We start from the raw sequence: 41,666 nt of genomic DNA, 5'->3' as shown, positions 1-41,666 counted from the left end.
GGGCGACGGCGCGGCCGACCGCCCCGGCGGCCCCGGCGGGGGCCGCGCCCCTCGTACCGCTCGTGCGGGTGGTGCGCCTTCCGCACCTGGTCCGTCCGGTGCTCCTCGGTCTCGTGCACCGTGGGGTCGTGCCCGTTCCGCTCGCGGGCATTCCGCTGATGGCGGGGGCCCTGATGGCCGCGCTGATTCCGCCAGTCGGTCACGGTCCGGGCCAAGGGGACCCGTGATCGACCGAAAAGTCCGGCCATGTCGTTATTTCTAGCACCCTCGTGCTGTGGCGGGCGAGCGGCATCCGCCGCTGCCGGCCGGCCACTCCCGTCCGACATCGCGCCTACACCCCGCTCGCACCCTCCATGGGTCTCGGTGCCTCACCCGTCACTGATGCATCGTGCGATACGCACATGGCAGCCCCCGCTCGCCCACTTCGAACATGTACCGATCCTGGCCGTGAAGTATCCCTTCTCACAACAAGGTTGTGGATCCCCGTGGATCCACACAGGATCATGCCCCACCCATGGGTAGGTAAATGTCCTGGACGGCCCTTGTGCTCCAAAGGTCATCTTTACAGTCAAGCGGACTGATCACTCCCGGAACCTCCGGAACCCTCCGGCTCCCGGACCGCCGGGACCTCGTGCCACGGCCGCCCCGCGCGGGTTGCCGCCCCGCGCGGGTTGCCGCCCCGCGCGGGTTGCCGCGGCCGTGCCGCATGGGTTAGGGGTGACCGATGACGCCCGCGCCTCCCCCCACCCCCACACGACCCCTCGGCCGCGCCGCCCTCACGACCTTCGGGGTCTGGGCCGGGGTGCTCGCGCTGCTCACCGGATGCGGCGCGGGTGGCTCCGGCGACGGGCCACGGGACGAACGCGGGTCCCACGCCTCGGCCTCCGGCGGGGCCGCGCCCGGCGGAGGCGACTCCCGAGGGGCCGGGTCCGCGACCGCCCCCGTCCCGCGCGGCAAGGGCAGCAAGCTGCCCGACGACGTCAACGGCGACCGCTACCCGGACCTCCAGCTTCCGGTCCCGCCCCGCAAGCGGGGCCTGCCCAGCCGGATCGCGTTCGTCCACGGCTCGCACGACGGCCTCCACCCCGGCACCCGCACCGTCCTCCGGCGGGCCGACCTGGGCCTGCCCGCCGACGACGTCGCCGTCGCGGGCGCGACCGAGGTGACCACCGCCGACCTCGACGGCGACGGCTACGCCGACGTGACCACCACCGGCGGCGAGCGGCTGAGCGCCGCCGAGGCCAAGCGCACCCGCGCCACGGTGCGGACCGCCCCGTACATCGCCTGGGGCAGCGCGGGCGGCCCGCCGCACGCCCGCTCCGCCGCCCGCGTCCAGCTCACCGGCCCCACCGACTCCGTCGACCCCCAGCGCCCGACCGTCGGCGACTTCAACGGCGACGGCCACCACGACCTGGCGCTGGTCCGCGCGAACCGCCGCTCGTTCCTCGTCCTCTACGGGCCGTTCAGCCGCGCGGGCAAGCCCGCCAGGACCGTGCCGTACCGCAGCCCGTTCCGCGGCGGGCACGCCGAGATCGGCGACCTCGTCGCCGACCGGATCCGCGGCGACCGCCCCACCGACCTGGTCGTGCACGGGCTCAGCGCCGCCGCCCAGTCCGGCTCCACCCTCCTGACCGCGGGCCCGCAGGGGCTGCGCCACACCGGGCGCGCGCTGCGCAAGGGCAACTCGATCACCTTCGGCGACTTCAACGGGGACGCCCGCCGGGACGTCGCCGTCGGCGCCAGCGGCACCCGCGCCGACGAGGGCGGCGACGCGACGGAGAAGCCGGACATCGGCCGCACGGTGAGCGTCTACTACGGCACCGCCACGGGCCGCTACGCCCGCTCCTCCCCCTCCCTCCCGGTGCCGGGCATGTCGGGGATGATGATGGCCGCCGACACCGACGGCGACGGCGCCGACGAGCTGGCCGTCCCGCTCGGCTCCGGCGGCGCCCGGATGCTGGCCCCGCGCCCCGGGCGTCTCGCCACCGCCCGCCACACCCTCGCCCGCACCGTCCCGGCCCGGGTGGACGGCAAGGCCGTACGCGAGGACGAGCGCGCCGCCCGGCTCTACGGCGCGGCGGACTTCGACCACGACGGCAAGGACGAGATCGTGCTCGCCTGGGGACCGGGCATCGCCTTCTCCCTGTACGGCGAACGGCCCGAGCGGTGGTGGATCACGAACGGCACCCGCGACAAGATCACCTTCTCCAGCAGGCCCTTGGCGGCGGCCCGTTAGCGATCGGATAACAGCAACCGGAGGTCCGCACGGGGGATAACCCCCCGGGGTCCCCCTAAGGGATGTCACAGCTCGGCAGCAATGCCGGGCCTGTCCCTCCGCTCCGGCACCCCACCCTCCGCGACCGGGTACGTTCGAATGGTGGCTGGATTCAGGATCGGACGCGGACGGGACTCCCACTCCGCGCAACAAGGGCAGCAGCAGCGACCGCAGCAGCCGCCGCACGGGTCGCAGGACCCGTACGGCCGGACGCAGCCGCAGTGGCAGCAGCCCGCTACACAGGGAGAGCCGGAGTACTTCGGCAGCCAGGACCCGTACTACGGCCCCGGCGGCGGACCGGGCCCGGACCAGGGCTACGGCCCGGGCGGCGGCGGCCAGGGCGGTCAGGGCGGCTACAGACCGGGACCCGGCGGGCCGGGCGGCCCCGGGGCGTACGCCGACAACAACGCCGGCCATACGCAGGCGTTCAGCGTGGGCGAGGCGCCCGACGCGTACGACCCGTACGGCCAGGGCCCCGGTTCGTACGACGACGGCAGCACCTACCGCGCCGGCTCCTCCACCGCCCCGCCCGCCGGTCCCCGGCTGCACTGGAAGCAGCTGCTGAGCGGCATCGTGCTGCGCCCGTCGGCCACCTTCTGGCAGATGCGCGACTACACGGTGTGGGTCCCGGCCCTCATCGTGACCTTCGTCTACGGCCTGCTGGCGGTCTTCGGCTTCGACGACGCCCGTAAGGACGTCCTGAACGCCCCGATGGCCAACAGCATCCCGTGGATCCTCAGCGCGGGCGTCGCCTTCGTCATCAGCGCCCTGGTGCTCGGCGCGGTCACCCACACCCTCGCCCGCCAGCTCGGCGGCGACGGCACCTGGGGACCGACGATCGGCCTCTCCATGCTGATCATGTCGATCACCGACGCGCCGCGGCTGCTGTTCGCGCTCTTCCTGGGCGGCGACAGCCCCCTGGTGCAGGTGCTGGGCTGGGCGACCTGGCTGGCGGCGGGCGCGCTGTTCACGTCCATGGTGAGCAAGTCGCACGACCTGCCGTGGCAGAAGGCGCTGGGGGCGTCGGCGATCCAGCTGATCGCGCTGCTGTCGCTGCTGAAGCTGGGAACCCTGTAAGCAAGGGGCCCGACCCGGGCCCCTTGCCTTTTGCCCCTTACGCTTACGCGTCGAGCACCTGCCCGTCACGCCGCACGACGGGCGGCTCGACACTCCAGGGGAAGTTGATCCACTGCTCGGTGCGCTTCCACACGTACTCGCACTTCACGAGCGACTGCGACTTCTCGTAGATCACGGCGCTGCGCACCTCGGCGACGGTCCCGAGGCAGAAGTCGCGGACCAGCTTCAGCGTCTTGCCGGTGTCCGCGACATCGTCCGCGATCAGCACCTTCTTGTCGGAGAAGTCGATCGCGTTGGGCACCGGCGCGAGCATCACCGGCATGTCGAGGGTGGTGCCCACCCCCGTGTAGAACTCCACGTTCACCAGGTGGATGTTCTTGCAGTCCAGCGCGTACGCCAGCCCGCCGGCGACGAAGACCCCGCCGCGGGCTATGGACAGCACGATGTCCGGCTCGTACCCGTCGTCCGCGATGGCCTGCGCCAGCTCGCGGACGGCCGTGCCGAAGCGCTCGTACGAAAGATTCTCCCGCCCCTCACTCGTCACCGGCGGTCACACCTTCGTCCGGTGGAAGTTCTGGAACGAACGCGAAGGCGTAGGCCCACGCTGCCCCTGGTAGCGGGAGCCGTACTTGACCGAGCCGTACGGATGCTCGGCGGGCGAGGTCAGCCGGAACATGCACAGCTGCCCGATCTTCATCCCCGGCCACAGCTTTATCGGCAGCGTCGCCACGTTCGACAGCTCGAGCGTCACATGACCCGAGAACCCCGGGTCGATGAACCCGGCCGTCGAGTGCGTCAGCAGCCCCAGCCGACCCAGGCTCGACTTCCCCTCGAGCCGCGAGGCGATGTCCACGGGCAGCGAGACCACCTCGTACGTCGAGGCGAGCACGAACTCCCCGGGATGCAGGATGAACGCCTCATCCCCCTCCGGCTCCACCAGCCGCGTCAGATCCGGCTGCTCCACCGCCGGATCGATATGCGGATAGCGATGGTTCTCGAAGACCCGGAAGAACCGGTCCAACCTGACGTCGATGCTCGACGGCTGCACCATCGCCGGGTCATACGGATCGATCCGCACCCGTCCGGCGTCGATCTCCGTCCGGATGTCCTTGTCTGAGAGAAGCACGGAACGAGGATACGCAAACCGCCCCCACCCCACGGCGCGGGCCCGGTCCCACCGCGCGTGACGGCCCGCCTCCCATGACGCGGGCCCGGCCCCACCGGGGACCGGGCCCGCGCCCACGATCTTCGTTCGACTACCGCAACTACCCGCTGCCCCTGCGGCCCCTACCGCTCCTCGCGCCCCACCGGCACCGCATGCCGGAGCCTGGCGCAACGCGGACACCGCAGCAGCCGCCCGGGCCCGATGCGGTCCACCGTGAGGTGCCGCATCGGGAACGAAGCGGTGCTGAACACATGCCCTTCGGCACAACGGACGACGGTGCGCTCCATTGAGTCCCTTCCCCATAAACGTGGACGACGCGGACGACAAAAGCCACATTAGGGGATCAACCGCACACCGCTCCACGCGGCACTCCGCCCCCCACGGTACGCCCCAACTCCCGCACCCCCACAGCACCTTCCGCCACTCCACCCACCTGACATCACCCCCGAAAAGCACGAAAACCCCACAGCGAATGCGCCGGGGGTCAGCCATGAGGTACAGTGAGCGACGATGCGGCACCGAGAGATCGGGGCCTACTCGCGGGTGTAGTTTAATGGTAGAACATGAGCTTCCCAAGCTCAGAGCGCGAGTTCGATTCTCGTCACCCGCTCCACACTTAAGGCCCAGGTCAGCGACCTGGGCCTTGCTTGTTGTCTAGACCTCTCGGAGGTCGCCGTGCCCTCCGCGTGCCCTAACTGACGTACGAAACACCGCCGAAGGGCACGACGCAGCCCCGCGCGAGGCGACGCGTTCATGTCAATCTCGCAGAGTGAGATGCATTTTCTGTGACCTGCGCCACTCTCTGCCGCATCGGCGTGCTGTTGCGCCCGCAAAGCGCCAGTCGTTCCGCGCTCTGCGGTCAGGCGACCCGATGACGTAGCCCCTTACCCGCCGAAACGCCTCAACGATCTCCCTGACAGGTCTAGCGTGACGGTCCATGACCGCTGCTGCACCGGCCGGAGCCGCCCTCCTGCCATCCCTCCATCGTCTGCAACTGCGCTTCAACTCCAGCGCCTCGCTGGTCGCGATGGACGCTGACGACGACCCCGCGACGCTGGAGTGGGGCTGCCGCGCCGTGCTGCCCCTGTGGGAGGCCGACGACGAAGAGGAGGCGGCCGCCAACCAACGGCTTCTGGCTCAGGACGTGTCGTTGTCTCGCACGGCTCACGACGACAGCACGGAGTTGACCGTCTTCTCCATGTCCGGCCTCACGTTGGACCTGTGGCGCATCGGCCGCATTTACGACTCGCTGGACGCACGCGACTCCGACTACGAGCATTTCGCCGGGCTCTTCGACTCGTCAGGGGACTTGGGTCTCCACCCGGACCTGGACGAGTGCTTGGTCACAGGCACACAGGTCGTCATCATCGACCGAGCCCGTATCGCGCCGGCATGGCGCGGTCTCGGCGGAGTCGGACGCCTGCTGATCGCTCGCATGCTCCGCTGGACATCCGTACACGCCACCCTCGTAGCAACCCACCCGTTCCCCATCGACATCCCCGTTGACGAACGCGATGACGAGGCCCGGGTGCTTCGGGAGAAGGCTGCAGTTCAGCGCACGTGGGAATCGTTGGGCTTCGAACCGTTTCGCGAGGATCTATGGGTCATGACGCCACACCTACGAGACCACGAAGACGCTGTGCAACGGCTGGAGGCCACCACGCAGCCCTAGGCAGGCACCAAGTCGCTCAGCACCTTGCTGAGCGCAGCATCGGCAACAGGCGCCGCCGCCGTGACCTGGCGCAGATCGTCGGCTTTCAGGTACCGGTAACTCTGGGGCGGATGGAATGTGCCGGCAGCCCGCAGGGCGGCGAGCGGGACTGGCTCGTCGAAGGTCACCGGCTCCTTCAACGTGATGCCCGACGCCTGCGTGGCTCCGCTCATGTACTGGTCGTACTCGCGGCGGCTGATGCCGGTCTGCGCCCGGGCGGCGGACCATACCTGCCGTGGGGTCCCGACCTGGACTGCGGCGATGTGCGCCATGCCCACCAGCGCCATGGTCGGCGCCGTGGCGTAGAGCAGGACTGGGGTGCCCGGCAGCGCCGCGACACGCTGGCGCCGGACCTCCACGGTCTTGCTGCCTGCCAGGATCGCCGTGGCGAAGCGGGGGTGGACCGACAGCAGCATCGCGCGTTCCAGATCGTTCACGTCCTTCGGTGCCCCTCTTGGTAGACCGCCTGGAACAGCTCGTTGCTGATCTTCGACAGCGACATCAGCGAATACGTTAGCCCCAGGCGCTTGGCCAGCGAGTCCAGACGCTTCAAGCTCACCGACCTCGGGAAAATCTCGGTGTCCGAGAACCTCAACGCCATCGCGTGGCCGGACGTGGCGACGGCCTGGACTTGTTCCAGACCATATACGCCCAAGTGTTCTAACCCCGAGAAGAGGGCTTCAGGTGTGTCGATCACCACCTCATCGAGCCGCGAGCTGCCGATCACCATCTGACCTTCCTGGCCGTTGGCACCCTTACTTACGTACCAGAGCAGGCGCCCAGGAGCACTCTCGCCTCGGCGGCCGGAGGACCGGTAATAGACATGCTCCCTGCTGATGCCGAGCACCTCACTGCGCGGCAGAAGCATGGCGGGGACGTTGAAGAGTTCGGTCGACCAGCGAGGTTCGATCGGTACGAGGAAGGACGGCATCTCCGAGTCGATCACCTTGGCCGGCCACCAGGCACGCTCGACGCTACTGGCCACCTCCGCCGGCAGGCCCGGCCCCAGCTCCACTTGCTTGCGACCGAGTTCCCGGGAGGAGCTGCTGGCAGCCGCTTGCACTTCCTCGGCGCTTCCGCATACGTCCACCACCAACGCGGCCAGCCCCGCCTCGTACGGAAAGAACCCGTCGTCACCCGCAGCAGCTTTCGCAGCCGGCGAGAGATGGGCATCCGTGATGTGCACCGTCTCCGCGCCGCAGTCGCGCCCGAGCCCCTTCAACTGGAAAAGCAACTGACGGGCGAGCGTCTCTTCCAGCCGGTGAGCTGCTGTTCGCAGCACCGGAACCTTCAGCGCGCGCCCGTCCATGCCCCACACGTACAAAGCGACCGGGTGTCCTTCCCCATCACGAAGCAGTTCCCGTCGCCAGACGACCGAGCCGTGGCCGAACGATCGCAGCCGCTCAGCGAACGCCGAACCGCTGTCACTGCCGGACTGGTCGAAGAACGCGACGAGCGAATCCTCCGCGTCGGGAGCCACCTCACCAGAACGGAAGTCCGTACCCATCAGGTCGGCAGGCCGGTACACCTGGGCCTGGCGTAGCTCGTCGACGTGCAGCGTCACGACCGCTGGTGAGACCACATGAACGCGTGCGATCTCCCAGGCCACATCGGCCAACTGAAGCAACGACGTGTCGCGGGTGGCGATGACCTGGAGGCCGGCGCAGGACGTCTCGGCTACGTACCGCAGGCGTCGCCTCAACGAACCATCGTCCGGCACACCTGGCTGGCTCTGCTGCGCCGCCTGCAGAAGCTCACCGCATCGCGCGGCCACGGCCTCAACTTCAGGAGTGAGCTCCCGCAGTCCGCTCAAAGCGGCCCGCTGATGCTTACGTTCGGCAGCGTCGTCAACGTCCCGCAAGTCGTGAAACATCTGCGGCGTGTAAGCGAGTTCGATGAGGTCCGACAGCCACGAGGCGTCCAAGGTCTGAGATTCCTCGGCACCATCAGGGGGCGTATGCCCACGGAGGTCCGCGAACACGCCGTGGTCCACGGCCACCACCAGAAGGGCGTCGCTCTCGGCATCGGTGAACAGATCTGGGTGCCCCAGACCCAGCCACCAGCCGTCTAAGGTCTCACCGTCACGTCCTCGGCCGAGGGTCTCTCCGCGGGGGACGAAGCCGAGGCTCCGCCACATTCCGCTCAGCTTGTAGTCCCGACGGCACTTCGCCTTGATCCCGACTCGCTGTGGGTTCCGATCCTTGATCGCCTGCACCAATAGGCTTGCGACGCCCTTGCGTCGATGCTCCTCGGCCACACACAAGTGCGCCAGCCGCACATGGGTACTTCGCTTCGGCAGACCGAACAGGGCGTACCCGATCACCGCACCGTCCTCAACGGCAACGAGCAGACCGCCGTCCGCCGCCATCTTCCGATACGCCGGCGGCGTCATCAGCCCCAGCGTCTTGGTGTACCGGTCCCCCAGCGCTACAGCCGCATCAACCAACTCGTCCTGCGAGTCCGACACGGACAGCACCTTGATCGCCATACGTCCCCCTCCCGGAAAGGCCGCCGATGACCAGCCTCAACTCGGGCAAGTACACAGGGAAAGATGAATCGGGCCAAGACCGCCACGGCGCGGAAGGGCGCCCGTGAGCGCCCTTCCACTACTGATCACGCATCTACGCATCCACTGAGCCTGTCGCCTTTGTGGCTACGCCCGCGTTCTCGCGGTGGGGCGCCTGGCCACTCACACGATGTCTTCGCGTAGCTCTGTCGCCCCTCGCTGAGGCGGGCTGGGGCGCGTCCGCTCGCCCCACCCTCTCATCAGGCTTCCCGCGCCTGCGGTGGTCGGGAGTGAGCCTTATCGCGCACAGCACGCACCCTTGCGTCGATGCCCTCCGCGACCTCCTGCTGCCGCTCCTCGTCGGAGTGCTGGTAGATCAGCGCGGCCTTCTCCGACGACTGCCCGGCCCGGACCATCGTGTCCTTGAGCGTTGCCCCGGACTGGGTGGAGAGGGTGTGGCCGGTATGGCGGAGGTCGTAGAAGCGGAAGTCCTCCGGCAGCCCGACCTTGGCACGGGCCCTGCGCCACTTGCGGCCGAAGGAGGAGCGCCGGAACGGGGCGCCCTTCTCACCAACGAACAGCAGGCCGTTGAGCTCCTTCTCGGCGAACCAGTCAAGGTGGCGCTTCACCTCGATGTAGAGGAAGCCCGGTAGGTAGATGGTGCGCACACCGGCGTCCGACTTCGTGTCGCCCTCGACCCGGCGGCCGGTGGTCAGCTCAGGTGCCGCTTCCCGCACCTGCGCGGCGAGAGGGTCGAGCGTGATGTCAGGCCGCCGGAGAGCTGCCTGCTCCTCTGGGCGCATGGGGCCGTAGGCGCCGAAGTACACCATCAGCCGCCACCGCGGTCCCACGGCGTCGGCGAGCGCATCGACCTGTTCGACCGTTGCGGTCGGGCGTTCCTTGGCCTTCTCGGTACCGGCGCCCTTGATCCGGCAGGGGTTGCGGCGGATCAGCTCGTCGTCGGCCGCAGTCTCCATGATGGCTTTGAGCAGCCGGTAGGACTTGGCGACCGTAGTCGCACCCGTCGCCGTGAGCCGCTCGGCCCGCCAGCTCCGGACACCGGGCGGCGTGATCTCGTCCAGGTCCATGTCCCCGAAGGCGGGCAGGATGTGCAGCCGCAGGAGCCTGCGGTACAGCTCATCGGTGGTGGCGGAGAGGCCGCGCTCCTCCACCCACGTCAGCGCGTACGCCTCGAAGTTCACGGCTCCGACTTCCGGATCGACCCAGAGATTGCGCTCGATGTCGGCCTGGGTCAGCGTGAGCCAGGTCTGCGCGTCGGTCTTGGTGGCGAAGGTCTCCGGTGCCTTCCGCCGGGCCCCGTCCGGCGCCCAGTACCGGGCCTGCCAGCGGCCCGAGGGCAGTTGGCGCACCGTGCCGAATTCGCGCCGTCGCTGCGGCTTGCGTCCCGCCATCAGGCCACCCTCCGGTAGCGCGAGCGCATGTCGCGGCGGGATGCCACGGTGTGAGCCTCGATGTATTCGGCCAGAACGCTCTCGGGGATGCGGACGGGCTTGCCCATCTTGACGTAGCGGATACGTCGCTCGGCGATGAGCCGCCGAACGAAGCGCACGCCCGTGCCGAGCCGCTCGGCCGTCTCTTCCACGGTGAGCAGGCGATCAGATGTGTTCACCTCCGTTCCGGTGCGCGCGGCCTGCTGGGAGGCATGGGGTATTGCATGTCGGCGCAAGGGGAGTGAGTCCTCTCGTGGCAGGCGTGGGTGCGGCAACACCGGCCTGCCGGTTCGGTCGATCGTGAGGGATGGCGGTTGCGAGGGGAGCCGAGGCTAGGACTGAGGAGCGGAGCCGTCCTGCTCGGCCTCGTGTTCGTGGGCCGGGGGCCCGTAGGTCTCCATCAGGTGGCTGGCGCTGGCCTGGGCGATGGCGTTCGACACCATGACTTCCGCTTCCTCGCGGATGTCGGGGTGCTCGGCGAGGTAGGCGTCCAGGGCATCACGTGCGCGCGCGTGCTCGGCGTTGGCACGCTGGCTCTCGCGGAAGGTGTCGGCCACGGCATCGATCAGTTCCATGGCGCGTGCCTTGGCAGCGAGTTGTGGGGGCCCGACGAAGTTGCGCAGTTCGAGACCGAAGACCTCCGCGAACCCGATGGCCTCGTCGAGGTTGATGCGGCGCTTGCGGTTCTCGATGCGCCAGACCGCGGACGGGTTCATCTCGAAGCCGGCCTCGTTGAGGCGATCGGATAGGGCGTTGGTGCTCCAGCCGCGCGCTTCGCGTTCGAGCCTGATCCGTACAGCGACGTTCTCCTCCCCGCTGAGCAGGACCGCTTGCGCGGCGTCGTCGCCCACGATGACCCCCTCCTTCCACTGGTAGAAGTGCCCTGCCATTTGCAGAACACCTCAATCTTAACATGGCTTCTGCGAGACGCAAGACACTTCTGCAATCTGCAATTCGTGTGGCATAGTGGTAGCACCGCCCCGCACCAGACCGTAGGAGACCGCCAGACCCCTGCACCGCACACGCGAAAGCCCCCAGCGATGCCACGCCGGGGGCCAAAGCGCGAACCTCTCAACCGCCATCCCTAGCGATCAACCTGCGAGGCCGGGATTGCCGTCCCATGTGGCCCGCAAGCAGAGGAGCTCCACGCAAGTATGGCAAACGCCTATCCCGCCACGCCATCCCCCGAGGCGGCAGGCCACATGCCGCCACACGACGAAACGGCGCAGCCTCCGCATGACACGGACGCCGAGCAGGCCGTTCTCGGCGCCTGCATGCACGGCGACACCGTGATCGACGAGATACGGCAGATGCTGGACGACGGCGACTTCTACCGCCCCGCCCACGAGACGATCTGGCGAGCCATCCTCACCCAGCGCGGCGAGGACAAGCCGACCGACCCCATCGCCGTGAGCGACCTCCTCCGCCGCCAGGGCGACATCAACAAGGTCGGCGGAGTGGCGTACGTGCACCAGCTCTACGGCGCCCCGCCCTCGGTCGGCAGCGCCGCCTACTACGCGGAGATCATCCGGTCCAAGGCTAGCCTGCGTCGTCTTCGCGAGCAGGGCATACGCACGGTGCAGCGTTCCCTGGAACCAGGAGCCGACCCCGACGAGATCCGCTCCGGCGTCGAGACGGAGTTTCGCGCCGAACGCGAGCGGGCCCTGGCCTCCGGCTGCGGACGTCTCTCGCGCTACCTCATCGACGGATGGCGGTTCGTCAGCGAAACCGGGGCGGACAGGGAACCGCTGTGGGGCACGCGCGAGAAGAGCGCTTGGGCCTCCGGCGAAAGCCTGATGATCGTCGGATCACCAGGCGTCGGCAAGACGACCCTTGCCCACCAGGTGATCCTCGCGCGCCTGGGCCTGGAGGACACCGTCCTGGACATGCCGGTCGCTCCCAGCAAACGGGTGCTCTACCTGGCCATGGATCGCCCCATGCAGATCGCCAAAGCCATGGCCCGCCGCGTCAGCGTGGCCGACGCGGCGGTCCTGCGTGAACGGCTCGCTGTGTGGCAGGGCCCTCTGCCCGCGACCCTCGACAAGGAGCCCGACCTCCTCGCCGACCTCGCCGCCGCCCACCAGGCCGACACCATCGTGATCGACAGCCTGAAGGACGCGGTCAGCACCCTCGTCGACGACGCCCTCGCCGTCGCCTTCCACAACGCCCGCATGCGCGCCATCCGCAATGGCGTCGAGATCATGGAGCTGCACCACCAGCGCAAAGCCCAGGACGGTACTCCGCGCGACGCCCGCCCCGCTCTGGACCGCGTCTACGGCTCCACCTGGATCACCTCCGGCGCGGGCAGCGTCCTGTTCATCACCGGCGAGGCCGGTGACCCCGCCGTCACCCTCCACCACCTCAAGACGCCCACCGGTGAGATCGGTCCGCTGCACCTGATCCACGATCACGCACGCGGCACCACCACCCTGGACCCCGCGCTGGACCCGATCACCATCCTGCGCGCCGCCCCAGGCGGTCTCAGCGTCCGTGACCTGGCCGCTGCCCAGACCGGCGAGAACAACCCCGGCCGGGCCGCCGTCGAGAAGGCACGGCGGGCCCTGGACAGCATGGTCAGGGCCGGACTCGCCACCAAGGCCGAGGGCATCGCAGGCGGCACGGGAGGCGGGCAGCAGGCCCGCTACCACGCCTCCGCGCGCCACATCGCCGCCGTCTCCTGACCGCGCGACCAATCGAGGCGACCGTTCACGGAAGCGTTCACGCACCCTTCCGTGGGCACAGCCGCGAAAAACGCTCACACCGGTCACGCTCGTGGCAAAACCGCAGGTCAAACGATCACGGCACCGTACACGCCGTACACGCGCTGAGCGTTCACGCGCGAGCCCCCCCTTTAGAAGGGGGCTCGCGTGTACGCCCCCGCCGTGAACGACCGTGCCCCCTCCAGAAACACCCTTGAACCACCTCACGGAGCACACGTCTGGTGACCACCCACACCACCACCGCCCCCATCGGCCTCCAGCCCACCGCCGAACGCCTGAGCGGCTGGGACCGCGCCGCGATCACCACCCTCGGCGCAGCCGGCTGCGCTCTCTCCTACGACGCCCTGCAGCAGGTGGCCACCGCCATCCACATCCGCGGACTCCTGACCTACCTCTTCCCGTTCGTGATCGATGGGTTCATCGCCTACGGCGTCCGGGCCCTGCTCGTCCTGCGCGCCGCGCCCTTCTCCGCCCGCCTCTACATATGGACGCTCTTCGGCACCGCAACCACCGCCAGCGTCTGGGCCAACGCCCTGCACGCCATACGCCTCAACCAGCAAGCCCCACCCGGCGGACTCCACCTCGGCGATACCACCGTCGGCGTCCTGTCCACACTCGCCCCGCTCGCACTCGCCGGAGCCGTCCACCTCCACATCCTCATCGCCCGCCACATCTCCCAGAAGCAACCGAACAACCACCGGCAGCCGAACCGACCACCGCAATCGCCGCCCACACCGGACGACTCCCCCGCTCCCAGCGAGGACGACGAACAGGGCAAGCACCAGTACGAGGAGCCCGGGGAGCAGGGCGGGACCGGCCGCCCGCGCCGCGTCGGCCGACCGACCACCGCCGACCTGAACGAACTGGTCGACCTCGCACGGCCACTGTTCACAGCGGACGAAAAGCCCACCCGCGAAACCGTCCGCCGGACCATCCGCGCCGCCGGTCACCGCATCAGCCAGAACCGGCTGACCCAGGTCATGAACGCCCTACGCAGCCCCAGCACACCCGATCGACCGGTACCGCCTGCGCCGACTGACCGGAAGTCTTCGCAGGTCAATGGCGTCACCGCAGAAGAGCAGGAGACCGAGGCAGGTTCAGGGGTCAGTCCCTGAAGCCACCAGCGCATCCCGGAAACCTGAGACCCGACCGAACCACTGACCGCCCGACGGACAGGACGCGGATCGACTCCGGGCATCGTCCACGAACCACGGACACCAGCCCAACTTCTCGGCTCATCGGCCAGCCCCACATCCGAAATCCTCACGGAGCACCGCCGCATGCATGACCAGCACCACGAACCCACCGTCGATCAGGAGGAGATGTCCACGACCGCAACCACCAGCGCAGCAAGGTATGGCGTTGGACCGTCCAAGGGCCGGTCCAACGCGGATACCTCCGCCCCGGGGGTGGCGAAGGACCTCGGGCACCAGGGGGTGCCCGAGGAGAAACAGCCCGCTGACGTGTCCGGGCAGTCGCCCGTCGCCCGCGCTGACGACGCTCTGCATCGTGTCGCCCGCCGTCGTGCCCGCGAAGACGTCCAGCGCAAGGAGCGTGTCGATGTCCGCTACAGCGTCGACGAGAAGGACGCGATCATGGCCAGGGCCCGGGAGATGGAGATCGCCGGTGCCCATCTCGTCGGCGCCGTGGTCATGGCCTACCTCGAAGGCGACTTTCACCTCCCCGGCCAGCGCACCCAGTTCGACGACGTGATCGACGAGCTCGCCTCCCTGCGCGCTCAGATCGCCGCGATCGGCAACAACGTCAATCAGATCGCGTTCCGCCTCAACTCCGGAGGCGATCCACACCCTGTGGACATCACCGTCCTGACCCGGGCAGAGAGCACTCTGAACACCGTCCGCGTGACGATCCAGGACATCGCGGCGGTCATGAATCACGCCGTCTCCGCGAAGGCGGCCTGATGATCGCGAAGATCAGCAGCGGCAAGGACACCGCCGGCCTGATCAGGTACCTCTACGGCCCCGGCCGGGCCAACGAGCACAACGACCCGCACCTGGTTGCCTCCTGGGACGGCTTCGCCCCCGACCCCGGCCGCAGCAACGACTTCCACGCCACCAGGAAACTCCTCGTGGCGGACCTCGACCTACGCGTCCATCATGCCAAGCGCCTCGGCCGAGCGACGACGCAGCACGTGTGGCACTGCTCCATCCGCGCCTCCCCCGAGGACCGGCCCCTCAGTGACGACGAATGGGCGACGATCGCCTGCCGCATCGTGGCCGCCACCGGCATCGCCCCCGAAGGCGACCCGGACGGCTGTCGCTGGGTGGCCGTCCGCCACGCGGAGGACCACATCCACATCGCCGCCACCAAGGTCCGCGGCGACCTGCGCACCGCCCGCCACTGGAACGACTACCTCACCGCCGACAAAGAACTGGCCGCCATCGAAAAGGACTACGGCCTCCAGCAGGTCATACGAGGCGACCGCACCGCCGCCAAACGCCCCACCCGGGCCGAGCAGGAGAAAGCCCACCGCACCGGCCACCAACAGACCGCCCGCGAGCGCCTGCGCTCCACCGTCCGCACCGCGGTCTCCGTCGCCACCAGCCCCGAAGAATTCCTGGACATCCTCGCCCGCACCGACACCGTGCACCTGGACATCCAGTACTTCCCGTCCGGCGACATACGCGGCTACAAGGTCGCTCTCGAAGGCGACACCAACGCCGCAGGCGACCCGATCTGGCACTCCGGCTCCAAACTCGCCCCCGACCTGTCCTTCCCCAAGATCCGCGAACGCCTCACCGACCTCGACACCCCACCAACCACCCCACCGGAAAACCGCCACCGTCCCAACCTCTGGCACCAAGCCACCGCAGCCGCCGAACGCATCCCCCACCGCCTCTCACAAGCCGACGACGCCGCCGCCCAGGCCCACATCGCCGCCTTCGGCGAAGCCCTCGACGCCCTGCCACTCCTCGCCCCGAAGGACCTCCGACCCCAGCTCCGGCAGGCCGCCATCACCTTCGAACGCGCCACCCGCTCACGCATCAGCGCCCAACAGGACCAGGCCCGCGCCCTGCGCAGCGCCATCCGCGCCCTGCGCTCGACTCCCGTCACCGGGGACGGGTCCGGCCTCGCGATGTTCCTCGACGTCGCCCTCCTGGTCGTCACCGCCGCCGCCCACTGGCACCAGCTCCGCCAACACAACCAGCAGGTCACCGCCGCCCACCAGGCCCTGACTCATCTCCAGACTGCCTACCAACAAGCCGCACGCGCACCGCTGGCCGCCCTCGCACGGCGCCGCCACTCGGCGCCCACCGTCGAACGGCACGCCCGGCAGATCCGAGTCGCCGTGCCCGACTACGCGGAGCAGGTCCTCGACGACCCTGCCTGGGCCGCACTCGTCACGGTCCTCACCGACGCCGAGACAGCCGGACATGAACCGGAGCGTCTTCTGCAACACGTCGCACGCCAGCGCACCCTGGACGACGCCCATTCGGCCGCACAAGTCCTCACCTGGCGTATCCTCCGCCTCTCCCAAAGGCAGGCCCCCAGCGCCCAAGCGCGAGCCGCCCAGGCACGCACCCGCATGCGGACCGTTCACCCCACCGACCCGAAGCAGATCGTTCATCAGCGTCCTGACCCGGTGGAAGCGCGGATCCGACGTCGCTGAGTCTGGCCGAACGAATAGCCCCGGGCTCAGCCAGCCGACCACGCGGTGATGACAACCGGACTGTGCAGGCAGGTCGCAACGCGGGCAGGATCAGCGCCATGAAGATTCTGGTGATCGGCGGAACGTGGTTCCTGGGGAAGCAGATCGCGGAGGACGCGCTGGCGCGCGGGTGGGAGGTGACCACGTTCAACCGCGGTCGGTCCGGCACAGACGTGGCGGGTGTACGGCCCGTGCACGGGGACAGGACCGTCGAGGAAGATCTGTGGCGCCTGGCCGGACAAGGCCCCTGGGACGTCGTCATCGATACGTCCAGCTCGGACCTGGCCCCGCGTGATGTCCTGGTGTCGGCAATTGCGTTGAAGGATGCCGTCGGACGGTGGGTCCACCTATCGACCGTGTCTGTCTACCAGGGCTGGCCGCACCTGACGTTGACGGAAGACTCTCCGCTACTGGAGTGCCCGGCGGACGCGGACGAGACGTACGGGTATACCGGTGAGGACGGCAGCCCGACCATCTACGGCTTCCAGAAGGTCGGCGGCGAGAGGGCAGTGGCCCAGACCCTCGGCGAGGATCGGGTGGTGCTCCTTCGCCCGGGTGTCATTCTTGGCCCGGGGGAGTATGTGGGCCGACTGCCGTGGTGGCTGAACCGGGCCCGGCAGGGCGGGCCTCTCCTCGCGCCCGCCCCCGCCGATCGCCGCATCCAGCCCGTTGACGTGCGCGACGTGGCGACCTTCGCGCTCGATCAAGCGCAAGGTGAGAGTCATGGCGGGTTCAACATCGCGCACCCCGACGGGCTGGCGATGCAGGAGTTCCTCGCCGAGTGTCTGGCGGTCACCGGCGGAGCGGGCAAGCCAGTGTGGGCCTCGCCGGAGGCACTGACCGCCCAGGGAGTGCGGCAGTGGACGGAGCTGCCGCTCTGGCGCACGCATGCCGGGGTTTGGGCGGTCGACGCCGGTCGTGCCGTTGCTGCGGGGCTGCGGTGCCGCCCGCTCAGAGAGACGATCCGGGACACCTGGGAGTGGATGGCCGCTGACGGCCGCCCAGTGGACCATCCTCGGTGGGCCGAGCACGGCATCGACCGCGACAAGGAGGCCAAGGTCCTGGCCTCCTTGTCATCAGGCTTGTGATCAGGGCTCCAGCGCTATGGGCCCGTACGGACCGTCGAGCGACCGCGCCGATGACGCCAGGACGAAGCCCTCGATGCGCTCGGCCAGGTCACCGGCCACGGCCGCGCCTTGGTAGCGCGGCAAGGTCAGCGCGCTCCGCAGTTGGCTGACCCGGCGCAGCAGACCAGTGGCCCGCTGGTCCACCGGAACGTCCCACACCTTTGCGAGCGCTTCGGCGGCCCCTTCGAGATCGTTGTGCAGCAGCCGGGCCATGGCCAGATCAGCCGCGGCACCTCCCATAACTCGCGCGGAGCGAGCGCTCGCCGGCTTGCTGTTGAGAAGTTCCAGGGCGCGCAGCGCGCTGACCTCCGCCTGCTCGCCGTTGCCGACGAGAAGTGCCGTGCTGCTGTTCGACATCGCGAGCCGCTCGTCGCTGAATCCAAACTCGCCTCCGACGACTTCGTGCAGGTCGTCCGTCCGGCCCGACCTGGCGCTCTCGGACAGCTCAAGAGCGCGTTGCGCGGACGCTGTGTCGCCAAGGTGCCCGTACGCCCGGGCCTCGATCGCCCGGAGCCTGCGAACGGCAGTGTCACCCAGTCCGGCGCACATCAAGCCCCGCTGCACTAGACGAACCGATTCGCTGGGCGTCGCGCTGAAGTACGAGATGTACGCGAGGGCACCCGCGGCGAACGCCTGCAGGGGGCCGAAGCGGGCACTCTCCCCGTAGAGCGCGGCCGTACGCGCGAGCCGCTTCGCACCCGCCAGTGATCCCATGTCGAAGGCAGCGGTGGCCAGGAGAGCGGATGCCTGCCCGGCCAGAACCAAGAGGTCTTGCTGCTGGCCTGGAATCCGGGTGCGGTCGCGTTGAGTCTCCGCTTCCTCCCTCAGCCGGCGGGCCTCGGTCCACACCTCGGCGGAGGACTTGCGGTTGTAGGCCCCGGCCAGAGCGACGATGTCGTCGCGCAGCTGGTCGATCGTGGTGTCAGAGATGGACGACGCCGCGGCGGCGTTGGCATCTTCCTGGGCATCTCGTGCGGTCATAGCGATCTCGGCTTCCAGGTCGAACGTGGGCAAGGCGGGATCGTTGGCACTGGGCGGAGGCCCGAACAGCGTCTCGGCCGGTACTTGGAACATGGCTTCCAGCACGCGGCAGGTGTCAGCGCCCGGCAGACCGCGGAGCTTGCCGCCAGTCCAGCGACGGAACGCAGATTCACCCACCGTCGGATTCCCAGGACCCAAGCCCAGAACTTCATCGGCCGCAGCGGCGAACGCTCGGGCGAAGTCGACGTAACGCCACTTTCGCTGGTCTACCAGCGCTTTCAGCATCGTGGCCGGTTGTGGCACGGCTCCTCCCACCTTCGCCGCTTGATCCCTCACCGAGGGAATACCGCGCACGCATGGCATGCAACACCGTACGGAGGCATGCCACTTGGAATCCACCTTCGAGCCACTTTCATCGCTCGAACGAGCGTCACAGGCCACCTCGCCGGACATGGCGGAGCCATCCTGGTCCGCTCCACTCTGATCCAACCCAGCGGCAAGGCGCGGCGATGCGCAACGAACCCGACGGGAGGATCGGCCATGGCAGACATGCGTGCCCTCAGCCCCCGCCTTGGAAAAGGCGGGGTCAGGCAGGAGTTGCCCCACGCCGCCCTCTGCTACGGCCTCCCGCTCAGGGCCGCTCCAGCGAGTCGGCAGACAGCAGTCCTTCGGACCAGGCGGCGAATCAAGATGACAGCGACTACGACGGGCCCGTCCACCTCCTCATCGCTCGCCCTCACCCGCGAGCAGGACGTCATGACCACGAGCTTCACCATCAGCGGGCGCGGCGAGCACGACGTCGTCCCCGAAAAGGACGCACGACGCGTCGGCCAGATGCGCCGCCTGGCCAAGGCACGCCTTGCGTACTGCGGTCTTCCCGAGCTGGCCGATGACGTGGAACTACTCGTCTCCGAACTCGTCACCAACGCCATCAAGCACAGCCGCGGCACCGAAATCACCATGACGCTCCGGCTCGGCAGTGGCGTACTGCGACTCGGTGTCAGCGACAGGAACGGCCGTTTCCCACAGATCCAGCAACCGAATGACGACGCCGAGGGAGGCCGCGGCCTCCAACTCGTTCAGTGCATCACCCAGCAGCACGGAGGCACCTGGGGCTTCAGCCCCGACGGCGCCAGCACCTGGTGCAAGATCCCCACCACTCCGGCCGGGAGCTGCTGACGACCCCAGGGCTGACTACTTGCAGGCATCAGCGTTCCCCTGCGCGACCTGCGCGGCCAAAAAGCCTCAACCCCCCACCCCGCACGAACACCTCGGAGAGGAAGAGCACGATGTGTCGGCACGATCCCCCTTGTCCCGCTGCAAAGGCGTCCGACCGCGAGGCGGCCAGGACCGTTATGCGGGACGACGTGCAGGGGTGGGCTCTGTTGTGTAACGGCGTGCTGCTCTTCGAAGACACCGGTGAGCTGCTGCCGGACGGACAGACTGTGCGCCCTCACCGCCCGACGCCTCCTGCGGACAGCGCGGCTGCCGCATGAAGAACGACCAGCTCCCCCCTACTACCCGCTCCCATCCGGGGGAAGTCCGGTGATGGCAGCCGACCGGGACTGGACCGTCTCCGCCATCTCGACACCGATGGCGAGCACACCCGGTTTCTGGTGCGAGTGGCGCGGGGCCGACGGAGAACGCCTCGCCACATGCGCATCCGCCGTGCCGACCTCGGCGATCAACTGGGCCCGCACACAAATGCGGGTCATCGCCTCCGCCCTCGGAGAACCTCTGCTCGCGGACCTCTGGGACTGGCTGTCCGATGGGTGGCGCGACGCCGCCGCAGCACTCGAACGTGGCGAGGACTTCACACTCCCCCTCGTCGCCGGCCCCCACGCCTTCGTCTGGCACGCACGCCCCGTGCACTTCCTCCCCATGGCTGCTCTGGAGGGAGGTGAACCGGCGTGCTCCGCTACCGGGTAGAGATCGCCGGGGAAGGGCCGGTGGACGGCCAAGTCGTGCGTGTCGTTCTGGGTCATCACGACGCCCGAAACCCCCGACTCGCCCTGCGATGCCTCCGTAGACACGCGCTTCACATCGCGGAGGGGCTGGACCCCAGCCCCGAGGCGCCCTGGCTCGGCAGCGTCCGCATGCAACGGGTGAGCGACGACCTGCCTGATGTGCCGGCCTTCTTCCGTACCTGGTGCGACGACGAGGGGCAGCAAGAAACCGCCATGGCCCAGCTCGCGGCAGGTAGGCCCTTCCGGCTATCTGCTGCCGATCACACCGGTCACTACTCCCTGACCGTCTGGCCCGTACACCTCCCACCCCCGCACGAGAACACGCTCGGTGCCACGGCAACGAACCCCATATACCCCCGCTCCGGCCACCGACGCCGCAGGAAGCCTCGCCATGCGGCGAGGAAGGCACGTTGGTGGCCGGGGCGGGTCTCGGGTCCCGTCTCCGCTGTCTGAACTGGAGGCTCCCCCGACCTCGCAAGGGCAGGTCAACAGCACGAGGCGGGACCCGCACCAAACCACCACGAGGGAGAGACGCGTTGGCAGCACCCCTGGATGACGGCGACGAGGTGTCCGACCTGATCGCGCGCCATCGTCACCCCAGCCAGCGCCAGCGACGACCCGCCCGATGACCAGTGCGTCCGCGCACCCAACGAAATGAGGGACAGATGAGCGTTACCGCGCCACCGGCACGAAGTCGCAGCACCACAAGTCCACTTCGAAGCCGTCCGGCCATCCGCCGTTTCCTGGAAGGTCCGGCACTCACCCCCGCGGACCTTTCCATGGTGCTGCTCGTCACCGAGAAGCAGGCCGACCGGCCCATGCCGACCCTCACGGTTCCGGAAATCCCCGCAGCGATGCGCGAGGCCCGATTACACGGCATCCGATCGGTCAAGATCTTCGCCGAGTCCGCCCGACGGGACGCCACAGGCGAGATCTCGCTCGTACCCGACGCACTCATGGCCCGGGCCGTCCGCGCCGCGAAGGACACGGAACCGGACCTCGCGGTCATGACGGAGACGTGCCTGTGCTCGTACACCGACTCCGGGCTCTGCTACGTCACCGACGTACAGGGCCGCCCGGACATCCCCGCCACGATCGATGTCACCGCCCGGCAGGCCGTCGCACACGCGGTTGCGGGGGCCGACATCGTGGGCCCGGCCTCCATGGTGCTCGGCACCACGCAAGGCGCCCGCACCGCGCTGAACGACCAGGGCTACGGCAGCGTCTCCGTCATGCCCCACGTGATCTTCTGGAGCAGCCTCTACGACGGCTTTCGCCGCACCATGGGCGCCACACCCAAGGCAGGCGTCGACCGCGAGTTCCAGATCAACCCCGGCAAGCCCGAGCAGTTCATCGACGCCGCACTCCAGCTCGTCCAAGACGGTGCCGACATGCTCCTGCTGGAGCCCGCCATGTTCACCGCCGACGTGCTCACCCACCTCAAGCAGCACACCCGAGCGCCGCTCTTCCCGTTCTCGGTCTCCGGCGAGTACACCGCGCTCACGTCCCTCGACGCCAAGACCGGCCGACGAGACGTCCGCAGGCTCATCGAACTCTTCACGATGTTGAAGCGCGCCGGAGCCGACGCCAGCGTCACGTACGCGGCCCTGGACATCGCCCGGCAGCTCAGCGGCTAAACCGCAGCCTCGGCCCGTATCTCGCCAAGAATAGAACGCGCGCCCTGGCCGATCAGCTCTCCGGCCAGGGCCTCTCCAAGCTTCTCCGGCTCACCGAGCGGCCCGGAAAGCGAGCCGGAAACCTGACGGGTCCCGTCAAGCGACGTCACCTGCGCATAAAGCGAAAGCGATCCATCCGCACGGACCTCCGCATACGCCCCCACGGGCACGCTGCATCCGCCATGCAACTCAGCAAGCAATGCACGCTCGGCCCGCACCTGAGCGTCAACCGCGGGATCCCCCGACGTGGACAGGATCTCCTGAATCGCCGAGCTTTCCTCACGCACCTGAATACCAAGCGCCCCTTGACCCGGCGACGGCGGAAAGAGATCGACGGGCAGAATCTCACCGATAGCGTCGTCCAGCCCGAGACGTCGAAGCCCCGCGACCGCCAAAACCACGGCGTCAAGCCCCATGGTCTCGATCTTCTTCAGCCGCGGCGGGACATTACCCCGAATCGGCACGACCTCAATGTCAGGCCGCACCGCAAGCAGCTGGGCAATACGCCGCGGAGCACCCGTACCCACACTCGCACCCTTGGGCAGCCCGGCCAGCGTGGATCCGCACAGGGCGTCCCGCGCATCCTCCCGGCCCGGCGGAGGCACCAGAACAAGGCCCGGCGGATTCGCCGTAGGCAAATCCTTCAGGGAATGGATGACCACATCCACATCCCCACGAGCCAACGCGGCTTCCTGCTCGCTGCTGAACGCGCTGCCACCGCTTACAGCCGAGATGTCCGACAGCAGCGACTTCCGGTCCTTGTCGCCCCCTTCGAGAATCACTCGGTGAGTAAAGGCGATACCAGGGAATCGTTGGCGCAGGGGAGCGAGGTATTCCCGCACCTGAGCCTTGGCCAGATTACTTGCACGCGAGCCTACGAAGTACGTATCCACAGCGATCAACTCCCGACAGGCGATAGATCGTCAGACATCGTACTCCCTGCAAGCATGCCCTTATGCCGACCAATCGTCGGCATAATCTACGGCACCTTCCTTTTCGACTATCCATCCCGCCACAGGAGGTCTTCCGCCCAGGAGCGGCGCACACACTGACGTTGAAGACAGGCAAAACCGGCCAACACCGGCTTCCATCGAGATCCACCCGCGCCCTCCACGGCGGTAAGCGGAGGTTAACGTGGCTTGATCACGGCAACCTTCAAGGCGATAGGGCCATGGCATGCGACATCCGGCCAACGGCTGCCGAATTAGATCCACCACCTACTGGGACAACGAGTCCGGCACCCTGCCCGGGCAGAGGTGAACCACCCGGACCGCTTCAGCGATCGATATACTCAGTTTTGACATGATCACCATCGAAGGTCTGNGATCGATATACTCAGTTTTGACATGATCACCATCGAAGGTCTGCATTACAGCCTTCACACGAATATTCGCGATATGCAAACTTGAAATCCTTCCCACCACATCGCCGCGCACATAAGCGCGATCGCTGAACTGGGTCCCAACCACGTGAAGTTCCAGCGTCATCTTTGCCGGAACCTCGACCGTCCGAGAAATATTCTCCTCACGCAAGAGGCTTGACTCACCACGCCCCGTTGAGTCAACAGACAGATCAAAAGCGCGACGAGAAGGGAAAACTCCACGCAGCCTAACTGGACTCACACAATCATGCTCGATACCCCAGCTTAAATAATCCACCCATGAAATGGAAAAGTTGGTGACACTTCGCGGAAGAATTTCCAGCGAATTCCCTACGTTCTCCACTCGCTGAATATGCAGATCAACTTCTTCTGATTCTGTCTCAGCATACTCATACACCAATTGCATGTTCATCATTCTCTACGAACACCAGCCATCTCCCAACAGGATGAATCCATACCAGGTCACGACTGTGCCCTCTGATGACCCAGCGCCATCAGAGGGCACAGCGTCGACATGGGTGAGCCGGAACTACGGGCAAGACTTCTTGGCGCCCACAGCGAAAACTCCCGGCTGGGCGATTGTGGGGATACCCACCCTAATCTTCCCCGGACCTATACAGTACTCGGTCCCAGTCTTATCGATGTTCGAGTGGATCCACACGCGACGGTCGCATCCGCTATTGTCGACCATATTGATGGGCCATGACGGATAGTACCAGTCATACTCCGAACACGGGAAAGACCCTATCGGATAGTACTAGCTACCGACTTTCTCGTAGGTATCCGTGTAGTCAGGTGTAGCCACTCTCGCTTGGGCGGGAGAGGAGATTGCCGCGAGCGCAACGGCGACAAGCCCTATTCTGGCCAGCTTACCCAGAAATGCCATTCGCATACCTCCACAAGGCATAGGGGTGCCCGTTCTCGGATATTGCGATTGACGCAAGAATGACCCTAAAGCGAGGAGGGCGACGCCGCAATGCACCAAACAAAACAAGAAGCAGCCATTCCGTTTAAGAATGTCCGACAAAACCTGTCGACACCACGTCGCCCACGGCATCGCATACTTGCCACCCTGGCCGAATAGCTTCGACGTGACCTGGAATCCAGGCCGGCCAGCAGCCAGCCCATTTGACCAAACCGCAACAAACTGCACCTTCGCGTCTATCCACACTATGACGCGATCATGCATCCTCCTACCCCTGGCCGGGCACGCCAGGAGCAGAATTGCCAATTACTGTTGATCATGCCCCACGTCGCTGACTACACCTTGGACCCCTCACACAGGGTTGCACCTGCAAGGTAGATCCAATATGCAACAACGCAAGACACCGAGCAGGTAAGAGCAGGATCGCGGTCCTCGCACTTCGGCGCTGCCGTGCCTCATCCGTGCCCTTCCGGACGGTAAACAGCGGTCAATGACAGGGCGGCCACGCCGACCCACCACCTCGCTCTAGGTGGGTTTTACCTGATCAGCAGCCTGCAGCCACCACAAGCCTCAGTGATTCCCAAGCTCAGAGCGCGGGTTCGATTCTCGTTACCCGCTCCAAAGCAAAGGTCCAGGTCACAGACCCGGGCCTTGTTTGGTTTTCGCAGCGATATCCGTTCGCAACCGGACCCCGACCAAACGCATACTGGAGTATGCTCGACTCATGTCCGCCACAACACGCATCACCGTCACCCTGCCCGCCGAGCAGGTCGCCGAGTTGAGGAAGCTCACAGACAACGTGTCCGGCTATGTGGCCGAAGCGGTGGCCCGCCAGATCAGGCACCAGCTCCTCGGCGACGATCTGCGGCGCCATCAGGAGGAGCAGGGCACCTTCACAGACGAAGAGCTGGCCGAAGCCCGCGCCAAGATCTTCGGCACCGGCGACCGTGCCGGCCGTACGGACGCCGCGTGAGCACACACCTCGAGACCGTCGTCCTGGACTCCCAGGGATTGTCCGCCTGGGTTGCCCAGGACCGCAAAGTTCTCGCGATGTTTCAGGTGTTCCACGGGATGGGTGCTGATCTCGTCGTCAGCGCCAACACCATCGTCGAAGTCAGCCATTCGCGGGTGAACCTCCCACGCCTGAACTGGGCCCTCTCACGGGTCAAGGTCGAACCCGTCACCGAACAGGCGGCCAAGGCTGCCGCTGAACTACTCAAGTCAGCGGGACTGCACGGGCACAAATACGCGATCGACGCCACCGTCGCTGAGGCAGCACTACGCCAGCCGCCACCGGTCGCGGTACTCACCTCCGACACCGACGACATGGCCAAGCTCTGCGATGACCGCGTGCGACTGATCGTCCTATGAGGTGCGGGGTTCTTAGGACAGACAGATGCGCGGTGGACAACGCACCAGATGCGCACCAGATAGAGCGGTAAACAGCGGTATCAACGACGGGTGCTGCGGCGGGCACGCCAGCTCGCCCTCAGCACTCATTTACGCTGGTCACCGGCATGATCCGTGCCAACCGCCCCGTGATTCCCAAGCTCAGAGCGCGAGTTCGATTCTCGTCACCCGCTCCACCACAAAGCCCCAGGCCAGCGGCCCGGGGCTCTCACCGTGGATCTTGGCCGCCTTGCGGTCGGCTGCGACGCGGGCATCGATCCCGGCTGTCACCTGGGCTCCGGCCGTGGACCAGCGGGAGGAAGACCTCGTCGACGATCTCGGTGAGGGTGGCGTCCGGCACGGCCGGGGCGCCCCGCGTCATGTACTCGTTGCGCAGCAGTGCCGTGGGGGCGGACGCGACCCGGGGATGCAGTGCCTCGGGTGCGGCTTCGCCGCGAGCCACCGCGCGGCCGAGCACCGTCAGCCATGCCGCCTGGTGTGTATCGCCGCCGGCTGACGGGTCGCGCAACTCGGCGACCAGTTCCCGCGTGCCGCCGGCCGCCGCCATGAGGCCGCGCAGGATCTCTCCGTACGGCGAAGACCAGGTGCTGTTCGCACGCCGCAGGAGTTCCAGCGCGTCCTCCCGCAGCGAGCCGGTGTCCGGCACCGTGGCCTCGGCGGCGGCCAGTCGGCGGTACGCGGCGACGCCGAGTGCGACGCGGTTCGGCCAGCGGCGGTAGATCGCGTTCTTGTTCGTACCCGCCCGCCGGGCCACCGCGTCCATGGTCAGACCCGGGACGCCGGACTCCCGCAGTATGTCCGCCGCCGCCCGCAGAATCGCCTCCTCCAACTCGGCGCCACGCCGCCGCGGCGCCCCGGCCTCGCGCCCCGTGTCCGTGGACTCCGGCACTGCTCGTCCCCTCTCGTCACACACCTTGGCTTCTACGGTACGGAACGTACTCGTACCACGCTCTGTCGAGCCGCACTCGTCACGATTTAAGGTACGCTCCGTACCTTAAATTCTCGGCAGAGAGGCTCGTCGTGCGCGTCTTCGGCATCAACTTCGACACCGGCTTCACCAGCGCGGGGACCACTACTCGCGAGCCCTTCGACCCGGTCACCATCCGCCGCGAAATGGAGATCATCCAGAACGAGCTGCGATGCGACGCCGTCCGGATCACCGGTGGCCACCGCGACCGGCTGGAAACAGCCGCCCGTCTCGCGGCCGAGGTCGGACTCGAGGTCTGGTACTGCCCGTTCACCAACAACCTCACCCAGGACGAGCTCCTGGACTTCCTCACCGACAGCGCCGGGCGCGCGGAGAAGCTGCGGCGCGAGGGCGCCGAAGTGGTCTTCCTCACCGGATCGGAGATCTCTCTCTTCACCCCGGGCTTCCTGCCCGGCGACACCTTCGCCGAGAGGGCCGCCGTCCTCTCCGACCCCCAGCGACTGCGTGCCGCGCTGCCCACCGTGCCTGTCTTGATGAACGCCTTTCTCGCCAAGGTGACAGCCGCCGTACGGAAGGAGTTCGCCGGCCGGATCGGGTATGCGTCCCTGCCGTTCGAGGGCGTCGACTGGACGCCGTTCGACATCGTCACCACCGACGCCGGCTACCGCGACGAGCAGAACGCCCACAAGCTCGCCGACGGGCTGCGGGCCTTGACCGCGCACGGCAAGCCGGCGGCAGTCACCGAGTTCGGATGCGCCCCGTACCGCGGGGCCGCCGCCGTCGGAAGCCGTGGCGACGCGGTCATCGACTGGGACGAGCGGGCCCGCCCCGCACGGTTCAACCACCCGGTCGCCCGCGACGAACAGGAACAGGCCGACTACGTTCGCGAACTCCTCGGCCTCTTCGAACACTCCGGGATCGACGCAGCCTTCGTCTACACCTTCGCCCGCTACGACCTGCCGCATGACGAAGACAGCGACGACCGCGACTTCGACAAGGCATCCTTCGGCATCGTCAAGGTCCTCACCGACGGCCGCACGGGTACCACCTATCCCGGCCTGCCGTGGGAGCCCAAGGCCGCCTTCAACGCACTCGCGGAGTACGGCCGCGGCCGGCCTCCGATCCTGAAACTTCCCTGACGGGCGCGCCGCTGACTGGCCGTGAGCTGGTCAGCGGATCACGGACGCGGCAGCGTGGTGGATCCGCCACCGGCGCCTCACCGGGAGTCACTCCATGCCTGTGACGATCACGACGACGGTGACGGGCTCCGGTATGCCGGAGTGGGGCACAAGTGGCTCGACCGTCGATCTGACGCGTTCCTGGACGTCGCGCGCGGTGTCCAGGGCACGGCGGTTGCCGTTGACGACGCAGCGGACTTCGACGACCCAGGCACCGGTTCGGGGAGTGCGCTCGGCGCGGATGCCCGCTTCGGGTGACGGCGTGGTGGAGCCTGCGGCCCGCCGGACCCGGGTGGCCGCCACGGCCAGAGAGTGGCGCAGGCCAGGTTGCAGTCCGGCCACCCCGGGCACTGCCAGGGCCGCTCCTGCGGCGGCCCGCTCGATGCCCGCGGTGTCGCGCGGGGTCATGGTCCGCTCCGGGACCGCACCATGGGTTCTGCGGCGGCCGTGGGTGTCGAGGGTTCCAGAACGGACACGATGGCCAGGTCGATGCCGCTGACGGCGAGGCCGAGTTCGTGCTCGGCGGCGCACGCGACCGCCCGGCGTACCTCGGCGGCCCGGCCGGGCAGGGGATGGTCGAGAGTCATGGCGAGAGTTATGGCGATGGCCACCTTGGCGGTGCCCTCGTCAGGGATCAGGCGGCAGCTCGCGGCCCGCACTCCCGCGACGTGGTCGGCGGCCCGGCGCAGGACCTTCGCCGCCGCGGTCTCCGCGACCCACAGCTCCGTCACGGGATCGTCCAAGGGCAGCAGCCGGCCGAGCCGGGCTTCTGCCCGTACCGCGCGCATGACCCGGTCCGCGACGAGGTGAGCGCTGGGGCGCACCGCGCGGAGGGTACGGACGGCGGAGTCCAGGGCTGTCAGACCCTCGACCGCTTGTCGGCAGAACGCGCAGCCGACCGTATGGGAGTCGGGCTCACCGCCGGCCCGGGCCTGTTCCCAGACATGGCTGATCAGTCGCCCACAGGGCAGCTTTTCGTCCCCGACGAGCTGTGCCGCGTCGGTGTCCGTTGGGGCGGCGGTTGGCTCGTCGCCCGTGGGTGTGGCCCGCCGGTGGTCGTCTAGCGCCATGAGGCCATCTCCTTCACCAGGGTGCGCCGCGCCCGAAAGAGCCTGCCGCGTACGGTCGGTTCACTCTCGCCCACCACCCGCGCGATCTCCTCGTACGACAGCCCGTGCAGCTCCCGCAGGACCCAGCAGGCACGCTGAGCGGGCCGCAGCTCCCGGAGGGCTCGGGCAAGCGCTGCCGCGGCGGCCTCGCCTTCGGCGGCACGGGCCGGTTCGCCGCTGGCGTCGTGGGCCGTCGGCTCGGGAACGACATCCAGGGGCACGGGAGGGGCATGCCCGCGCAGGACATTGATGCACTTGTTGGTGACGATGCGGTACATCCAGGTACGGAACGTGGCGTCTCCGCGGAACTCAGGAAGCCGCCGCCATGCGCTGATGAGTGCGTCCTGCACGGCTTCCTCGGCATCCGAGGCGTTCCCCAGCATGCGGTACGCCAATGCCAGCAGCGGTCCGCTGTGACGGTGCACCAGTACGGCGAAGGCGTCGTCATCGCCTTCGGAGGCCCGGGCGGCCAGCAGCCCATTGCCCAGGTTCCGCAGATCGTCCCCGGTGCTATCGCCGGCCCACTCCGCTGAGCGCGGCTCGGTCACGGCGGGCGGGGATGGCCCCTCATGCCCCTCATACCGGAGCGGTGTCAGTCCCTGCTTCACCTTCACGGTTCGCTTCTCACGCGATTCGTTCCGTGGAACGTGTGACCGCGCCGTCCCGGCGGCGCCTGACAGCGTGATCCGACCAGGCGTTCCACGTATCAGCCTACGCGAGGAGAAATCCGCCTTCACACAACAGATCCGCGAAAAGCGTGATGATTCTCAGCCCTCTGTGTCCAACGTTATGACGGGCACTGATGCGGTGCCCCGCTCAGCCTGACAAGGAGAACGTTATGACGGACACGACACGTCCGGTCACCGAAAGGAGCCGGCCTGCCGGAGAGACAACGGCACAGCACGGTCCGAAGCCCGGCGTCCACGCGCCGGAGATCCGTGGGCGGACCACGATCGCGGACACCGTCGCGGAGAAGATCGCCGGGATGGCCACCCGTGAGGTTCCGGGCATTCACAACCTCGGCTCCGGAATGGCGCGGACCATCGGGGGCGTCCGTGAACGGATGCCGGGCGGGCAGCCCAGCGTCACCCGCGGTGTCCATGTCGAGGTGGGCGAGCACGAGGCGGCAGTCGACCTCGACGTGATCGTCGACTACGGATTCCCCATCACCGATGTCGCCGCGGATGTCCGCACCAGTGTCATCGCCGCCGTGGAGGGCATGACCGGTCTGGATGTCGTCGAGGTGAACGTCGCCGTCGACGACATCGACATCCCGGGGGACGAGGACGAAGGCGAAGACACGGAGCACCGGGTGGAGTGACTTCCCCCGGCCTCCGCCCCATCGCGCGGCGGGAACGGTGCGCGGGAAGAGGCTTCTCAAGAGACTGGTGAATGAACGATGAACACGACTTTGGCGGGGCTCCTGACAGGTTTGGCACTGGGCTTCGCCGGCTATTTCGGCGGCTTCGGGGCTTTCATCGTGGTCGCGGCTCTGGGTCTGGTGGGTCTGGTGGTCGGCCACTTGGCGCGCGGCGATGTGCATATCACTGACTACGTCCGCACCCGGGAAAGCGACGGCCATCGAGGGGAGACTTTCGAACGCCGTCGGAGTACCTCTGGACCCAGCTCTGGCACTGAGCACAAAGGGCGTGTGCAGTGAGCACCGAGCCCCCGTCGCACCCCCTCCGGGGCGCCTCGGACACGTCGCCCCTCCCCGCGCCCGCGCGACGTGGCGCGACGCAGATCCCCGATACCGTGGTGGCCCGCATCGCGGCCCGGGCAGCACGCGAAGCCCTCAGTCGGCGAGGGGACGGATCTCCACCACGTCCTGGCCTCGGCGCTCCCCGCGCCACCGCGACCGTGCACAACGGCTCGGCCCGCCTCGGTGTCTCCCTGGGTCTGCCATATCCCGTCGACATCGCCGGTACCTGCGGCGAGATCCGGCACTACGTCGCCGACCGGGTCTCCTACCTGACCGGCATGCGCGTCGACACCATCACTGTGTCCGTCCGGCGACTCGTCCCCGACGTGAGCCCGCGACGAGGACGAGTGCGATGAACCGGCGGCACGTGTCCGCGACAGGAGGATCATGACTCCCCGTTCGCCGAACGCCGCACCCCTCCCCAGCGGCGATGGCTCGCGACGACGGCCGGACACCACGGCGGCACCGGCCGAGCGTGCGTGGCACCACGAGGTGCCGCCCGCTCCACCGTCACATCAGCAGACACAGACGGAACCCTCCCACCGCCCCTGGGGCTCGCGACGGGTCCCGGCCGGACTGGCCGCATCGCTGATCCTTCTCGCGGCAGGCGCGCTGCTCTTCGAAGGGGTGTGGCTGCGCACCGGGCACCAGGCCACTCCTTCGTGGAAGAGCCTGACCGACCAACTGGCCACCCGTCCGGTGGACGACGTCTGGATCCTCTGTGGTGCCGCCCTCGCAGCCGCCTTGGGCCTGTGGCTCATGATCCTGGCCCTCACCCCCGGCCTCCGTCCCCAACTGCCCTTGCGTGTCCCCGCCGACGGTCACGGGCGGATGCGCGCCGCGCTCGACCGCAGGGGCGCGGCGCTGTTCCTGCGGGACACAGCGCTGCGTGTTCCCGGGGTCAGCGCGGCGCGAGTCCGGGTGCGGCGCCGCCAGATCACCCTTCGCGCCGATGTGCGCTTCCGGGAAACAGCCGACGTCAGGGATGAACTCATCGACGCCCTCCGGCGCGCGGAGCGCGAGCAACTCGCTCTGGCCCGTCTCCCGCGGCTGGCGGTCCGCATACGCCGGAACCCCACCTGACGGACGTAGGCCGAAGCACGGACGCCGCCACGCACAGGAGAAGACGAGACGCACAGGAGAAGACGATGAGGCACCTCACCAAGACCAACCGCGTCCTTCTGGCCCTCCTCGGACTCGTGCTGCTGGGCGGCGGCCTGTTGGTGCTCGCCAGCGGCGCCGATCTCTACCGGCGCTGGAATCTCACCCCGCCCGCGGGCTGGCCGCTCACCGCTCCGCACGACGTCCTGATCCCCCGTGCTGACCAGGCCCGATGGGGTGACCAGGGCTGGTGGTGGGTGGCTGCCACAGCCGCCCTGGCCCTGCTCCTCCTGCTCGCCCTGACGTGGCTGCTGTCCCAGCCCCGGCGGCGCCCACGCCAACTGTCCGTCGGAGACACCCCCGGGGACGACGTCAGGGTCAACGGCCACGCGCTCGGCCAGGCCCTCACCACCGAACTCGACGTGCTGCCCGGCGTCCGGCGGTCCCGGGCACGCTTCTTCGGGCCTTCCACTCGCCCGCGGGTCCGGATCGACCTCACCCTCGAACCCGGCGGCACTCCGGAGCACGTACTGACCGACCTGCGAGACGCCGTCGATCGAGCCCGGAGCTCCGCAGGGTGGGACCAACTCCCCAAGGAGGTCCGCCTGGGTGTTGCCCGCCATGGCCCGCACCGGGCCGAGTGACGACGGCTGTTACGACCCCGCTTCACCAGGGGTGTGACGTCGGCGCCTTACTGGGCGTCAGCGGGCTGACGCTGCCGCCATGGTCGCGCCGCGAGGAGGCGTCAGGACGTGCCGCGGTGTTCTGGGCCTGTGTGCGGGCCTTCCTCGGCGGTCGGGCGGGCTCGGCCGGTGCCGGTGTCGATGAGGATCTGCTGGGCCGGTGCGAGGTTGTCGGCGCGGACGGACCGGGCCATCGCGGTGCGTGCCGCGTCTGGCGTCGCGTGGGGCGGGATCACCAGCAGGGAGAAGAGATCTTGATCGTTTCGGGTGATGAGGATGGTGTCGTCACCCACGGGGAACGAGTCGATGTGCACGATGCGGTCGTCGATGGTCAGTCGTGTCGGCAGTTCTTCCCAGGCGTCGGAGTCCAGGCCGACGCGCGTGACGGGCCCGAGGTGCTCGGTCAGCGCGGTGACCAGGGCGGGAAGCTCGGCGGCTATGTCGCGGGAACGCGGCCACCACGCACCGTCGAGGATGCCCTCACGGGTATGTGTCGTCGCCAACCGCAGCAGGGCTGTTCCAGGTTTCACAGCATGCTGGATCGCGTCCGGCAGAAGGTTCACTTCACGCGGGGTGTCGGCGTCGGACATGGTCTGCTCACGCTCTGCGGGGTTCGGTGGACCGCCGGTTTCACCGTACTCCGGGAGCCCACTCACAGGCTCGGCCGCGCCCTGCGGATACTGATCACACGCGGGCTCGGGGGCACGCCCGGGAGTACAGTGAAACCACCGGGAGCATTTCGCACACCGGCTTCCACGCGGGTGTCGTTCTCGGCGAGCAAGAGCACCGGGACGTTGCAAGACGCGCCCGGGGACGGGTCCGCGCCATGACCGTGACCATCGACCGTACGACCATCAATGAGCGCGTACCCTCACCGCCGGTCCGCTTGTCACTGGCCCCGGCCAGCCCGATTCCCGGTGCTCTGGACGGTGCGTGGTGGCCCCGCTCCCGCGATCTCCTCCGTGAGCTGCCGACCCTGACGGACGTGCTGGACGCACGCTGGGGCCGGATCACTCGCGTCTCCGTGAACCCGGCCCACTGGCCCGTGATCCCGCGCAAGGTGCCTGCGACCGGGCACATGGTGAAGGTGGGCTGGTTCACCGATGAGCAGGACCCGCACAAATTGATTCTGCTCTCCTACACCGCAGGCCGCTGGGACCTTCTGGTGATCCCGCCGGAGACGAGTGCCGCAGCCGCCGCCCGGCTGATGGCCGCCGCAGCCACCGTCGGCAGCCTCCTCACCGCCAGCGATCTGATGGCAAGCGAGACCGCCACCCGTAACGCCCGGGAGGATCTCGGCCGCGAGGAGGAGTGGGAGACCGATGGCGGGCCGCCTCAGTGGCGGCCGGAGGCCGAACCCGACCGGAGCCCTGAGCTTCACCGGACTCCTGAGCTCCAAGGGAGGTGAGGATGTGGAGACCGCCATCACGGTGTCCGTGATCATCGGCATGATCATGCTCGGAGTGCTGCTGATCCACCTGCTCAACGGCCAGCACAACGAGCGGATCGCAGCCTTCCACTACAGCGATGCCCTGCCGGGAGTCGGCCGACGGAGCCGGAAGGGCCGACGGTCGGCAAGCTCGCCTGATCGCCCGTCGCCCCCTCCTCCTCACCCCGAACACCGCGGTGGGCGCGAAGCGAGGCCCCACGCCCGGCGGCACGTCTTCCTGATGAACGGGGTCACCATGCAGCCACCGGAATCACCCCCGGCAGGGCGCGCCGAGGTGCGTATCGTCGCCGCGTCCCCCGAGGTCGCCCGTCAGGTCGCAGAGGTACTCCGTCGTTGCTTCGACGGCACCGAACAGCGGAGCTACCCCGCCGGTACGGACGGCGGAACCCGCCTCCATCTCACCGTGGACACCACGCACACGGCAGAGCCGGCGCGGTCCTGGCTGGTAGCAAGCCGGTCCTCCGGGCAGGACGCCACGCAGACGGACGAAGTCTGAAGGGATGCTCGTCAGCGGGCCCAAAGCGGGCCCAAAAAGTCCCTCATGTCGGAAAGGTGAATCCGGCATAGCATGGTGAATGGGCCGGTTCACTCTCACGTGCAACCGACCCGAAAGGGCGGCCCCGGTGTTTCTGCGCCGGGGCCGTTGTGGGGAGAGCCCCGACGCTGAGGTGGCGGGAACAACCACAGTGCGGCAAGCAGCACAAGGGCTCACCTCGGTGTGAGGGCGGTGCGGCGAAACGAGGTCGCCATGACAGAAGGTGAAGAGGGCTTCCGTAAAGTCACGGTGGATCGGTCAGAGGGATTCGGGGAGCGGCTGCTGGGTGTGCTGCTGGACCGGGCGCACGAGATGCCGCCCCAGCTGATCGCCCCGCTGGTCGCGGAGGAAGTGGGCAGGATCGGCGGGCGTGACGTCTCGATCCTCCTCCAGGACTACGACCAGCTGATCCTGGCTCCCCTGCCGGGCATGAGACTCCTGGTCGGGGAAGCCGAGCGGATCGACGATTCCCAGGCCGGACGGGCTTTTCTGAGCGCGGAGACGGTGGAACAGCCACAGGCCGATGGCGTACGGGTGTTCCTGCCGCTGCTGGACGGCAGCGACGAGGTGGGGGTGCTGGCCGTCACGCTGAGCAGCGTCGATGACGACGACCGGCGGTTGCTGCGGCGCCTCGCCGGCCTGGTCGCCGACATGCTGGTCACCAAGAACAGCTATACCGATCAGTTCTTCCAGGCCCGGCGCCGTGAGCCGATGAGCCTGGCCGCGGAGATCCAATGGTCGCTGCTGCCCCCGCTGACCATGATCACGCCGCAGGTCGCGGTGGCCGGAATCCTCGAGCCTGCCTACGACGTCGCGGGTGACAGCTTCGACTACGCCCTGAACGACGACATCCTGCACATGGCCGTCATCGATGCCATGGGCCACGGGCTGGACGCCGCCGTGCTGGCGACCGTTGCTGTCGGCGCCTACCGGCACGCCAGACGCGCCGACGTCGGGCTCGCCGAGCTGTACAGGTTCATGGACAAGGCCATCGACGAGCAGTTCGGGCCCGACCACTTCGTCACGGCACAGATGATGCGCCTGGATATCGGAACCGGCCACCTGCAATGGGTCAACGCCGGTCACCCGGCGCCCCTGCTGATCCGCGACCACCGCGTCCTCCAGCCGCTGGAGAGCCCGGGCACCCTGCCCGTCGGCTTCGGCGGCGCCATCCCGCAGGTCAGCGAGCAGGCGCTGGCCCGCGGCGACCGGATCCTCTTCTTCACCGACGGTCTCGTCGAGGAGCACCGCGTCGGCGAAGAGCCGTTCGGCGAGGAGCGCATGCTCGAGTTCGTGGACCGCGCGGGATGCGTGGGCGAAGGCGTACAAGAGATGGTGCGCAGCCTGTCCCACGCCCTGATGCGAGAACGGGGCGGGGTCACCACCGACGACGCGACCCTCTTCCTGGTCGAGTGGACCGGGGGCGCCGCCGACCGGCTCGTCACGGTAGAGATATGACCAGCGTGTTCGCCCCTGGCGCTCGGGCCAGGGGCTTACCAGGGCAAGGGTCCCTGCGCGTCGAAGTAGCCCCCAGTGGGGCCCTCGGGTCCCACCTGCGCCATGCGGACGATGATCTCGGCGCCCTGTTCGACGGTCTGGATGCCGGTGTTCCCGTTGAGGTCCGTCTTGGTGTAACCGGGCTCCACCGCGTTGATCCGCATGTTCGGGAACGCCTTCGCGTACTGCACGGTGATCATGTTGACTGCGGTCTTCGAGGCCGGGTACGAGACGCCCGGGTAGGCGTGGGTCGGGGTGCCGGCGGTAGCGACCCGGGTCAGGGAGGCCAGGCCGCTGCTGAGGTTGACCACGACCGGGGAAGCGGACCGCTGTAGCAGCGGCAGGAACGCGTGGGTAACCCGTACCGTGCCGAAGACGTTGGTCTCGAACACCTGTCGCATCATGTCCGCGGTGACGTCCGCGGCGCCGATCACGTCGTTGTCCTCGTTTCTCCCTTCGATGCCGGCGTTGTTGACCAGCACGTCCAGTCCGCCGTCGGCCTCGATGGTCTTGGCCGCGGCCGCGACGGAGGCGTCGTCGGTGACATCGAGCTGTACGGTCCGCGCGCCCAGCCGCTCGGCGGCCCGGCGGCCGCGCTCCGCGTCCCGGCTGCCGATGTAGACGGTGTGGCCTGCGGCGATGAGGCGGCGGGCGGTCTCGAAACCGAGGCCCTTGTTCGCTCCGGTGATCAGTGTTGTCGTCATGTCTCCACGATGCGTCGGGACCATTCGATCAGCCAGGGGTCCGCTCTTCCTGGGACTCGCGATACCAGGCGGGCCGGACGGCCGGGGGGTGCACACTGGCAGGCATGGCGACGACGGAATTCGGGCAGGCGGTGCGTCGCTGGCGCGACCGGATCCCACCCGAGGCGGCCGGGCTGTCCGCCGGCGCGCCTCGGCGCACGGCAGGGCTGCGCCGCGAGGAGTTGGCCATGCTCGCCGGGATGTCCGTCGACTATGTCACCCGGCTCGAACAGGGCCGCGCCGCCCATCCCTCGTCCCAGATCGTCGAGGCACTGGCCAGGGCCCTGCGGCTGTCGGGGGACGAGCGCACCCACCTGTTCCGGCTGGCCGGGCTCGCGCCGCCGGGCCCGCAGACAGTGCCGACGTTCATCACCCCGAGTGTCCAGCGGCTGCTCGACAGGCTGACGGGGACACCCGTGGCGGTCTATGACGCGTCCTGGACCCTCCTCATGGCCAACGCGCCGTACGCGGCCCTGATGGGGGACCCGTCCGGTTGGCGTGGCAACGAGCGCAACGGTGTGTGGCGCCACTTCCTCGGCCCGGGCACCCGGGCCCGGCACACGCCTCAGTCCCTGCGCGACTTCGAGGCCGCGCTGGTCGCCGACCTGCGCGCGGCAGCCGGCCGTTACCCGGCCGACCGGTGGCTGCGGCGGCTGATCGCGGAACTGCACGCGAACAGCGACCGGTTCGCCGCGCTGTGGGATGCCGGCACCGTCGGCCACCACGAGGCCACGCGCAAGACCATCGACCACCCCCATGCGGGACCGTTGACACTGGACTGCGACGTACTCACCGTGGCGGGCAGCGACCTTCGGATCATGATCTACACGGCCGAACGCGGCAGCGAGGACGCCGAACGCCTCGCCCTGCTGACCGAGCTCGGCACCCAGCCCCTTGCCGATCCTGCCAACTGAGACGCTCACAACCAGAGATCAAGACCTATCCCTGTAGTACCAGACCTCTCAAGGGTCGCCGTGCGGCCCACCGGATCTCGCCCCACAGATGCCTGCGACTACGCATCGGCCGCCGGCCCAGGCAGCCTCGCCACCGCCACCGGCACCACTGGATCAAGCCCGACGGCGCGCCCATGCCCTGCGTTTCACACGGGAACGCTCACCGCACCCGTGGTGTGAGAAGCTCCACCGCCTGCTCCCACCGGAACCGGTCTCGGCCTCCGCCCGCCTTCGGCTGGTGTGGTTCGTAGTCGGCGATGAGCACCCCCATCTCGCGAAGCCGTTCCAGGCTCTGCCGGTAGGCGGGGTGTGCGGCCTGGGCGGCGTTGAGGTAGGGCAGGGCGGCGGTTGGGATACCCATGCCGTACGCCTCGCACAGGATGCCCACGGCCAGGGTGTCGGCGATCCCGGCGGCCCACTTGTTGATCGTGTTGAACGTTGCCGGGGCGACGGCGATCGCGTCCGCGGGAGCGAGTGGCCGCGGGTCGCCGGGAGAGCGCCAGGCGGAGCGGATCGGATAGCCGGTCCGGGCCTCGACGGCTTGGGCGTCGATGAAGCCCAGGCCCTGCGGAGTGGCGATCACGCCCACATCCCAGCCCCGCTCCTGTGCCGCGTTGATCAGCTTGCCGACGTCGTCGGCGATCCCGGCCGCGCAGACGACGACGTACAGGAACGGCTTCTTCCGCTCACTCACGCGGGGACTCCTGGCGTTCGGCTGTAGTGGGGCAGCTCGGGCAGGGTTCGACGGCGGTCACGGGCGACATCATCGGCTTCGCCCAACAGGTCCTTCATGGCCGCAGTCAGGAGGAAGTGAACTCGTACTGCAACTCGTAGAGGTGACCGGCTTTGACTGTTCGTCGTCGCTGTACACCACCCGGAGCGTGCGCAGCACCGGCAGCTAAGCCACTCCGCGCGAGCTAGTCGGACACCGTGTCCGCTGTCCCTTCCCGAGATTCAGGAAACATCAGCCGGGCGGCGAAGACGATCACTCCGAGGGACCCCAATGCCAGGCCGTGACGTAGCCACCTCATGCCGCCCTCCCAGTCTCGGGGAGGACCGAAGGCCAGCCAGAGCGCAACAGTGACGCCGACCAGCACGCTTGCTACGCCAGCCATGCGACGTAATCCAAGACTCATGCGCCCAGGATCTCCTGTGGCCCTTCAGCCACACAATCGAAAAAGCAGCGAGTTCTCGCCACGCCGCGCGGCGCATCTGGTGCGGGCTGCTCATGTGCATCCGATGCGGACAGGCATGATGTACCTGTGGGGCATCTTCCTGTCGACGTGCGTGCATCGATCCGATTGTTCGCCTTCTACCTCGCGAACGGCACGATTGACGTCGACCTCCTCGATGGCATCGACTACCGACCTGCCCTCTTCCAGTTCGGCTCGGCCCTGGAGCAGATTTTCGCGATCTACGGCAACGTGCTGGAGGTCGACGAGAGCGGGTCTGTGCTCAACGACGGAGAGGCGCAGTACCGCGCCGCCCAGTGGATCCGCGCCTATTGCGACCCGAGCTACCAGGCCGACCCACCGTTCCAGACATGGGAGACCGAACTCCACGGCCCCTGACGGCCGGCTCACGCCCGGCGCCACTTCCGCCCGAAAGTCGTCACCTCAGGCGCAGCACAGCGCACTCAGGCGCCGACCGCCTGTTCCTCACTGGCGTTCGTCGCTCTTCATCAGAGGGACACTTCGCGCAGGCAGCGTGTCGGAGGGCCCGCCGCTCATGCGCAGCCGCTCGACCAGGAGGGGCAGCCCGACGACGACTATCAACCACGCCTGCACATAGAGCCTGTCGCCCTCCATCGCCACCGGGTGGGCTGCGGCCGTCAGCAGGCCCGCACCCCCCACGGCGATCAGGCACAGCGCGATGGGCACCGAGCGGCTCATCGCGCCCCAGGCGCCCAAGACCAGGAGCAAGAGCAGAGAGGGAGCCAATGCCTCTCTCTGGAGCCACTGCCACCAGTAGTTGGCATCGAGCTGGACCAGCAGCCGCCAGGGGTGGGTGACTTCGGGATATGTCCAGTGGAGGGAGAAGGTGTCCTGGAGCGAAGCCTCCAATCCGGGCAACCGGAGCACCCTGCTCATCGCAAAGGCGACCAGGGACTCGAAGAGCGAGACGATGAGCAGGCAGTGCGTGCCCTTGTGCCGGGCCTGTGGAACGAACATCAGCGCCATGACCCCCGCCGCCACCAGACATGGCCCCACCAGGACGAAGCTTGAGTACTTGACCGCGAAACCCAGCGCGAAGGCCGCCACGGACAGCAGAGCCCCCGCCACCGACCGCCCCTGGCACAGCCACACCGCACCGAGCAGCATGGCCACCAGGAGGGCAAGCACCGGACCTTCCGTCATAGGCCGACTGCCCCACAGCCCTATGGGCGTGACGTAGTACAGGCACTGACCGAGCCATGCCACCGGAGGCGGTGCACGCAGCGCGCGCAAGAGCACCAGGACCAACAGCCCTCCGAGCGCCGTGAAACCCAGGGCAACGGCCGTCAGCCCCGCCTTGGCCCCCAAGAGCCGGACGAACGGGGCGGCCAGCAGTGGATAGGCGGGACGAGCGTGGAAGAGCGCCTCGTACCGCGGATTGCTGGGGTTGAGGCCATCCGCATACTGGGCCAGGCAGTCCTGGAACTCATGACGGCGCACCGGGTCCCGGAACTCGATCTGATGCAGCATGCGGTTTCGCTGAAGCATCGCCGCGGTGTCCGCGCAGTAGGCCCGCAGCGCTTTGTCCTGGGCTTTCCGGAACGGGTCGCCCAAGAACTCGTACGCTGAGCGGGCGTAGCGGTATGAGTCATTGGCGAAGCGCGTGCTCGGATAGGCGAAGACGTGCAACAACACGAATACGACCACCGTCAGTAACGGGATAATCTTGCGTATTCGACCCATGACACATATCGTAAATGCGCACAAACCGGGCAACATCTCGAATCGTCCACCTGGGTCTTCCTTCGGGAACCAGGCTGCATCGCAAGCCGCAGGCCCTCCGTGTGGACGTCCGCCTTGGTCCAGGGAGTCCCGCGGGCCGCGATGAGTTCTGCGGCGTCCGGCGGTCGTACTGTCGAACCCGCTACCGAGGAGGGCGTCCGATGCGCAGCGTGACCTATTCGATGAGCGTCTCACTCGACGGCTACATCGTCGGGCCGGACGGCGGCTTCGACTGGACGGTGCCCGACGAGGAGGTCTTTCGTTTCTGGATCGACGAGATTCGGGAGGTCGGCGTCCACCTGTTGGGACGACGGCTGTACGAGACGATGCTGTACTGGGAGACCGCCGACCAGGATCCATCGCTCGACGACGCGGAGCTCGAGTGGGCCGGGCTCTGGAAGCCGCTCCCCAAGGTGGTGTTCTCCACCACGCTGTCGGCGGTGCAGGGCCATGCCCGCCTGGCCTCCGGCGGCCTGGCGGAGGAGATCGAGCGGTTGCGGGCCGAGCCGGGGGAGGGCGACATCGCGATCGGCGGGGCGAGGCTCGCCGCCGAGGCGGCCGCGTTGGGTCTGATCGACGAGTACCGGACCATGGTCTACCCGGTGCTGGTCGGCGGTGGCATTCCGTTCTTTCCCCAGCGCGAGCGCCGGGTGGATCTCGAACTCGTCGAGACCCGCACCTTCAGCTCGAGGGTCGTCTACCTCCGCCACCGCGTGGCGCGCTAGTTGTGTTGTCCGAAGAGGTTGGTGATGCGGCTGGCTGGGGTGTGGCAGCTGATTCCGGTGTGGGGTCGGTGGTAGTTGTACCAG

At 68.1% G+C, this 41,666-nt stretch carries 44 protein-coding genes and 1 tRNA gene; 28 read left to right on the top strand and 17 right to left on the bottom strand.

Going from position 1 to position 41,666, the window contains the following annotated elements:
* From EEJ42_RS51975 to EEJ42_RS29800, 3 genes are all read left to right on the top strand, one after another.
* Positions 1-227 (top strand): hypothetical protein (locus tag EEJ42_RS51975; protein ID WP_221179442.1); only part of this gene is annotated, 227 nt, incomplete at its 5' end.
* A 497-nt stretch (positions 228-724) separates the two neighbouring features.
* Complete coding sequence (locus EEJ42_RS29805; protein WP_184503336.1) at positions 725-2,236, top strand: FG-GAP repeat domain-containing protein; 1,512 nt, start codon at positions 725-727, stop codon at positions 2,234-2,236.
* Between the two features lie 138 nt (positions 2,237-2,374).
* On the top strand, positions 2,375-3,352 hold the full coding sequence (locus EEJ42_RS29800) for a Yip1 family protein (protein ID WP_123104793.1): 978 nt from the start codon (positions 2,375-2,377) through the stop codon (positions 3,350-3,352).
* A 43-nt stretch (positions 3,353-3,395) separates the two neighbouring features.
* Here EEJ42_RS29800 and EEJ42_RS29795 read toward each other — a convergent pair whose 3' ends face one another.
* Entirely contained in the window at positions 3,396-3,896 is a 501-nt protein-coding gene (locus EEJ42_RS29795) for a phosphoribosyltransferase (protein WP_123104791.1), read from the bottom strand.
* A gap of 6 nt (positions 3,897-3,902) precedes the next feature.
* Positions 3,903-4,478: a dCTP deaminase gene (dcd, locus tag EEJ42_RS29790; protein WP_009716281.1), complete on the bottom strand. Its 576-nt coding sequence runs from the start codon at positions 4,476-4,478 to the stop codon at positions 3,903-3,905.
* Between the two features lie 578 nt (positions 4,479-5,056).
* On the opposite strand from dcd, the gene EEJ42_RS29785 reads away from it, so the two are divergent.
* A tRNA-Gly gene (locus tag EEJ42_RS29785) sits at positions 5,057-5,130 on the top strand.
* 324 nt (positions 5,131-5,454) lie between these two features.
* On the top strand, positions 5,455-6,189 hold the full coding sequence (locus EEJ42_RS29780; RefSeq protein WP_123104789.1) for a hypothetical protein: 735 nt from the start codon (positions 5,455-5,457) through the stop codon (positions 6,187-6,189).
* Here the strand turns inward: EEJ42_RS29780 and EEJ42_RS29775 are convergent.
* The 5 genes from EEJ42_RS29775 to EEJ42_RS29755 form a co-directional block, all read right to left on the bottom strand.
* The gene (locus EEJ42_RS29775; protein ID WP_246097480.1) at positions 6,186-6,665 is read right to left on the bottom strand and encodes an ASCH domain-containing protein; all 480 of its coding nucleotides are present in this window, start codon (positions 6,663-6,665) and stop codon (positions 6,186-6,188) included. The two genes, EEJ42_RS29780 and EEJ42_RS29775, sit on opposite strands and share 4 nt — an antisense overlap.
* Positions 6,662-8,716: a GNAT family N-acetyltransferase gene (locus EEJ42_RS29770; protein ID WP_123104787.1), complete on the bottom strand. Its 2,055-nt coding sequence runs from the start codon at positions 8,714-8,716 to the stop codon at positions 6,662-6,664. Before EEJ42_RS29770 ends, EEJ42_RS29775 begins: the two co-directional genes overlap by 4 nt.
* A gap of 278 nt (positions 8,717-8,994) precedes the next feature.
* Complete coding sequence (locus tag EEJ42_RS29765; RefSeq protein WP_123104785.1) at positions 8,995-10,146, bottom strand: tyrosine-type recombinase/integrase; 1,152 nt, start codon at positions 10,144-10,146, stop codon at positions 8,995-8,997.
* Positions 10,146-10,364 carry a helix-turn-helix domain-containing protein gene (locus EEJ42_RS29760; protein WP_037954151.1) on the bottom strand — a complete coding sequence of 73 codons (219 nt, stop codon included), beginning with the start codon at positions 10,362-10,364 and terminating at the stop codon, positions 10,146-10,148. Before EEJ42_RS29760 ends, EEJ42_RS29765 begins: the two co-directional genes overlap by 1 nt.
* 153 nt (positions 10,365-10,517) lie before the next feature.
* Complete coding sequence (locus EEJ42_RS29755) at positions 10,518-11,075, bottom strand: helix-turn-helix domain-containing protein (protein ID WP_246097479.1); 558 nt, start codon at positions 11,073-11,075, stop codon at positions 10,518-10,520.
* A 264-nt stretch (positions 11,076-11,339) separates the two neighbouring features.
* Between EEJ42_RS29755 and EEJ42_RS29750 the strand changes: the two genes are divergently transcribed.
* The 5 genes from EEJ42_RS29750 to EEJ42_RS29730 all read left to right on the top strand — a co-directional run bounded on the left by EEJ42_RS29750 (position 11,340) and on the right by EEJ42_RS29730 (position 17,663).
* A complete protein-coding gene (locus EEJ42_RS29750) occupies positions 11,340-12,866 on the top strand; it encodes a DnaB-like helicase N-terminal domain-containing protein (RefSeq protein ID WP_425472978.1) in 1,527 nt (508 codons plus the stop codon).
* Between the two features lie 260 nt (positions 12,867-13,126).
* Positions 13,127-14,020: a DUF2637 domain-containing protein gene (locus tag EEJ42_RS29745; protein ID WP_246097478.1), complete on the top strand. Its 894-nt coding sequence runs from the start codon at positions 13,127-13,129 to the stop codon at positions 14,018-14,020.
* A gap of 165 nt (positions 14,021-14,185) precedes the next feature.
* Positions 14,186-14,827 carry a MobC domain-containing protein gene (locus tag EEJ42_RS29740; RefSeq protein WP_123104783.1) on the top strand — a complete coding sequence of 214 codons (642 nt, stop codon included), beginning with the start codon at positions 14,186-14,188 and terminating at the stop codon, positions 14,825-14,827.
* Complete coding sequence (locus EEJ42_RS29735) at positions 14,827-16,536, top strand: relaxase/mobilization nuclease domain-containing protein (protein WP_246097477.1); 1,710 nt, start codon at positions 14,827-14,829, stop codon at positions 16,534-16,536. Before EEJ42_RS29740 ends, EEJ42_RS29735 begins: the two co-directional genes overlap by 1 nt.
* A 98-nt stretch (positions 16,537-16,634) precedes the next feature.
* Positions 16,635-17,663: an NAD-dependent epimerase/dehydratase family protein gene (locus EEJ42_RS29730; RefSeq protein ID WP_184503337.1), complete on the top strand. Its 1,029-nt coding sequence runs from the start codon at positions 16,635-16,637 to the stop codon at positions 17,661-17,663.
* Here the strand turns inward: EEJ42_RS29730 and EEJ42_RS29725 are convergent, their stop codons facing one another.
* On the bottom strand, positions 17,664-18,968 hold the full coding sequence (locus EEJ42_RS29725) for an NsdA family TPR-like regulatory protein (protein ID WP_184503335.1): 1,305 nt from the start codon (positions 18,966-18,968) through the stop codon (positions 17,664-17,666).
* A gap of 405 nt (positions 18,969-19,373) precedes the next feature.
* On the opposite strand from EEJ42_RS29725, the gene EEJ42_RS29720 reads away from it, so the two are divergent.
* The 4 genes from EEJ42_RS29720 (at position 19,374) to EEJ42_RS29705 (ending at position 22,287) form a co-directional block, all read left to right on the top strand.
* Positions 19,374-19,862 (top strand): ATP-binding protein, encoded by a 489-nt coding sequence (locus EEJ42_RS29720; RefSeq protein WP_246097476.1) that lies wholly within the window; start codon positions 19,374-19,376, stop codon positions 19,860-19,862.
* 110 nt (positions 19,863-19,972) lie between these two features.
* Positions 19,973-20,179, top strand: a complete 207-nt coding sequence (locus EEJ42_RS51970; RefSeq protein ID WP_123104779.1) for a DUF5999 family protein — start codon at positions 19,973-19,975, stop codon at positions 20,177-20,179.
* A 52-nt stretch (positions 20,180-20,231) separates the two neighbouring features.
* Positions 20,232-20,612: a hypothetical protein gene (locus EEJ42_RS29710; protein WP_123104777.1), complete on the top strand. Its 381-nt coding sequence runs from the start codon at positions 20,232-20,234 to the stop codon at positions 20,610-20,612.
* Between the two features lie 703 nt (positions 20,613-21,315).
* Positions 21,316-22,287 carry a porphobilinogen synthase gene (locus EEJ42_RS29705; RefSeq protein ID WP_123104775.1) on the top strand — a complete coding sequence of 324 codons (972 nt, stop codon included), beginning with the start codon at positions 21,316-21,318 and terminating at the stop codon, positions 22,285-22,287.
* On the opposite strand, the gene hemC is transcribed toward EEJ42_RS29705, so the two are convergent.
* Positions 22,284-23,219 (bottom strand): hydroxymethylbilane synthase, encoded by a 936-nt coding sequence (gene hemC / locus EEJ42_RS29700; protein ID WP_123104773.1) that lies wholly within the window; start codon positions 23,217-23,219, stop codon positions 22,284-22,286. The two genes, EEJ42_RS29705 and hemC, sit on opposite strands and share 4 nt — an antisense overlap.
* Positions 23,220-25,356: 2,137 nt before the next feature.
* Here hemC and EEJ42_RS29695 point away from each other — a divergent pair.
* Both EEJ42_RS29695 and EEJ42_RS29690 read left to right on the top strand, forming a co-directional pair.
* Positions 25,357-25,605 carry a type II toxin-antitoxin system CcdA family antitoxin gene (locus EEJ42_RS29695; protein WP_123104771.1) on the top strand — a complete coding sequence of 83 codons (249 nt, stop codon included), beginning with the start codon at positions 25,357-25,359 and terminating at the stop codon, positions 25,603-25,605.
* On the top strand, positions 25,602-26,003 hold the full coding sequence (locus EEJ42_RS29690) for a PIN domain-containing protein (RefSeq protein WP_123104769.1): 402 nt from the start codon (positions 25,602-25,604) through the stop codon (positions 26,001-26,003). The genes EEJ42_RS29695 and EEJ42_RS29690 overlap by 4 nt, the downstream gene beginning before the upstream one ends.
* Positions 26,004-26,250: 247 nt before the next feature.
* Here EEJ42_RS29690 and EEJ42_RS29685 read toward each other — a convergent pair whose 3' ends face one another.
* Positions 26,251-26,931 (bottom strand): TetR/AcrR family transcriptional regulator, encoded by a 681-nt coding sequence (locus EEJ42_RS29685; RefSeq protein WP_123104767.1) that lies wholly within the window; start codon positions 26,929-26,931, stop codon positions 26,251-26,253.
* Between the two features lie 131 nt (positions 26,932-27,062).
* On the opposite strand from EEJ42_RS29685, the gene EEJ42_RS29680 reads away from it, so the two are divergent.
* Positions 27,063-28,109, top strand: coding sequence for a glycoside hydrolase family 113 protein (locus tag EEJ42_RS29680; protein WP_123104765.1), 1,047 nt, complete (start codon positions 27,063-27,065; stop codon positions 28,107-28,109).
* An 87-nt stretch (positions 28,110-28,196) separates the two neighbouring features.
* Here EEJ42_RS29680 and EEJ42_RS29675 read toward each other — a convergent pair whose 3' ends face one another.
* From EEJ42_RS29675 to EEJ42_RS29665, 3 genes are read right to left on the bottom strand one after another with little or no spacing between them, the layout of a single operon-like run.
* On the bottom strand, positions 28,197-28,556 hold the full coding sequence (locus EEJ42_RS29675) for an Asp23/Gls24 family envelope stress response protein (protein ID WP_123104763.1): 360 nt from the start codon (positions 28,554-28,556) through the stop codon (positions 28,197-28,199).
* Complete coding sequence (locus EEJ42_RS29670) at positions 28,553-29,218, bottom strand: hypothetical protein (protein ID WP_123104761.1); 666 nt, start codon at positions 29,216-29,218, stop codon at positions 28,553-28,555. Before EEJ42_RS29670 ends, EEJ42_RS29675 begins: the two co-directional genes overlap by 4 nt.
* Positions 29,209-29,805, bottom strand: a complete 597-nt coding sequence (locus EEJ42_RS29665; protein WP_425472977.1) for an RNA polymerase sigma factor — start codon at positions 29,803-29,805, stop codon at positions 29,209-29,211. The genes EEJ42_RS29670 and EEJ42_RS29665 overlap by 10 nt, the downstream gene beginning before the upstream one ends.
* A 290-nt stretch (positions 29,806-30,095) precedes the next feature.
* On the opposite strand from EEJ42_RS29665, the gene EEJ42_RS29660 reads away from it, so the two are divergent.
* The 5 genes from EEJ42_RS29660 (at position 30,096) to EEJ42_RS29640 (ending at position 32,704) form a co-directional block, all read left to right on the top strand.
* Positions 30,096-30,578 (top strand): Asp23/Gls24 family envelope stress response protein, encoded by a 483-nt coding sequence (locus EEJ42_RS29660; protein WP_123104759.1) that lies wholly within the window; start codon positions 30,096-30,098, stop codon positions 30,576-30,578.
* Positions 30,579-30,656: 78 nt separating this feature from the next.
* Positions 30,657-30,917 (top strand): hypothetical protein, encoded by a 261-nt coding sequence (locus EEJ42_RS29655; RefSeq protein WP_123104757.1) that lies wholly within the window; start codon positions 30,657-30,659, stop codon positions 30,915-30,917.
* Positions 30,914-31,315 carry an Asp23/Gls24 family envelope stress response protein gene (locus EEJ42_RS29650; protein WP_246097475.1) on the top strand — a complete coding sequence of 134 codons (402 nt, stop codon included), beginning with the start codon at positions 30,914-30,916 and terminating at the stop codon, positions 31,313-31,315. Before EEJ42_RS29655 ends, EEJ42_RS29650 begins: the two co-directional genes overlap by 4 nt.
* A 31-nt stretch (positions 31,316-31,346) precedes the next feature.
* Positions 31,347-32,042 carry a DUF6286 domain-containing protein gene (locus tag EEJ42_RS29645; protein ID WP_123104755.1) on the top strand — a complete coding sequence of 232 codons (696 nt, stop codon included), beginning with the start codon at positions 31,347-31,349 and terminating at the stop codon, positions 32,040-32,042.
* Between the two features lie 65 nt (positions 32,043-32,107).
* Positions 32,108-32,704 carry an alkaline shock response membrane anchor protein AmaP gene (locus EEJ42_RS29640; protein ID WP_123104754.1) on the top strand — a complete coding sequence of 199 codons (597 nt, stop codon included), beginning with the start codon at positions 32,108-32,110 and terminating at the stop codon, positions 32,702-32,704.
* Positions 32,705-32,805: 101 nt separating this feature from the next.
* Here EEJ42_RS29640 and EEJ42_RS29635 read toward each other — a convergent pair whose 3' ends face one another.
* Positions 32,806-33,333 (bottom strand): DUF5994 family protein, encoded by a 528-nt coding sequence (locus EEJ42_RS29635; RefSeq protein WP_123104752.1) that lies wholly within the window; start codon positions 33,331-33,333, stop codon positions 32,806-32,808.
* A gap of 236 nt (positions 33,334-33,569) precedes the next feature.
* On the opposite strand from EEJ42_RS29635, the gene EEJ42_RS29630 reads away from it, so the two are divergent.
* The 3 genes from EEJ42_RS29630 (at position 33,570) to EEJ42_RS29615 (ending at position 36,186) form a co-directional block, all read left to right on the top strand.
* The gene (locus EEJ42_RS29630) at positions 33,570-34,151 is read left to right on the top strand and encodes a DUF5994 family protein (RefSeq protein WP_123104750.1); all 582 of its coding nucleotides are present in this window, start codon (positions 33,570-33,572) and stop codon (positions 34,149-34,151) included.
* A 277-nt stretch (positions 34,152-34,428) separates the two neighbouring features.
* Positions 34,429-34,689, top strand: a complete 261-nt coding sequence (locus tag EEJ42_RS29620; RefSeq protein ID WP_123104795.1) for a hypothetical protein — start codon at positions 34,429-34,431, stop codon at positions 34,687-34,689.
* A gap of 252 nt (positions 34,690-34,941) precedes the next feature.
* Entirely contained in the window at positions 34,942-36,186 is a 1,245-nt protein-coding gene (locus tag EEJ42_RS29615; RefSeq protein WP_123104748.1) for a PP2C family protein-serine/threonine phosphatase, read from the top strand.
* A 35-nt stretch (positions 36,187-36,221) separates the two neighbouring features.
* On the opposite strand, the gene EEJ42_RS29610 is transcribed toward EEJ42_RS29615, so the two are convergent.
* Positions 36,222-36,929 carry an SDR family NAD(P)-dependent oxidoreductase gene (locus EEJ42_RS29610; protein ID WP_123104746.1) on the bottom strand — a complete coding sequence of 236 codons (708 nt, stop codon included), beginning with the start codon at positions 36,927-36,929 and terminating at the stop codon, positions 36,222-36,224.
* A gap of 104 nt (positions 36,930-37,033) precedes the next feature.
* Here EEJ42_RS29610 and EEJ42_RS29605 point away from each other — a divergent pair, with 104 nt between their 5' ends.
* Complete coding sequence (locus EEJ42_RS29605; protein ID WP_123104744.1) at positions 37,034-37,882, top strand: helix-turn-helix transcriptional regulator; 849 nt, start codon at positions 37,034-37,036, stop codon at positions 37,880-37,882.
* A gap of 199 nt (positions 37,883-38,081) precedes the next feature.
* On the opposite strand, the gene EEJ42_RS29600 is transcribed toward EEJ42_RS29605, so the two are convergent.
* Entirely contained in the window at positions 38,082-38,615 is a 534-nt protein-coding gene (locus EEJ42_RS29600) for a flavoprotein (protein WP_123104742.1), read from the bottom strand.
* Between the two features lie 568 nt (positions 38,616-39,183).
* Here EEJ42_RS29600 and EEJ42_RS29590 point away from each other — a divergent pair.
* A complete protein-coding gene (locus tag EEJ42_RS29590) occupies positions 39,184-39,492 on the top strand; it encodes a DUF7677 family protein (protein ID WP_123104738.1) in 309 nt (102 codons plus the stop codon).
* 87 nt (positions 39,493-39,579) lie between these two features.
* On the opposite strand, the gene EEJ42_RS29585 is transcribed toward EEJ42_RS29590, so the two are convergent.
* Positions 39,580-40,818 (bottom strand): hypothetical protein, encoded by a 1,239-nt coding sequence (locus EEJ42_RS29585; RefSeq protein ID WP_148082047.1) that lies wholly within the window; start codon positions 40,816-40,818, stop codon positions 39,580-39,582.
* A 200-nt stretch (positions 40,819-41,018) separates the two neighbouring features.
* Here EEJ42_RS29585 and EEJ42_RS29580 point away from each other — a divergent pair, with 200 nt between their 5' ends.
* Positions 41,019-41,582 carry a dihydrofolate reductase family protein gene (locus EEJ42_RS29580; RefSeq protein ID WP_123104734.1) on the top strand — a complete coding sequence of 188 codons (564 nt, stop codon included), beginning with the start codon at positions 41,019-41,021 and terminating at the stop codon, positions 41,580-41,582.
* The last annotated feature ends 84 nt before the right edge of the window (positions 41,583-41,666 follow it).

The sequence above is a fragment of the Streptomyces botrytidirepellens genome (genome assembly GCF_003721215.1).
Classification (GTDB): domain Bacteria; phylum Actinomycetota; class Actinomycetes; order Streptomycetales; family Streptomycetaceae; genus Streptomyces; species Streptomyces himastatinicus.
The sequence above is the reverse complement of the archived record's forward strand: the minus strand, read 5'-3'. Positions and strand labels throughout refer to the sequence as shown.

Excerpts from the sequence above, each read along its gene's own strand:
- EEJ42_RS29805 (WP_184503336.1), top strand. The coding sequence starts at position 725 with ATGACGCCCGCGCCTCCCCCCACCCCCACACGACCCCTCGGCCGCGCC.
- EEJ42_RS29800 (WP_123104793.1), top strand. The coding sequence starts at position 2,375 with ATGGTGGCTGGATTCAGGATCGGACGCGGACGGGACTCCCACTCCGCG.
- EEJ42_RS29780 (WP_123104789.1), top strand. The coding sequence starts at position 5,455 with ATGACCGCTGCTGCACCGGCCGGAGCCGCCCTCCTGCCATCCCTCCAT.
- EEJ42_RS29770 (WP_123104787.1), bottom strand. The coding sequence starts at position 8,716 with ATGGCGATCAAGGTGCTGTCCGTGTCGGACTCGCAGGACGAGTTGGTT.
- EEJ42_RS29765 (WP_123104785.1), bottom strand. The coding sequence starts at position 10,146 with ATGGCGGGACGCAAGCCGCAGCGACGGCGCGAATTCGGCACGGTGCGC.
- EEJ42_RS29755 (WP_246097479.1), bottom strand. The coding sequence starts at position 11,075 with ATGGCAGGGCACTTCTACCAGTGGAAGGAGGGGGTCATCGTGGGCGAC.
- EEJ42_RS29750 (WP_425472978.1), top strand. The coding sequence starts at position 11,340 with ATGGCAAACGCCTATCCCGCCACGCCATCCCCCGAGGCGGCAGGCCAC.
- EEJ42_RS29740 (WP_123104783.1), top strand. The coding sequence starts at position 14,186 with ATGCATGACCAGCACCACGAACCCACCGTCGATCAGGAGGAGATGTCC.
- EEJ42_RS29735 (WP_246097477.1), top strand. The coding sequence starts at position 14,827 with ATGATCGCGAAGATCAGCAGCGGCAAGGACACCGCCGGCCTGATCAGG.
- EEJ42_RS29730 (WP_184503337.1), top strand. The coding sequence starts at position 16,635 with ATGAAGATTCTGGTGATCGGCGGAACGTGGTTCCTGGGGAAGCAGATC.
- EEJ42_RS29725 (WP_184503335.1), bottom strand. The coding sequence starts at position 18,968 with ATGCTGAAAGCGCTGGTAGACCAGCGAAAGTGGCGTTACGTCGACTTC.
- EEJ42_RS29720 (WP_246097476.1), top strand. The coding sequence starts at position 19,374 with ATGACAGCGACTACGACGGGCCCGTCCACCTCCTCATCGCTCGCCCTC.
- EEJ42_RS51970 (WP_123104779.1), top strand. The coding sequence starts at position 19,973 with ATGTGTCGGCACGATCCCCCTTGTCCCGCTGCAAAGGCGTCCGACCGC.
- EEJ42_RS29710 (WP_123104777.1), top strand. The coding sequence starts at position 20,232 with ATGGCAGCCGACCGGGACTGGACCGTCTCCGCCATCTCGACACCGATG.
- EEJ42_RS29705 (WP_123104775.1), top strand. The coding sequence starts at position 21,316 with ATGAGCGTTACCGCGCCACCGGCACGAAGTCGCAGCACCACAAGTCCA.
- EEJ42_RS29695 (WP_123104771.1), top strand. The coding sequence starts at position 25,357 with ATGTCCGCCACAACACGCATCACCGTCACCCTGCCCGCCGAGCAGGTC.
- EEJ42_RS29675 (WP_123104763.1), bottom strand. The coding sequence starts at position 28,556 with ATGACCCCGCGCGACACCGCGGGCATCGAGCGGGCCGCCGCAGGAGCG.
- EEJ42_RS29670 (WP_123104761.1), bottom strand. The coding sequence starts at position 29,218 with ATGGCGCTAGACGACCACCGGCGGGCCACACCCACGGGCGACGAGCCA.
- EEJ42_RS29660 (WP_123104759.1), top strand. The coding sequence starts at position 30,096 with ATGACGGACACGACACGTCCGGTCACCGAAAGGAGCCGGCCTGCCGGA.
- EEJ42_RS29655 (WP_123104757.1), top strand. The coding sequence starts at position 30,657 with ATGAACACGACTTTGGCGGGGCTCCTGACAGGTTTGGCACTGGGCTTC.
- EEJ42_RS29645 (WP_123104755.1), top strand. The coding sequence starts at position 31,347 with ATGACTCCCCGTTCGCCGAACGCCGCACCCCTCCCCAGCGGCGATGGC.
- EEJ42_RS29640 (WP_123104754.1), top strand. The coding sequence starts at position 32,108 with ATGAGGCACCTCACCAAGACCAACCGCGTCCTTCTGGCCCTCCTCGGA.
- EEJ42_RS29635 (WP_123104752.1), bottom strand. The coding sequence starts at position 33,333 with ATGTCCGACGCCGACACCCCGCGTGAAGTGAACCTTCTGCCGGACGCG.
- EEJ42_RS29630 (WP_123104750.1), top strand. The coding sequence starts at position 33,570 with ATGACCGTGACCATCGACCGTACGACCATCAATGAGCGCGTACCCTCA.
- EEJ42_RS29620 (WP_123104795.1), top strand. The coding sequence starts at position 34,429 with ATGCAGCCACCGGAATCACCCCCGGCAGGGCGCGCCGAGGTGCGTATC.
- EEJ42_RS29615 (WP_123104748.1), top strand. The coding sequence starts at position 34,942 with ATGACAGAAGGTGAAGAGGGCTTCCGTAAAGTCACGGTGGATCGGTCA.
- EEJ42_RS29610 (WP_123104746.1), bottom strand. The coding sequence starts at position 36,929 with ATGACGACAACACTGATCACCGGAGCGAACAAGGGCCTCGGTTTCGAG.
- EEJ42_RS29605 (WP_123104744.1), top strand. The coding sequence starts at position 37,034 with ATGGCGACGACGGAATTCGGGCAGGCGGTGCGTCGCTGGCGCGACCGG.
- EEJ42_RS29585 (WP_148082047.1), bottom strand. The coding sequence starts at position 40,818 with ATGGGTCGAATACGCAAGATTATCCCGTTACTGACGGTGGTCGTATTC.
- EEJ42_RS29580 (WP_123104734.1), top strand. The coding sequence starts at position 41,019 with ATGCGCAGCGTGACCTATTCGATGAGCGTCTCACTCGACGGCTACATC.